Annotated in this window: 49 protein-coding genes and 1 pseudogene (2 of these 50 only partly in view); 21 read left to right on the top strand and 29 right to left on the bottom strand. The window is 61.0% G+C overall.

All coding sequences use genetic code 11. The annotated features are described in order from the left end of the window. Positions 1 to 206: the 5' portion of a D-glycerate dehydrogenase gene (locus tag ACIPOO_RS05460; RefSeq protein WP_274135462.1), read on the bottom strand. 769 nt of this gene lie to the left of the window's left edge; only the first 206 of its 975 coding nucleotides appear in the window; its start codon is at positions 204 to 206; the stop codon falls past the left edge of the window. Between the two features lie 194 nt (positions 207 to 400). Then, complete coding sequence (locus ACIPOO_RS05455; protein WP_274135463.1) at positions 401 to 1348, bottom strand: LysR family transcriptional regulator; 948 nt, start codon at positions 1346 to 1348, stop codon at positions 401 to 403. 181 nt (positions 1349 to 1529) lie between these two features. On the opposite strand from ACIPOO_RS05455, the gene ACIPOO_RS05450 reads away from it, so the two are divergent. The 4 genes from ACIPOO_RS05450 (at position 1530) to ACIPOO_RS05435 (ending at position 6415) form a co-directional block, all read left to right on the top strand. Further along, on the top strand, positions 1530 to 3041 hold the full coding sequence (locus ACIPOO_RS05450) for an efflux transporter outer membrane subunit (protein WP_400604918.1): 1512 nt from the start codon (positions 1530 to 1532) through the stop codon (positions 3039 to 3041). A gap of 132 nt (positions 3042 to 3173) precedes the next feature. Further along, positions 3174 to 5354 (top strand): FUSC family protein, encoded by a 2181-nt coding sequence (locus tag ACIPOO_RS05445; RefSeq protein WP_400604916.1) that lies wholly within the window; start codon positions 3174 to 3176, stop codon positions 5352 to 5354. Further along, the gene (locus tag ACIPOO_RS05440; RefSeq protein ID WP_400604914.1) at positions 5344 to 5544 is read left to right on the top strand and encodes a DUF1656 domain-containing protein; all 201 of its coding nucleotides are present in this window, start codon (positions 5344 to 5346) and stop codon (positions 5542 to 5544) included. The genes ACIPOO_RS05445 and ACIPOO_RS05440 overlap by 11 nt, the downstream gene beginning before the upstream one ends. A 16-nt stretch (positions 5545 to 5560) precedes the next feature. Beyond that, positions 5561 to 6415 (top strand): efflux RND transporter periplasmic adaptor subunit, encoded by an 855-nt coding sequence (locus ACIPOO_RS05435; protein WP_400604912.1) that lies wholly within the window; start codon positions 5561 to 5563, stop codon positions 6413 to 6415. Positions 6416 to 6442: 27 nt separating this feature from the next. Here the strand turns inward: ACIPOO_RS05435 and ACIPOO_RS05430 are convergent, their stop codons facing one another. The 16 genes from ACIPOO_RS05430 to yaaA all read right to left on the bottom strand — a co-directional run bounded on the left by ACIPOO_RS05430 (position 6443) and on the right by yaaA (position 27909). Further along, on the bottom strand, positions 6443 to 7864 hold the full coding sequence (locus ACIPOO_RS05430) for a hypothetical protein (protein WP_400604910.1): 1422 nt from the start codon (positions 7862 to 7864) through the stop codon (positions 6443 to 6445). Positions 7865 to 8040: 176 nt separating this feature from the next. After that, the gene (locus tag ACIPOO_RS05425; RefSeq protein ID WP_400604908.1) at positions 8041 to 8865 is read right to left on the bottom strand and encodes an SDR family oxidoreductase; all 825 of its coding nucleotides are present in this window, start codon (positions 8863 to 8865) and stop codon (positions 8041 to 8043) included. Positions 8866 to 8894: 29 nt separating this feature from the next. Beyond that, on the bottom strand, positions 8895 to 9359 hold the full coding sequence (locus ACIPOO_RS05420; RefSeq protein ID WP_400604906.1) for a multidrug transporter: 465 nt from the start codon (positions 9357 to 9359) through the stop codon (positions 8895 to 8897). Positions 9360 to 9529: 170 nt separating this feature from the next. Further along, positions 9530 to 10984, bottom strand: a complete 1455-nt coding sequence (locus ACIPOO_RS05415) for a mannose-1-phosphate guanylyltransferase/mannose-6-phosphate isomerase (RefSeq protein ID WP_274135471.1) — start codon at positions 10982 to 10984, stop codon at positions 9530 to 9532. Between the two features lie 216 nt (positions 10985 to 11200). Then, positions 11201 to 11872: an alginate O-acetyltransferase AlgF gene (locus ACIPOO_RS05410; RefSeq protein ID WP_274135472.1), complete on the bottom strand. Its 672-nt coding sequence runs from the start codon at positions 11870 to 11872 to the stop codon at positions 11201 to 11203. Positions 11873 to 11885: 13 nt separating this feature from the next. Then, positions 11886 to 13061 carry an alginate O-acetyltransferase gene (locus ACIPOO_RS05405; RefSeq protein ID WP_400604904.1) on the bottom strand — a complete coding sequence of 392 codons (1176 nt, stop codon included), beginning with the start codon at positions 13059 to 13061 and terminating at the stop codon, positions 11886 to 11888. 10 nt (positions 13062 to 13071) lie between these two features. Continuing rightward, positions 13072 to 14637 carry an MBOAT family O-acyltransferase gene (locus tag ACIPOO_RS05400; protein WP_400604902.1) on the bottom strand — a complete coding sequence of 522 codons (1566 nt, stop codon included), beginning with the start codon at positions 14635 to 14637 and terminating at the stop codon, positions 13072 to 13074. 210 nt (positions 14638 to 14847) lie between these two features. Continuing rightward, a complete protein-coding gene (locus tag ACIPOO_RS05395; protein WP_274135475.1) occupies positions 14848 to 15984 on the bottom strand; it encodes a mannuronate-specific alginate lyase in 1137 nt (378 codons plus the stop codon). A gap of 7 nt (positions 15985 to 15991) precedes the next feature. Then, positions 15992 to 17431 carry an alginate O-acetyltransferase gene (locus ACIPOO_RS05390; RefSeq protein ID WP_400604899.1) on the bottom strand — a complete coding sequence of 480 codons (1440 nt, stop codon included), beginning with the start codon at positions 17429 to 17431 and terminating at the stop codon, positions 15992 to 15994. A 13-nt stretch (positions 17432 to 17444) separates the two neighbouring features. After that, positions 17445 to 19076: a mannuronan 5-epimerase AlgG gene (algG, locus tag ACIPOO_RS05385; RefSeq protein WP_400604897.1), complete on the bottom strand. Its 1632-nt coding sequence runs from the start codon at positions 19074 to 19076 to the stop codon at positions 17445 to 17447. A gap of 27 nt (positions 19077 to 19103) precedes the next feature. Beyond that, the gene (locus ACIPOO_RS05380; RefSeq protein WP_274135478.1) at positions 19104 to 20609 is read right to left on the bottom strand and encodes an alginate export family protein; all 1506 of its coding nucleotides are present in this window, start codon (positions 20607 to 20609) and stop codon (positions 19104 to 19106) included. Beyond that, a complete protein-coding gene (gene algK / locus ACIPOO_RS05375; protein WP_274135479.1) occupies positions 20606 to 22021 on the bottom strand; it encodes an alginate biosynthesis TPR repeat lipoprotein AlgK in 1416 nt (471 codons plus the stop codon). Before algK ends, ACIPOO_RS05380 begins: the two co-directional genes overlap by 4 nt. Before the next feature lie 2 nt (positions 22022 to 22023). Beyond that, on the bottom strand, positions 22024 to 23196 hold the full coding sequence (locus ACIPOO_RS05370) for a PilZ domain-containing protein (protein WP_274135480.1): 1173 nt from the start codon (positions 23194 to 23196) through the stop codon (positions 22024 to 22026). 54 nt (positions 23197 to 23250) lie between these two features. Continuing rightward, positions 23251 to 24732: a mannuronan synthase gene (gene alg8 / locus ACIPOO_RS05365; protein ID WP_274135482.1), complete on the bottom strand. Its 1482-nt coding sequence runs from the start codon at positions 24730 to 24732 to the stop codon at positions 23251 to 23253. A 127-nt stretch (positions 24733 to 24859) separates the two neighbouring features. Continuing rightward, positions 24860 to 26176: a nucleotide sugar dehydrogenase gene (locus ACIPOO_RS05360; RefSeq protein WP_274135483.1), complete on the bottom strand. Its 1317-nt coding sequence runs from the start codon at positions 26174 to 26176 to the stop codon at positions 24860 to 24862. A gap of 953 nt (positions 26177 to 27129) precedes the next feature. After that, positions 27130 to 27909, bottom strand: coding sequence for a peroxide stress protein YaaA (gene yaaA / locus ACIPOO_RS05355; RefSeq protein WP_274135106.1), 780 nt, complete (start codon positions 27907 to 27909; stop codon positions 27130 to 27132). Between the two features lie 265 nt (positions 27910 to 28174). Between yaaA and ACIPOO_RS05350 the strand changes: the two are divergent. The 5 genes and pseudogenes from ACIPOO_RS05350 to moaE all read left to right on the top strand — a co-directional run. Further along, positions 28175 to 29338 (top strand): annotated as a pseudogene (locus ACIPOO_RS05350) (polysaccharide deacetylase family protein); the annotation flags it as partial. Between the two features lie 414 nt (positions 29339 to 29752). After that, positions 29753 to 31147: a PhoH family protein gene (locus tag ACIPOO_RS05345; RefSeq protein ID WP_400604893.1), complete on the top strand. Its 1395-nt coding sequence runs from the start codon at positions 29753 to 29755 to the stop codon at positions 31145 to 31147. Between the two features lie 192 nt (positions 31148 to 31339). After that, positions 31340 to 31825 carry a cyclic pyranopterin monophosphate synthase MoaC gene (moaC, locus tag ACIPOO_RS05340; protein WP_400604891.1) on the top strand — a complete coding sequence of 162 codons (486 nt, stop codon included), beginning with the start codon at positions 31340 to 31342 and terminating at the stop codon, positions 31823 to 31825. 2 nt (positions 31826 to 31827) lie between these two features. After that, positions 31828 to 32073 carry a MoaD/ThiS family protein gene (locus ACIPOO_RS05335; RefSeq protein WP_400605205.1) on the top strand — a complete coding sequence of 82 codons (246 nt, stop codon included), beginning with the start codon at positions 31828 to 31830 and terminating at the stop codon, positions 32071 to 32073. 2 nt (positions 32074 to 32075) lie between these two features. Then, positions 32076 to 32525, top strand: a complete 450-nt coding sequence (gene moaE, locus ACIPOO_RS05330) for a molybdopterin synthase catalytic subunit MoaE (protein WP_274135109.1) — start codon at positions 32076 to 32078, stop codon at positions 32523 to 32525. Positions 32526 to 32675: 150 nt separating this feature from the next. Here moaE and rhlB read toward each other — a convergent pair whose 3' ends face one another. Together rhlB and ACIPOO_RS05320 are read right to left on the bottom strand one after the other, a co-directional pair. Next, positions 32676 to 34136, bottom strand: coding sequence for an ATP-dependent RNA helicase RhlB (rhlB, locus tag ACIPOO_RS05325; RefSeq protein WP_274135110.1), 1461 nt, complete (start codon positions 34134 to 34136; stop codon positions 32676 to 32678). Positions 34137 to 34244: 108 nt separating this feature from the next. Further along, positions 34245 to 34901, bottom strand: a complete 657-nt coding sequence (locus ACIPOO_RS05320; RefSeq protein ID WP_274135111.1) for an alpha/beta hydrolase — start codon at positions 34899 to 34901, stop codon at positions 34245 to 34247. A 496-nt stretch (positions 34902 to 35397) separates the two neighbouring features. On the opposite strand from ACIPOO_RS05320, the gene ACIPOO_RS05315 reads away from it, so the two are divergent. The 11 genes from ACIPOO_RS05315 (at position 35398) to ACIPOO_RS05265 (ending at position 45916) form a co-directional block, all read left to right on the top strand. Next, the gene (locus tag ACIPOO_RS05315; protein WP_400604888.1) at positions 35398 to 36429 is read left to right on the top strand and encodes an amino acid ABC transporter substrate-binding protein; all 1032 of its coding nucleotides are present in this window, start codon (positions 35398 to 35400) and stop codon (positions 36427 to 36429) included. A 66-nt stretch (positions 36430 to 36495) separates the two neighbouring features. Beyond that, entirely contained in the window at positions 36496 to 37677 is a 1182-nt protein-coding gene (locus tag ACIPOO_RS05310; RefSeq protein ID WP_274135113.1) for an amino acid ABC transporter permease, read from the top strand. A 10-nt stretch (positions 37678 to 37687) separates the two neighbouring features. Further along, a complete protein-coding gene (locus ACIPOO_RS05305; RefSeq protein WP_274135114.1) occupies positions 37688 to 38782 on the top strand; it encodes an amino acid ABC transporter permease in 1095 nt (364 codons plus the stop codon). An 11-nt stretch (positions 38783 to 38793) separates the two neighbouring features. After that, on the top strand, positions 38794 to 39558 hold the full coding sequence (locus ACIPOO_RS05300; protein WP_274135115.1) for an amino acid ABC transporter ATP-binding protein: 765 nt from the start codon (positions 38794 to 38796) through the stop codon (positions 39556 to 39558). A 180-nt stretch (positions 39559 to 39738) separates the two neighbouring features. Then, on the top strand, positions 39739 to 40563 hold the full coding sequence (locus tag ACIPOO_RS05295) for a lipid II-degrading bacteriocin (RefSeq protein WP_400604885.1): 825 nt from the start codon (positions 39739 to 39741) through the stop codon (positions 40561 to 40563). Between the two features lie 771 nt (positions 40564 to 41334). Next, a complete protein-coding gene (locus ACIPOO_RS05290; RefSeq protein ID WP_274135122.1) occupies positions 41335 to 42642 on the top strand; it encodes a CynX/NimT family MFS transporter in 1308 nt (435 codons plus the stop codon). A gap of 88 nt (positions 42643 to 42730) precedes the next feature. Beyond that, complete coding sequence (locus ACIPOO_RS05285) at positions 42731 to 43216, top strand: nuclear transport factor 2 family protein (protein ID WP_400605203.1); 486 nt, start codon at positions 42731 to 42733, stop codon at positions 43214 to 43216. A 47-nt stretch (positions 43217 to 43263) separates the two neighbouring features. Beyond that, positions 43264 to 43566: a GIY-YIG nuclease family protein gene (locus ACIPOO_RS05280; protein WP_400604882.1), complete on the top strand. Its 303-nt coding sequence runs from the start codon at positions 43264 to 43266 to the stop codon at positions 43564 to 43566. A 161-nt stretch (positions 43567 to 43727) separates the two neighbouring features. Further along, a complete protein-coding gene (locus tag ACIPOO_RS05275; RefSeq protein WP_274135124.1) occupies positions 43728 to 44135 on the top strand; it encodes an MbcA/ParS/Xre antitoxin family protein in 408 nt (135 codons plus the stop codon). Beyond that, on the top strand, positions 44135 to 44815 hold the full coding sequence (locus tag ACIPOO_RS05270; protein ID WP_274135125.1) for an RES family NAD+ phosphorylase: 681 nt from the start codon (positions 44135 to 44137) through the stop codon (positions 44813 to 44815). Before ACIPOO_RS05275 ends, ACIPOO_RS05270 begins: the two co-directional genes overlap by 1 nt. 168 nt (positions 44816 to 44983) lie before the next feature. Then, positions 44984 to 45916: a glutathione S-transferase family protein gene (locus ACIPOO_RS05265; RefSeq protein ID WP_274135126.1), complete on the top strand. Its 933-nt coding sequence runs from the start codon at positions 44984 to 44986 to the stop codon at positions 45914 to 45916. Positions 45917 to 45940: 24 nt separating this feature from the next. Here the strand turns inward: ACIPOO_RS05265 and ACIPOO_RS05260 are convergent, their stop codons facing one another. The 4 genes from ACIPOO_RS05260 to ACIPOO_RS05245 form a co-directional block, all read right to left on the bottom strand. Further along, positions 45941 to 46858 carry a hypothetical protein gene (locus ACIPOO_RS05260; protein ID WP_400604879.1) on the bottom strand — a complete coding sequence of 306 codons (918 nt, stop codon included), beginning with the start codon at positions 46856 to 46858 and terminating at the stop codon, positions 45941 to 45943. A gap of 499 nt (positions 46859 to 47357) precedes the next feature. Further along, positions 47358 to 47708 carry a glutaredoxin family protein gene (locus ACIPOO_RS05255; RefSeq protein WP_274135128.1) on the bottom strand — a complete coding sequence of 117 codons (351 nt, stop codon included), beginning with the start codon at positions 47706 to 47708 and terminating at the stop codon, positions 47358 to 47360. A 5-nt stretch (positions 47709 to 47713) separates the two neighbouring features. Continuing rightward, positions 47714 to 48715 (bottom strand): nucleoid-associated protein YejK, encoded by a 1002-nt coding sequence (gene yejK / locus ACIPOO_RS05250; protein WP_274135129.1) that lies wholly within the window; start codon positions 48713 to 48715, stop codon positions 47714 to 47716. Between the two features lie 127 nt (positions 48716 to 48842). Continuing rightward, entirely contained in the window at positions 48843 to 49829 is a 987-nt protein-coding gene (locus ACIPOO_RS05245) for a hypothetical protein (RefSeq protein WP_400604876.1), read from the bottom strand. A gap of 431 nt (positions 49830 to 50260) precedes the next feature. Here ACIPOO_RS05245 and ACIPOO_RS05240 point away from each other — a divergent pair, with 431 nt between their 5' ends. Further along, positions 50261 to 50542: an HU family DNA-binding protein gene (locus ACIPOO_RS05240; protein WP_274135131.1), complete on the top strand. Its 282-nt coding sequence runs from the start codon at positions 50261 to 50263 to the stop codon at positions 50540 to 50542. A gap of 200 nt (positions 50543 to 50742) precedes the next feature. Here the strand turns inward: ACIPOO_RS05240 and rlmF are convergent, their stop codons facing one another. The 5 genes from rlmF to ACIPOO_RS05215 all read right to left on the bottom strand — a co-directional run. Beyond that, on the bottom strand, positions 50743 to 51765 hold the full coding sequence (gene rlmF, locus ACIPOO_RS05235) for a 23S rRNA (adenine(1618)-N(6))-methyltransferase RlmF (RefSeq protein WP_400604874.1): 1023 nt from the start codon (positions 51763 to 51765) through the stop codon (positions 50743 to 50745). A gap of 172 nt (positions 51766 to 51937) precedes the next feature. Then, entirely contained in the window at positions 51938 to 54784 is a 2847-nt protein-coding gene (locus ACIPOO_RS05230; protein ID WP_400604872.1) for a valine--tRNA ligase, read from the bottom strand. A 313-nt stretch (positions 54785 to 55097) separates the two neighbouring features. Then, positions 55098 to 55544: a DNA polymerase III subunit chi gene (locus tag ACIPOO_RS05225; RefSeq protein ID WP_400604870.1), complete on the bottom strand. Its 447-nt coding sequence runs from the start codon at positions 55542 to 55544 to the stop codon at positions 55098 to 55100. A gap of 7 nt (positions 55545 to 55551) precedes the next feature. After that, the gene (locus tag ACIPOO_RS05220) at positions 55552 to 55980 is read right to left on the bottom strand and encodes a DNA polymerase III subunit chi (RefSeq protein WP_400604868.1); all 429 of its coding nucleotides are present in this window, start codon (positions 55978 to 55980) and stop codon (positions 55552 to 55554) included. A 58-nt stretch (positions 55981 to 56038) separates the two neighbouring features. Beyond that, positions 56039 to 57059: the 3' portion of a leucyl aminopeptidase gene (locus ACIPOO_RS05215; RefSeq protein WP_274135136.1), read on the bottom strand. The gene runs 470 nt beyond the window's last position; 1021 of the gene's 1491 nt are visible here — the last part of the coding sequence; its start codon lies beyond the right edge, outside the window; it ends in the stop codon at positions 56039 to 56041.

The raw sequence follows: 57059 nt of genomic DNA, 5'->3' as shown, positions 1-57059 counted from the left end.
ACTTCCAGCTGCTTTGCGCTTTCCAGTTGCTCGCGACCCAGCTTGCGGCCCGCACCGATCATGCCGTGGCTGTGGGGCAGCGCTTCGTTGAACTGCTCGTTCAAATCACCCTTTTTCGGGTCCGGGATGATCACGTTGAAGTCTTGCTGCAGGCGCTCGGCCATTTCCGGGGACACGCGGCTGAAGGCAAGGACGGTCTTTTTCATCGGATAGCTTCTCTCGGGCGGTTCAGATGGGAAGTGCGTAGCACGCTAACATTCTTGCGACGGGATTGGCAGGGCTGCGGCGATTGACTGTAGGAGCGCGCTTGCCCGCGACCGCATGGTGCCAGACATCGACGGTGCGTCTGATACGCCGCCGTCGCGGGCAAGCGCGCTCCTACAAAAGCGGGCGTGATCCGTTACACCATCTCCGGCAACACATGGGTCTGCAGATCCGCCTCATGGGCTGCCATGATTTCCGGCAGCGAGCCGCGCAGGTATTCGACCCAGGTCTTGATCTTGGCATCCAGGTACTGGCGCGACGGGTAGATGGCGTACAGGTTCAGCTCGTGGGAGCGGTAGTGCGGCAGCACGCGAACCAGCGAGCCGTTGCGCAAGCCTTCGATGGCCGAGTAGATCGGCAAAATCCCGATGCCCATGCCGCTGCTGATCGCCGCCTTCATCGCATCGGCCGAGTTCACCAGGAACGGCGAGCTGGCGATGGTCACGGTTTCCTGGCCTTCGGGGCCGTCGAACGCCCATTTCTCCAGCGGGAACACGGGGCTGACCAGGCGCAGGCATGCGTGGTTGAGCAGGTCCGCCGGCTTGTGGGCCATGCCGAATGCCTTGATGTAGGCGGGGGAGGCACACACGATGCTGTAGGTGATGCCCAGGCGTTGCGACACGAAACCTGAGTCCGGCAGCTCGCTGGCCAGCACGATGGACACGTCGTAGCCTTCTTCGAGCAGGTCCGGCACGCGGTTGGTCATGGTCAGGTCGAACGACACGTCCGGGTGGTTGCGCCGGTAGCGGGCAATGGCATCGATCACGTAATGCTGGCCGACGCCAGTCATCGAATGCACCTTCAGTTGCCCGGCCGGGCGCGCATGAGCGTCGCTGGCTTCGGCTTCCGCTTCCTCGACATAGCCCAGAATCTGCTCGCAGCGCAGCAGGTAGCGCTTGCCGGCTTCAGTCAGGGCGATGCGTCGGGTGGTGCGGTTCAGGAGTCGGGTTTGCAGGTGCGCTTCGAGATTGGAAACGGCACGGGAAACGTTGGCGGTGGTGGTGTCCAGTTGAGCCGCGGCAGCCGTGAAGCTGCCCGCCTGTGCCACGCAACTGAAAGCGCGCATGTTTTGCAGAGTGTCCATGGGCCGTTCTCTGGTGAGATGGCAAATTGTGACATGAAGTTACTGATCCATGTCAGCTATACCAATGGATTATCTTCCGTTCGGTAACAAAGATTCACAGAAGTCCCGGCTTATCGCCGTATCAGGCGCATCCTAGAATCGCGGCTCGAAACATTCCTCCTCCATTCGGGTAATTGCAGCTGTGCCGCGTCGCATCCTCAGAGGGCTCAAGCCCCTCAGTGTCTGGGCTTTAACGTTACTCATCAGCGGCTGCATTGGAACCGGCGGAATCGCCCCCCAAGACACCTCGATGTCGCCCGATTCGCTGGCGACGGACGAGGCGATCCAGGAGGCCGCCAAGGACGCCCACTGGCCAGATGGCCAATGGTGGCGCGCCTATGGCGACGATCAGCTCAACCACTGGATCGACCTCGCAGCCCTGGGCAGCCCCAGCCTGGCGATGGCCGCTGCCCGCGTGCGGCAGGCCAAGGCCATGGCCGGGATCGCCGAGTCGGCAGAATCCCTGCAGATCAACGGCGACAGCACGCTCAAGCGTCACAACTGGCCCACCGACCAGTTCTACGGGCCGGGCGAGCTGTCCAACACCAGCACCTGGGACAACAACGCCTCCATCGGCCTGAGCTATTCCCTGGACCTGTGGGGCCGGGAAAGCAACAACACCGAGCAGGCGCTGGACCTGGCGCACATGAGCGCGGCCCAGGAGCGCCAGGCGCAACTGGAACTGCAGGACAACATCGTACGTGCCTACATCCAGCTGTCGTTGAACTACGCCCAGCGCGATATCGTCGAGGCGACCCTGGCCCAGCAGCAACAGATTCTGGAGCTGGCGCAGCGTCGCCTCAAAGGCGGCATCGGCACCCATTTCGAAGTCAGCCAGGCCGAAACGCCGCTGCCGGAAACCCATCGCCAGATCGATTCGCTGGATGAAGCCATCGCCCTGAGCCGCAACCAGATCGCTGCGCTCGCAGGGAAAGGGCCGGGTGAAGGCGCCTCGATCCAGCGTCCGAGTCTGTCGTTGAAGACAGCACTCAAGCTGCCATCGGCGTTGCCTGCGCAACTGCTCGGCCAGCGTCCGGACGTGGTCGCCAGCCGCTGGCGCGTGGCCGCTCAGGCCCGGGGCATTGATGTTGCGCACGCCGGTTTCTACCCCAATGTCGATTTGATGGGCAGCCTGGGCTACATGGCCACTGGCGGCGGGATGCTGGAATTTCTGACCGGCAAGAAATTCAACTACAGCGTCGGCCCGGCCATCAGCCTGCCGATCTTCGACGGTGGCCGTCTGCGCTCTGAACTGGGTGTGGCCTCAGCCGGTTACGACGCGGCGGTGGCGCAGTACAACGAAACCCTGGTGACCGCGCTCAAGAGCATTTCCGATCAGTTGATTCGTCGTGAGTCGATGAACAAGCAGCAGGTGTTCGCCGATCAGTCGGTGGCAGCGGCGCACAAAACCTATGACATCGCCATGGTTGCGTATCAGCGCGGGCTGACGGATTACCTCAATGTGCTGAACGCGCAGACCCTGCTCTTTCATCAGGAGCAGGTGCAGCAGCAGGTCCAGGCCGCACGCCTGACCGTGCACGCCGAGTTGGTGGTGGCGTTGGGTGGTGGGTTGATGGCGGGCAATGATTCGCCTGCCGCAGACAAGATCGCCGCGCCGAAAACCCCGGCGTTGTTGAACGCGTTGGGGCGGTGAGGCAGATGATTGTGTGCCCGTCATACCCGCCCCTTCGCGGGCAAGCCCGCTCCCACAGCGGAGCGTGGCCGCCTGTAGGAGCGCGCTTGCCCGCGACTGTGATCTGCCTGCCAACACAGGTCCTGAACTGAAATGGTCCTGACCTGGTTCAAATCCCTGGAATGGCGCCGTGAACTCAACGGTTGGGCGCGCAGTGACGGGGTGACGTGGGTCTACATCGCCAAGGTGTTGCTCGCGGCATTCCTGACCTACTGGGTCGCGATGCGCCTGGAGCTGCCGCAACCGCGCACGGCGATGATTACCGTGTTCATCGTCATGCAGCCGCAGAGCGGGCATGTGTTCGCCAAGAGTTTCTATCGCCTGCTGGGCACCCTGGCGGGCTCCGTGGTGATGGTCACCCTGATGGCGTTGTTCGCCCAGAACAGCGAACTGTTCCTGGGCAGCCTGGCGATCTGGGTCGGCTTCTGCTGCGCGGGAGCTGCGCGCTATCGCAACTTTCGCGCCTACGGTTTCGTGCTCGCCGGCTACACCGCGGCGATGACCGGCCTGCCAGCCTTGGCCCATCCGGAAACCGCGTTCATGGCGGCCATGTGGCGGGTGCTGGAGATTTCCCTGGGGATCGTCTGCTCGACCCTGGTCACTGCCGCGATCCTGCCGCAAAGCTCGGGCGCCGCCATGCGCAACGCGCTGTATCAACGCTTCGGAGTGTTCGCTCGGTTCGTGGTCAACGGGCTGCGCGGCGAGACTGACCCGGCAGCGACCGAGGCCAGCAACGTGCGTTTCATTGCCGATGCCGTGGGGCTGGAAGGCCTGCGCGCGGTCACGGTTTTCGAAGATCCGCACATGCGTCGGCGCAACGGCCGCCTGAACCGTCTGAACAGCGAATTCATGAGCATCACCACGCGCTTCAACGCATTGCATCAGTTGCTTGAGCGTCTGCGTCGTCGCGGCGAGACACCAGCGATACAGGCCATCGAACCCGGCCTGCGAACCCTTGCCGAGTTGCTCGAACACTTCGCCGGACGCGCCCTGACCGACGCCGATGCTGCCTCGCTTGCCGCGCGCCTGAGCGTCTACAAGACCGAGCTGCCGAGCCAGGTTCGCAGCCTGCGCGCGGAGTTCGTCAAGACCGACCCGACTGACGACGAGTTGCTGGATTTCCACACCGCCTTCGAGCTGCTCTACCGCTTCGTCGACGACATGCACGATTACGCGCAAACCCACGCCTCGCTGGCCGATCACAGCCACGAGCGTGAGAAGTGGGTCGAGCCGTTCGTCAACACCACCAACTGGATGCTGTCGCTCGCCTCGGGCCTGCGCGCCACGGTGATTCTGGGCGTGATGTCGGCGTATTGGGTCGCCACTGCCTGGCCCAGTGGCGCGACCATGACCTTGGTGTCGGCGGCGACCATCGCCCTGTCGGCCACCACGCCGAACCCGCGCCGGATGGCGTTTCAGATGGGTTGCGGCACGGCCCTGGGCGCACTGATCGGCTTCTTCGAAACCTTTTTCGTGTTCCCGCAGATCGACGGTTTTCCGCTGTTATGCATGGTGCTGGCGCCGGTGTTCGCCTTCGGCGCGTTCCTGACCACGAGGCCGCAGTGGGTGGGTGTCGGGCTGGGGCTGCTGATCTTTTTCAGCATCGGTTCGGCGCCGGACAACCTGACGGTCTACAACCCCTACGCATTCATCAACGACTACATCGCCATGGTCATCGGCATGCTGCTGTGTGCGGCGGCGGGGGCGATCATCATGCCGCCCAACAGCCGCTGGTTCTGGCGCAGGCTGGAGGGTGATCTGCGTCAGCAGGTGAGTTTTGCCATCAGTGCGCCGCTCAAGGGCATCCGTTCGAACTTCGAAAGCCGCACCCGCGACATCATGCACCAGGCCTACGGGCTGGCCGCTGGCAAACCCGAGGTGCAGCGCAACCTGCTGCGCTGGATGTTCGTGGTGCAGGAGATCGGCCACGCGATCATCGAACTGCGCCGCGAGCAGGACGCCTTGCCGGTGCACCCCAGCTACGCCGAGTCCCAGGCCTGGCGCCAGGCGATCCGCGCCATGGGCCGTTCGCTGGTGCGGCTGTTCATTGCCCCGGATCGCCACAACCTGGCGCGCAGCCTGTACGCGGTGGACCACGCGATCATCTGCGTGCAGAACACCGACGAGCCGTTCGCCCCGCACTTCGATACCTCGGCACTGCGACGGATCAAGAGCTACCTGCACTTCATCCGCACCTGCCTGCTCGACCCGCAATCGCCACTGGCCGCCTACGCGCCGGCCCAAGCCGCGCAAGGACTTCCCCATGCCTCGTGAAATCGCCTTCCACGGCGTTTACATGCCCACCGTGACCGTCATGTTCCTGGTGGCCATGGTGCTCGCCTGGGCCCTGGACCGCTTCATGTCCGGGTTCGATCTGTACCGTTTCTTCTGGCATCCGGCGCTGCTGCGCCTGAGCCTGTTCAGCTGCATTTTCGGCGCGATGGCGCTCACTGTTTACCATTGAGGTGCATGGTTCAAAGATGAAAAAACTTTTCAGCCTGATCGCCACATTGTTGATCCTGGCCCTGGCCATCTGGATCGGTCGACTGCTGTGGATTCATTACATGGACACCCCCTGGACCCGTGACGGGCGTGTGCGCGCGGACGTGATCAACGTGGCGGCCGATGTCAGCGGCGTGGTGGTCGATGTGCCGGTCAAGGACAACCAGCCGGTGAAAAAGGGCGACCTGCTGATGCAGATCGACCCCGAGCATTACCAGTTGGCGGTCAAGCAGGCCGAAGCGATGGTGGCTTCACGCAAGGCCACCTGGGAGATGCGCAAGGTCAACGCGGCGCGCCGCAAGGACATGGACGCGCTGGTGATTTCCGCGGAAAACCGCGAAGACGCCTCCAACGTCGCCAACTCCGCCCAGGCAGACTACCAACTGGCGGTGGCGCAACTGGAAGCGGCGCAGTTGAACCTGCAACGCACCAAAGTGCTGGCGGCGGTGGATGGCTACGTCACCAACCTCAATGTGCATCGCGGCGACTACGCGCGCATCGGTGAGGCGAAGATGGCCGTGGTCGACCGCAACTCGTTCTGGGTCTACGGCTTCTTCGAAGAAACCAAATTGCCCCACGTCAAGATCGGCGACCCGGCGGACATGCAGTTGATGAGCGGCGAAGTGATGAAAGGCCACGTCGAGAGCATCGCCCGGGCCATCTACGACCGCGACAACCCGGAAAGCCGCGAACTGATCGCCGACGTCAACCCGACCTTCAACTGGGTGCGCCTGGCCCAGCGCGTGCCGGTACGCATCCATCTGGATAACGTACCGGACAGCGTGGTGCTGGCCGCGGGGATTACCTGCACGGTGATCGTCAATCCGCAGTAATCATGTGTTGATGCTGCCGGTTGAACGCTAGCCTCCGGTTCTATTGAGTGCCTTCAAAAGGTGGAAGGGGTAAGGGCGCAGGTGCTTGAGCTGCGCGAGTACCTTCCTGGCCACCTGATGTTGTGACACCAGGGAATAACTCTTGCCCAGAAGCTTGCGGGCCAGCGGCCCGACTATTTCCACAAGGGCCGCCAGCAGGGCCGTATCGTAATGTTCTGCGGCTTCCTGGGGCGTGTCGGCTTGAGCGCCTCGTACCACTTGCAGCGCCGCTGATGTCTGGCCAAGCAGAAAGGACACCAACATACGTGCCGCCACGTGTGTTCCGCCGGTCAAGGGGAGCGTGGCGGCGAGGGAGAGTGCCTGAAGCATGAACACGCCGACCGTCAGCAATTGGTCGGTCAACCGTTCGCTGTCGGTGGACACCAGCGTGTCGATATCCGAGAGCATCCGCTGGATCCGCAGCGCGTGGAGCGCCTCGAAGGGCTCGTCTGCCTTGTAGAACCACAGGGGTGGCAACTCCGCAAAGCTGCGGTTGCCCAGCACGTTGACGAATCTGAGTTGGTCGTGGCCTGGCTTGATCTGCTGGTAAAGAGGCATGCGCTGCAGAACCAGACGACGCAGTTTCGGCGATGTGGTGACGAAGTGGTAATGACTGATGAACTCGGCGGGCAATGGCACGACTGCGTCGGCTTCATCTGCACCGAGGAATATCATCAGGCTGTCGGCTGAGCGGTCATTCTGCCAGCGCAGGTGCAGGCACTGCGTCACGTCCACGCGGGTGTGGCGGGACTGGTAACGCACCAGCTCCAGAACCGTTGCGCTGCCGCGATATGCATTGGCCAGTTTCTTATGAGCTGCGCTGATGCCAGCCCGCCTGGCGAACCGTTCCAGTCGTTGGCGGACCTCTGCCTTGGCCTGCAGTGTGAGCAGAAATTTCGCGTTGGGCGTGCCGAGCCGGGTGCGCACGCTGGCCTGATAACTCGTCTGCAGGTTTGCCGATTCAAGGGCCTTCGTCAGGTCCGGCGGGTAGTTTTTCGGCCAGTTGATCTCTACATCGGTGAATGCAGCAAGATCCTTTTGGTAAGCATCGGTGACGATCTCGTCGAGCGGGAAACTCTTGCGCTCCCGTCGCGATGTGACCGTGCCGCTTCCCGTCAGGCCCAGATTGGAATGACGCTGACGAAAGCTGACCGAGATTGGGGTGGTGGCGTTGATCTGTTCCTTGAGGCCCGGGGCGGCCGTGGAGCGATCAATCAGCTTGCGTATCGCATCGTGGATGTATTGCACAGGGTTCAGAAGCGCCGGGTCGTAGACGTCATCGATGAGGGCGATCATCTCATCGGTGAGCTGGTTCAGTTCGGCGTCGCCGAGTTCAGGCTCGAGTTGCCGGGTCGATGCATCGGGTTTGGCGGCACGAACGCTTTTATCGGCAGGTGCAGGAGATTTCATGGTGTCTTCCTTGACAGTTACCAGCCTCACGGAGAGACCTTTTGGATAAGCCCGTTTTCAGGGTCACTGAAGGAAGTATCGGATCATGGCGGGCTATTTTCTGTAGCCCGTTTCTTCAAGTTCATGGGTATTCGGCGTCAGCCTAGACACCCTGATTCGCCGGGTGGGATTGCTGCTCAAAGAGGGCCTTGAAGCTTGAAACGCTTGCTCAGAATCCGTTCCAGCACGGCTTTGGGCAGCAGGCGTGCCATCAGCGGCAGTGCCCGGCTGCCGTTGCCGGAGCGCAGCAGGCGCGGCGGGTTGGGCTTGCTCACTGCCGCGAGCACGTCGCGGGCGAAGTCGCTGGCGGGAGTGGGGTTGGTTTGGGAGGCGTTGGCGCGGGCGCGGATGCCTTCGCGCAGGGGCCACCAGGGTGAGCCTTCCTGGATGACCTGTTCGGCTTCATGGCTGGCGTTTTTCGCGAACTGGGTGTCGATGGCTCCCGGCTGCACTTCCATGACCCTTATGCCGAATGGCGCAAGCTCCATGCGCAGGGCATCGCTCATCGCCCCCACGGCGGCTTTCGATGCGCAGTAGGCGCCGCCGAACGGCGTGACCAGCACCCCGGACACGCTGCCGATGTTGACCACTAGCCCCTTGTTTTTACGAAGCAGACCAAACAGCGCGCGGGTGACGCCGACGATGGAAAACACGTTGGTCTCGAACTGCCTGCGCATGGCCTCGACACCGCCGTCGAGCAGCGGGCCGATGCCGCCGTAGCCGGCGTTGTTGATCAGTACGTCCAGCCCTTTGCCATGTGCTTCCAGTTGCTCGGTCAGGCGGGCGAGGGCAGCGCTGTCGTTGACGTCCACTTGCACGGCGGTGAAGCCGGCAGCGGCCAGCATCTGGACATCTGCCGCCTTGCGCGCTGTCGCCCAGACCTCATGGCCGGCAGCCTTGAAGGCGTCGGCCATGGCGCGGCCGATGCCGCTGGAGCAACCGGTAATCAATACGACGGGCATGGGATTCGTTCCTTGAACAATGAGAGGGCTCAGCCGGAGAAAGTGCCTTGCAGGCGCTCGGCACGAAACTCCAGGGTCTGCGCGCGATAGCCGTTGCGCAGCGGCGGCAGCGGGAGGCAATCCTGCCACTGGCTGCCGGGCAGCAGTTCACCCGGGCCACGGTAGCGTGGGGCGGTGTAGGTGTCGTCGGCCAGGTTCACGGTGTCGCCGGCTGCGTAGGCGGCGACTTTCCAGCGCAGTTCCTGCAGGGGGACGTCGTTGCCGTTATCGATCAGCACCAGCAGGGGGCGGCCGACCGGGCATTGTTGCGGCGCGTAGCTGATGCGCAACTGCAAACGCTCCAGACGCTGGGCGTCGCGTTTGTCCTGCCAGACCACGATACCGGCCACGATGGCCAGGCAGACCGCTGCCGCCAGGGAAACCGGCAACGCCTTGGCCGGGTAGCGCAGCAGCAGGACCAGCCAGGTGAGGATCAGTACGGCGCCGATGATCATGTGTTCGGTCTCGCGAATGCAGATAGAAGCATCCTACCGAAAGGTGGGCCGGGTATCGAGGGGCCGTGCTGCTACGGGAGGGTGGGGCAAAAAAAAGCCCCGGCCCACCTTCTGCGGATGGGGATACGCAGGAGGCGGGCTGGGGCGTTGCAAAGGGTGTTACAAGAACATCAACGCGCGATGGTCTGGGTTCTCACACCTGCTTCGATGCCAGGGGTGGAACGGCCGTAAACGTCTTCGAAACGCTCGATGTCGTCTTCGCCCAGGTAGCTGCCGGACTGCACTTCGATGATTTCCAGCGGGATCTTGCCCGGGTTGCGCAGGCGGTGAACCGAGGCGATCGGGATGTAGGTCGACTGGTTTTCAGTCAGCAGGAACACGTTTTCATCGCAGGTGACCTGCGCGGTGCCCGATACGACGATCCAGTGTTCGGCACGGTGGTGGTGCATCTGCAGGGACAGGCTGGCGCCCGGCTTGACCGAGATGCGCTTGACCTGGAAGCGGCCGCCCATGTCCACCGAGTCGTACGAGCCCCACGGGCGGTAGACTTCCAGGTGGTTCTGGGTTTCGCTGCGGCCCTGCTCGTTGAGGGTGTTGACCATCTGCTTGACGCCCTGAACCTTGTCCTTGTGGGCGATCATCATGGCGTCCTTGGTCTCGACCACCACGATGTTGTCCAGGCCGATCACGGTGACCAGTTTGCCGTTGCCCTGAATCATGCAGTTGCGGCTGTCCTGGATGACCACGTCGCCTTTGGTGACGTTGCCGTTATCGTCTTTGTCATGCACTTCCCACAGCGACGACCAGCAGCCGACATCGCTCCAGCCCGCATCGAGCGGCACCACGCAGGCGCGCTGGGTTTTTTCCATGACTGCGTAGTCGATGGAGTTGTCCGGGCAGCAGGCGAAACTGGCCTGGTCCAGCTCGATGTTGTCACCGTCATGCTTGCTGCGCTCAAGGGTCAGCAGGCAGTTGTCGTAGATGTCCGGATCGTGCTTTTTCAGCTCTTCGAGGTAGCGGCTGGCGCGGAACAGGAACATGCCGCTGTTCCAGTAGTAACCGCCGGCCTCGACGAATTCCTGGGCGCGTTTTTCGTCGGGCTTCTCGACGAATTGTGCGACGCGGCTAACGCCTTCTGGCAGCAGGGCGTCGGCGGTGGACTTGATGTAGCCGTAGCCGGTTTCAGGCTTGGTGGCCGGGATGCCGAACAGCACCATTTCGCCACGCTCGGCGGCAACGGTGGCCAGGGCCAGTGCGCGTTGCAGGGATTTCTGGTCATCGATGACGTGGTCGGCCGGCAGTACCAGCATCAACTCGTCACGGCCTTCGTTGGCCAGCATCATCGCGGTGATCGCCACGGCAGGGGCGGTGTTGCGGCCGAACGGCTCCATGATGATCGCCTGGGTGTCCAGGCCCAGGCCGTCGAGCTGCTCGCCGACGATGAAGCGGTGGTCCTTGTTGCACACCACGACCGGGTGCTGCATGCCTTCGAACTGCAGACGCTCGAGGGTCTGCTGGAAGAGCGTGTGTTCGCCGGTCAGTGCCAGGAACTGTTTCGGAAACTGTTTACGCGAAAGAGGCCAGAGTCGGGAACCGCTGCCACCTGACAAGATCACTGGAATCATTTTGTTTCTCCAAAATTTCGATAGCGTTTGTTTGGGCTATACGTCGGTTATGTCTGTCGTTTCGGGTTTTTCTTATTTGGGTATTGCCGTCATTTGTTGCGATTCCTGTGGGAGCGGGCTCGCCCGCGAAGAGGCCGGGGCGTACGACGCATCTCTTGCGGCTGTACCGCCGCCTTCGCGAGCAAGCTCGCTCCCACAGGAATTAATTGCTTTGGCTTACTGCGTCGAAGTCGGGCGCTTGACCCAGACTGGCGACAGGTTGCTGCCGTTGCCGGTGACGTACAGCACTGCCGCTTCACCGCGCTCCAGCGCCACTGGCTTCAGGTCGCTGACTTTCTTGTCGCCGTCGAACAGCGCGAAGCTGACCTTGACCGGGTTGATTTCACGCTCGCCGGTGCCCTTGGCTTTGACCGAATCGACCACGGCGGTCTTGCCGTCGGCGGTTTTCAGGGTCAGGGGCTTGTCGCTCAGGTTCTGCACGCGCACCAGGGACTTCTGCTTGTTCTTGAACGGCGGCTCTTCAACCAGTTGCGGTGCGCCGGAGGTGTTGTTGACGATGGTGTAGTAGTGATCGCTCGCCAGTTTCACCGGCAGGGTGTTGCTGCCGATCTTGGCGCTGTAGTCGCCCTGAGGCATGAAGCTGAAATCACTGCTGGCCAGCGGGCCGATTTCGTTGAGGCTGGTGTTGCCCACGCTTGCGCTGATTTCGGCGTTGCTGGCGTTGTAGACACGCACGAAGGTCGAGCCTTTCGGTGCGGTCGGGCCGTACAGGGCAGCGTCGCCACCGGCAAAGGCGGAGAGGGAGACGAAGCCCAGGCTTGCGGCCAGGACGCAGGTTTTCAGAAGACCCGATTTAGTCGAACGGGTAGGCATGGTCTGCATAGTCATGTGAGGATTCCTCTCAGTTTTGCGCCCGGTTGGGCGATTCGGAGTTATCGGCGTTTTGAGCCAGATTTTGTTGTGGGTCACGAGCCTTCTTGAGTTCGGCGATCCACTGCGGATCGAACTCGGTCAGGTCGTTGTGAGCGGGCAGGTAGCGCTCCGGGAATTCCCAGATGAGCACCTGCGGCGGGCTGCTCTTGAAGGCGTCGGTCTGCAGATACTTGAGCATCGGCAGGATCGGGCCATGGCCGTCTTCGGCGTAATTCACCACGTCGCTGTGCAGAGCTTGTTTCAGGGCGCCAGCGAAGTTCCAGTTGGGGTTGGCGCTGTAGCTGGTGCCGACCAGGCCGACTGCCACCGAGTTGTCGGCGAACAACGCATCGCCACCGTCACCCTCGGATTGCGCCGGGTTGGTGCTGCGCTGTTGCAGATCGTCCGGCTTGGGCAGCAGGTTGCTGAACAGCGGATCGAGCGGCAGGAAGTTGGTCAGGTCGCCCTTGTACGGCGCGCTGGACTTGGCTTCGGTGACGAAGGTCTGTGGGTCGCCACTGAGCGGAGCTTGCTTGGAGATCGCCTCGCCCAGTTGTTGTGCCACGACTTCGGCGCCCATCGGCGTCCAGTGGGTATCAGTGCGCAGGAACACCTGGCCCTTGTCCTTGGCGTTTTGCAGCGGCGCAAGTAGGTCAGGGGCGAAGATGCCGGCCTGATTCACCTGGGCGTGGAATTGCTGGTACAGGTCGGTGTGCAGCGCGGACGGCTTGGTGTCGCCAACGTGTTCCGGGTACAGACGGGTCTTGGCCGGAACGATGGCCAGCACCAGTTGCGTGCCGTGGGCCTTGAGGGTGTCGCGCACGCCCTGGATGAGTGCCAAGTTGTCCGCTTCGTTCTGCTCGCCGTTGGCCACCGCGTCGAACTCCTCGTCGGTGTACAGCCACTGGTCCTTGCCCAGGATCACGCCCGGGCGGCCTTCGTTGAAGACCTTGTAGTCCAGCGCGGCCCAGAGGTTGGTGCCCAGGCGCTTGATCGGGAACTCGTCGTCGTAGTGGGTTTCCACGGCCTTGGTCCAGTGACCATTGAGCACCGTGGTTTCCTTGGACGTCGAGAAGCCGACGAAGCTGCGCAGCGACCACAGGCCCAGCGCCAGCAGGATGGCCAGGAACAGGAAGATGTAGAGGAAGCGTAATGAACGGGTCATGTCAGGTTCCTCAGAACTGGAAGTACAGGAACGGCGAGAAGCTGGCCGCCGAGAGTTTGAGAATCGAGGCCACGAACATCAGCAGGATCAGGGCGCGCATGGCGTAGCGCGACCAGTCGGCGGTCCAGTAGGCAGGCTGCACCTGTGCATCGGTACCGACGATGTAGCCCGGCTGATGAATGCTGCCCGGCTTGTCACCCGGTACGGCCTTGATCAAGCCAGGCACTGCCGAAGCAGGGCCGTCGGTTTGAGCCGGCGTGTCACCTTTAGGTTTCTCCGGTGCACGATTGCGGTAGAAATCGCGCAGGCCGAAGAACGCCAGGGTGATGTAGGCCACGATCAGGGTCGCAACCTGCAGGCCGGTGAGGCTGGCGCGGTTGAGGTCTGACAGCTGCCATTCGCTGAAGCTGAACATTGCGCCGTACATGCGGGCAGCAACGTGCAGGTTCTCGGCGCGGAAGATCACCCAGCCCATCACCACCAGCAGGAAGGTGAAGGCCCAGCGCACCACGTTGAAGGTCTTGGGCGCGGTGTTGATGCCCAGCGCTTTTTCAATCGCCAGCCACACACCGTGCCAGGCACCCCAGACGATGTAGGTGATGTTGGCGCCGTGCCACAGGCCGCCCAGCAGCATGGTCAGGAACAGGTTGCGGTAGGTCGCGACCTTGCCGCCGCGGTTGCCGCCCAGGGTGATGTACAGGTAGTCACGCAGCCAGGTGGAGAGGCTGATGTGCCAGCGACGCCAGAACTCGGTGATCGACTGGCTGACGTAAGGCTGCTTGAAGTTTTCCATGAAGCGGAAACCCATCATCAGGCCCAGGCCGATGGCCATGTCGCTGTAACCGGAGAAGTCGAAATACAGCTGCGCGGTGTAGGCCAGTGCGCCAAGCCAGGCATCGCCCGTGGTCGGGTTCTGCAGGGCGAAGCAGTGGTCGGCCACCACCGCCAGCGTGTCGGCGATGAAGACTTTCTTGATGAAACCCTGCATGAACCGCGTGCAGCCTTCGCTGAACTTGTCCAGCGTGTGGGTGCGGTTGTTGAACTGGTCCACCAGGTCGCGGAAGCGCAGTACCGGACCTGCAATGAGGTGCGGGAAGATCGCCACGAACGCCGCGAAGTCGATCAGGTTGCGGGTCGCCGGCGTATCGCCACGGTAGACGTCGATGATGTAGCTGATGGACTCGAAGATGTAGAACGAGATACCGATCGGCAACAGCACGTGGGTCAGGATGAACGGCTCAAGACCGAACGAGGTCATGATCGCGTTGAGGCTGTCCACGCCGAAGTTGGCGTACTTGAAGTAGCCCAGGATGCACAGGTCGACCGCCACACCCAGCAGCAGCCAACGCTGTGCGGGTTTGGTCCGGACCCCGGCGGCGCCTACGCGCAGGCCGATCCAGTAGTTCCACAGTGTCACGGCTGCGAACAGTGCCAGGAAGTCCACTCGCCACCACGCGTAGAACACGTAGCTGGCCACCAGCAGCAACAGGTTGCGGTAGCGGTTTCCGCTCACGTAGTACAAGCCGAGGAACACCGGCAAGAACAGGAACAGGAACACGTTGGATGAGAAAACCATCCTTATCTCTCCAGTTGTCCAACATCAAGGGCCAAAGCCCCCCCAAACCCCCCATGAAAAATCGGAGGGGTGAAACAAACATCTCATTGCCAACGCCGTCCCTGTAGGAGCGCGCTTGCCCGCGATGAGGCCGGTACATCCGACGTCAATGTGTCGCGTGGCAGGTCGCAATCGCGGGCAAGCGCGCTCCTACAGGTGTGAGTCGTGTTTCTACGAACCGCCTTTCTCGCCTTTCTCGTGAGAAGGGTCATAGGTGCGGGTCATGTCGCCGCCCAGGCGGAAGTTCTTGAACGGCTGCATCTTGTGCTTGCGCTCGAGCACGTCAGGGCCGCAGTCGTAGAGCGAGCAGTAGGGTTCCAGCCAGGCGAATTTCATGTCGGTCTTCAGATCCGTCATGTCTTGCTGCTGGCCGTCGCGCGCCTGGAATTCGCTGCCCGAGTTCTGCACGCCTGCCAGCACCCGGTCACCCAGGCGCTTGAGTGCGCCGTTGTTTTCAGGACGCAGATCGACACCGTTGGCCTGGGCGAAACTGGCGATCATCGCCAGCGGCGGCAGGGCGTAGTTGTGGTACGCCAGGGCGCGCTGCTTGCGCTTGAGCTCGTTAGGCAAGAAGCCCTGCGGGTCGACCTGGTTGGCCGCGACCTTGAACTCCTTCACCGACCAGTCGAACAGGTCGCGGCGGTTGGTCGCCACGGCGGTGGACATCACCGACCAGGCAGCCCAGTAGGAGTGGTTGTTGATCTTGTCCAGCGGCAGGTTGCTCCAGTCGCTGACCACCTGATCGGCCAGCTTGCTGAACCAGGCTTCGATCACCTGCGCGTCCTGGCCACGGGTGGCCAGCGGGTGCGAATCGGAGAACTTCAGGCGCAGGTAGGACGAGGACATGCTGCCCAGCGCCCATTTGCGCATCGACTTGCCGGTGTGGTTGAAGTCCTTGGATTCCAATGCATCGGCTTTTGCCCAGGTGGTGAGCATGCCCAGCGCGCAATCCAGTTGCTCGGGACGACCGTCGCGCATGTACTGCATCACCACCTTGCTAGTGTTGCGCTCCATGGTGGTGATGTCTTTGGTGGTGTCACGGAAGGCTTTTTCCGAGGCCACGTTCAGCGTCGCGCGGGCCTTGTCCGAACCCTCGTACTTGCTGCGAAACTGCAGCGAGCCGGTGTAGGGCTGGGGCGTGGCGTCACAGGAGAACTTGTTCTCGCCGGTCTTGAATTTCTCGACACCCTCGTAATAGCCCTGGGGCGGTACGAGGGTCGAGGCGGCACTGGCGCTGGTGGCGAACGTCGATGCAGACAGCACCGCCAGTGACAGAAGGGTTGGGAGCATCAGTTTTGGAGTGTGCATATGAGCCTCATAACCCGGCTTGCGCGGTTTGATGCGCGACATTCGGGAACACGTTGCGTTTGCATACTTTCGCTTCGACTTCCTGCGGTGCAGTGCCTGCTTCAGGGCCCTGCACTTCCAGTGCGAGCAATTGCTGGTCAGCCCAGTCCTTGTCGTCGCGCAGTTCGAAGGAGAAGCGCCCGTCGGTTTCGGATGTTTCAGGTTTTTCGATCTTCAGGTCTTCGTGGCGGCCGTTCATGTACCAGAGGCGCGCCTGAAGGGTTTTCACCGAGGTGTCGGCGAACTTGATGTCGATCTGGTTGCTGCCGTTGCGCACATCCTTGATGCCGTTTTTGCCGTTGACCAACAGCTCGTTGGTGCCTGGCTTGAGGGTGGTCTTGGTGCTCATCAGCGCCGGTTTGCCTTCGCAGCCGTTGTCCAGCAGCGACATCATCTGGCGATAGATGGTCTCCTGGTCCAGGCGGTAGAGCGGCGAGAATTCCCAGATGAGAATCTTCGGCGGATGCTGCTGGAAGTCGTCGCTGCCCAGGTACTGCAGCATCGAACCTTCAAGGCCGCCGCCGGGGAAGGCGACGTTCAGCACGTCGGCGCCGATGTACTCCTGCAGGAAGCCTGCGAAGTTGTAGTTCTTGCCACTGTGACTGGTACCGACCAGGGTGATTTCCGGGTTGCCGGAATCGCCGAACAGGTCGCCGTCGCCCGCTTCGCCTTTAGGTTCGGTCTCGAACTGATCCATGTACTGGATGGCGTAGCTGGTGCCGCACAATTGACCGGCCATGTTGTGCAGAGTGCCCTTCTTGCCCATGCGACCTGACAGGTGGGTCTCGAATTCGCGCTTGGGAATGTCCTTGAAGGCCGCCATCTTGTGCACCGAGTCGGCCACGATCTTCGCGGTGCGCTGGGCGCCGTACGGGGTCCAGTGCTGGTCGCCGCGGAAGTAGAAATCGTGGGCCTGCTGCTCGTTGGTCAGAGGCGAAAGGTCAGGCACGGTGTAGCCCATCTTCGCGAAGCGGCCGAGCATGGCCTGGTAGTTGCGCAGGGCCGTGTTGTAGTCGAACTTGTCGCGCTCGGCCGGGAACAGCTTGTTGCGATCGACCAGGCCGCGGGTCGGCTGATAGACCACCACCAGTTCCACACCCTTGCTCTTGAACGCATCGTGCAGCTCTTGCATGCGACGGTAGCCTTCGGGGGTGGTGTCGAACTCGGTGCGCAAGTCCTCGCGAGTACGGAACAGCCAGTCGCCCTGGGCCTGTACCAGCGTGGTGAAGTTCTGCTGGTAGCGGCTGACGTAGTTCTTCTCGTCATGGGCTTCGGGGCAGAGGCTACAGCAAGGCTCGGCGGTGAAGTTCGGCGTCGCGGCGTCGGCGGCGTAGGCTGCGTTGCTTGCTGCAAACAGGGCCGCGGTGAGGCCGGAAAGGCTGAGCAGTTTGATCAAATGTGCGTGCATAGAAATATCTTCCTCAGTCCCGGAGTTGTTTCTGGCTTTCAACCGGGTCGATCAACACGGCTTTCTGTTGGCGCACCAGCAGGTCGAGGATCTCGTCCTGGCGCTCGCCCAGTACACCGTTGAAGCTGATCCCGCTGCTCTTGGTCGGTGCCAGCATCGACACCTTGTACAGCTCGACACTCAGTGGCGAGTCGATGGACAGCGGGCCCGAACCGTTGGAGGTCAGTTCGCCGCCGACCATGATCAGCGACACTTCGGCGTCGAACGGGTCGAGCTTGATGTCGCGGTCGGTGTCGGAGAGGTCCTTGATGTGGCCGTAGACGCCCATCAGGCCATTGCCCACCGCCAGGTTCTCGTACAGCTTGATGTTGGTGCTGTTGCGAACGCGGATGCCGTGGCGCTTGTTGGCGAACACACGGTTGCCCCACAGCAGGTTGTCGGCACTTTCATACAAGGTGATGCCGTCGGTGTGGTTGCGGTAGATCTCGTTGTAGGCCACCAGGTTGTTGACGCTGTTACGGTCCAGGACGACGCCGGAGAGGTGGTTCTCGAAGCTCTTGTTGTTGATGATGAAGCTGTCGTTCACCTCACGGGAGATGATGATCCCGTGCTTCTTCCTGGTCCCGTAGACGGTGTTCTCGGCGATGATCAGGCCGTGGGAACGGTCGTGCGGGTCGATGCCGTAGACGATGTTGTCGCGGTAGGTGTTGCCCTTGACTACGAAGTCCCGGGTTTCATAGCAGTAGTAGCCGTACCACATGTCCGAGAACTCGGAGTTGACGATCCAGCCGGTCGGATCCGGGCGGTTCATCTGCGCCTTCATGTTCGGCGTGTACTGGGAAATACTCAGCCCGTACGACTTGCTGTTGTTGTACCCCAGGCTCGCCACCTTGGTGTTGAACATGTAGGTCTGGCTGCCGCCCCAGGACAGCAGGAACGGACGAAATTCCTTCGGCGTCTTGTACAGCGACGGGCCGTTGGTTTTCTCGCTCCAGCCGGTGAGCCGGGTGTCGGCCATGAACAGCTGGTTGTCATTGACCAGAAACGCACCGGCTTCCTGGGACAGGCGCAATTCGCGTGTGGTCTTGTCGACTTCCAGGATGCCTTTCTTGCCGACCACGATCGGCAGACGCGCCAGATACACGCCCGGCGAGGTTTCGCTCAGGTACTGTTTGGGCACCTTTTTGGCGAGTTCCTGCAGGTTCATGTAGCCGTCATCGACGAAGATCGCCTGCGGGATGCCGTGCTGACGCGCAACCCATTCGGCCATCTTGTTGTCGCCGCCGATGAATTCCTTCAGCGCGTCTTCCTGCATCATGCGGCGGATCGAAACCTTGCCCGCCTTGCTGCGCACGATCTTCTTCTGCATCGCCTGCTGGGTGTAGCCCGACAGGTCCGGCAGCTTGGGCTTGTCCATCATCAGCGGCTCAACGGGTGGGCTGGTGATGGTGTAGGTCTTGGCCTGATGCAGGCCCTTGACGACGTCCTCGCCAGCCGCCGGTTGCGCGGCCGCAGCGGGCGCCGCCGGAGCGGTGTTGGCCATGGCCCAGGGGCTGGCCAGCAGCAGGGCGCTGCTGAGCAACGCGCTTTCCAGCAGCGCGTGGGGCCAGGCCCTGTGGCGCAAAGTGTTGGTGTGGTCAGTCATGCCATTGCACTCCTATCGCGGTTCGCATCAGAAGCGCCAGATGACGTCGACGATGGCGCGGTGCATGTAGGTGTCCACACCGCTGCCGTACGCATCGCCGGGTTTGAACACGCCTGCGCGCAGGCGAATCAGCGCCGAAGGCTCGTCGAAGGACTGGCTCACCGAAGCGGGCAGCAGGCCCTGCTTGAAGTACTTGGTGACCACCAGGTCCATCTCCTGACCCAGGTCCTTGTTGCCGTCTTCCATCGGCAGCGAGGTGAAGGTGGAGACGCCATCGGCATCCACGCTTTCGCTGGCCGGGTTGACGCCCGCGCCACCGATGCCGGCGTGGCCGTCCACACGGCGGAACTTGTGGTAGATCAGCGAGGCGTCGTAGTCCTCCTGCATCTGCCAGGAGGCGAACAGCGAGCCGGATTCCACGTTGGCCATTTCGCCCTGGAAGGCTTCACCGAAGCGATGCACGCGCGAGCGGGTACCGGTCCAGTTCGAGCGGTTGCTCTCCAGCCCGTTCTGCTCGTAATTCTTGCTGGCACGCGAATAGGCGCCGCCTACTTGCCATTGCGGATCGAGACGGAACCGCAGGCCCAGGTCAGTGGCCCAGCCGCTGACGTGGCTGCTGTCTTTCTGGCCGGCCAGGAACTGGTCGGTGGTCGCGTCGTAGGCCGAGCCGATCTGATCGCGGTTACCGGTCAGCCAGGTGAGGCTGCCCCAGTAGTTCACGGTGTTCAGGTTGCGGTAGTTGTAGGCATCGCTGTTGGCCTGAAGACCGAGCCAGGTCAGGTCGCCACGGGTGGTCTTGTCCAGATCGTCGATGGCCTCGCCCTGATGTTTCAGGCTGCCGCCGTCGTGGCTGTGGTGCGCGCGGATGCCGGCCCACTGGCCTGGCGTCCACTGGTATTCCACATCGCCAAAGACGTGCTGGCGATCCTTGTCCTGGGCCGACAGTTCGGTGAGGTCGGTGCGGTATTCGCTGAAGCGCTGGGCGGCGCCGACTTCGGCCTTGAGCAAGGTGGTGTCGAAGGTCCAGTTCAGCGCTTCGATGTTGGTGTCGTGCCACTGGCCGTCGTCGTTGCGCAGGCGCTGGCGACCGAGTTTCAGAATCTCGCCGGGGTAGGGCGTGAAGCCGCTGTAGCCGATCCAGAATTCACGCAGGGCCGCGTAGCTGTCATCCACTTCACGGCTGCTGGAGGTCTTGCGTACGCGCTGGGTGGTCTGGCCGTTGGCGTCGGTGGCCTGCTGGTCCAGCGGGTCGGTCTGGATGGTGTCAGTGGCGGTCACCACTTGGCCCATCGCGTAGCCGCTCCAGTTGCCCCATTCGCCATACATCCACGGGCGCAGGTCCAGGCCGACACCGTTGACGTCGCCACCGCCACGGGTGCCCAGGTCACGGTCGTCTTCCATCTGGCCGGTGGCTTTGACTTCGATGCCGAAGTTCTGGCTGTCAGTCAGGGCAGCGAGGGTAGGCGTGGCCCAGATCAGGGTGAAACCCAGACCCAGTCCGGCCGCCATCAGAGGGTTCAACTTAAGCTTCATAGGGGTGCGTCCTCGCCGTCTTTTTCTTCTTGCAGGGCCTGCATGGCCAGGGCGTTCTGCGCCGTGGTGCCACGCACCTGCTGTTCGCGTTGCAGCAGGCTCTGGGCCTGGGCGCGTTTCTCGGGCGGCAGTTGGTCATTGAGTTGCTGGGCAAGGTCCGCTGCCTGCGGAGTGCCCTGGGCCTGTGCGAGCTGGCCGAAGACCCAGGCGTTGACCGGATCGGGCTTGATGCCCTTGCCCTGGGAGAACAACTGCGCCAGGGCGTAGTCGGCGCTGTTCTGGCCACCGCGTGCGGAGGTCAGCAGTTCGTTCACCGCTTTCTGCGGATCGGGGTTGCCCAGGTAGCCACGGCGGTACAACTGGCCCAGGTAGTAGTGCGCGGAAATCTGCGTCGGGGCGGCCTTGAGCAAGTGCTCCTCGGCTTTCTTCGCGTCCGGCAGCACCAGCTTGCCTTCGTAGTAGACCTTGCCGAGCAACAGTTCGGCGCGGGGCTGGTCAGCGGCACGGCCGTTGTCCAGGTACTCCATCATCTTGTTGACGTCACCCAGTTCGGGATAGTCGTAGAGCAACTGCGCCAGGCTCACCCAGGACGCCGGGTAGCCAGGCGCGACTTTCTCCAGCAACTGCTGGGCGGTCTTCTCGTCGGGCTTGCCGAGGGTCGAATCGGCCAGCACACGGGCGACGGTGTCGACACGCATGGCCGGCACGCTGCCGGTGGCATAGCCGCTTTCCATCTGCTTGAGCAGCTCGGCCTGTTTGTCGGCTTCGCCGCGCTTCTGATAGACGGTGGCCAGCTCCATGTAGCAGACGTCGTTGGTGCGCAGCGCCTGTTTGCAGATGCTTTCGACTTCACCCAGATGCTGGTCGTAGGTGCCTTGGGTGCGATACAGCAGCACCTGGGCCAGGCCCGCTTCCGGGTAACCCTGGGCGCGCCAGTCGTTGATCTTCTGCTGTGCATTCACGTTGGGGAACGTGTGCGGGTATTGCAGGTAAAGCATCGCCAGTGGAATCAGCGTGCCGGCTTCGCCATTGGCGAACGCCTTCTGCAACAGGCCCTCGGCTTCGCGTTGCTCGGCCTCGGTGGAGTTGGGCTTGACCGCCAGCAGCTTGCCCAGGCGCGATTGCGCCCGTGGCGAGGTCTGGGCGGCGGCGCGGTAGGTCGCCTCGGCCTGCTTGATGAGTTCCGGGTCGCGGGTGCCGACCTGGATATCGGCCAGGCCAACCTGTGCGTCGCTGTAACCCATGTCAGCCAGCTGGCGATAGTTCTGTTCGGCCAGCGTGGTGTCGCCGCGCTTGAGGGCTTCGTTGGCCAGGCGCTGGTCGGGCAGATTGATACCGCACCCGCCCAGTCCCAAGGCGATGGCCAAGCCCAGCAACGCCGGGGCGGATACGCTTCGTAGAGGGCCAGTCATGTTCAGAGACCTGCAGCAGTGGCTTTGTCGATCAGCCAGTTCAGGGAAGGGCCGCGATCGCTGACCACTTCCACCGGACGACCGGCCAGGTTGCTGTTGATCGACTCGTCAGGCTTGATCTGCACGCGGATATCGGACGACAGGTCAGCCGGGCTCAGGGCGGTGGAGCTGACGATGTGGCCGCTGTGGGTGGCGTCTTCGCCGGCGATCTGGAAGTTCACGCGGGCACCGGGCTGCACTTCGGCGAACTGGCGATAGGTGAAGCGTGCATCGACGTTGGCGGCGACGTTGCGCGGCACCAGCTGGAAGATCACCTGGCCTTTGCTGGCGTACTGACCGTCAGCCACCAGTTGCTTGGCGACGATGCAATCACACGGGCTGGTCATGGTGCCGGCCAGTTGGCGGCCGAACAGCTCTTCGATCTTGGCCGGCTGCATTTCGTCCGGGTCCAGGTTGCCCTTGAGCATGTCCAGCATGCTGGTGTTGAAGGTCGCCAGTGGCGCGCCTTTGGCAACTTCACCGTTCGGGCCGATCAGGCTGGTCACGGTGCCTTCGCGAGGCATGGTCACGTCCATGCTCGGCACGCTGACAAGGCCCGAAGTGGAGTGGCTGACGAAGTACATGCCGTACACCGACTTGGCAACGAAACCGAAGGCCACCAGGCCAACCACGAAGATACCGGCGCTGAAGGTGACCGCACGCAGGCGACCGAAGGCGCTCATGCCACCGCCGTTGTCCTTGACCTTGCGCGCCTTGGTGAAGTTGTCGCGCTGCAGGGTGGCGAGCACTTCGCCCATGCTGACGATTTCACCGGACAGGTGCGAGGTGATGAGGTGGCGCAGGGTGGCGATGTCCTGGGCTTCCAGGTGCTGGAACTGGCAACCGACGCGGCCGCTGGCAGGATCGAACGCACGTACTTGCAGTTCGACGTCCATTGCCAGGCCCAGGTTGTCGATCAGGAACTGCATGCGGCCCTTGATGACTTCGCCCACGACGGGCTTCACGCCGGCCGGGGTGATGTAGCTCAGGCCACCTGCGGACAGGTCTTCGATCCGCACCAGCGGTGCGTTCGGCTGGCCATTGAGCAGGCGCAGCTTGGCGGGAATCTTGATCCGGGCATGCTGGCGCTGGGCTTCGGATTCATGGACGACGTTTGCATTGACGGCGGTATTCATGGCTTTTGTTCCTGATTAATCGAGTTGATCCATTGGCGCGGTCTAGAGACCCGGTCAAACCATTGTCAGCAGCACGGCAACGAAGATGCTGCCAGCCGAGAAAGTCATGGTTCGAGACGACCAGGTGTTGAACCAACCCTGGAAGCTGGCCATGTCGCGGCTCAGTTTGGTGTCCTGGCGAGTCCAGGACTGACGATCGAGGCGGAAGAAGACGTAGATCTTCATCAGTGCGCCGACGATCTGGTTGTAATAGAGAATCGCTGGGTACGCGGGGCCGATGGAGTGGCCGGAGCAGGACAGCAGCAGCGTCAGAATCAGACGCGTGATGCCGATCCACAGCAGGTACACCAGCAGGAAGGCGACGCCGTATTTGAAGGCTGCGAGCATGGCCACGGTCAGGCCCAGGATCGAGGTCCACATCGACACGCGCTGGTCGAACAGCACGATGCTGGTGAACACACCCAGGCGACGCACGCCCAGCCCCAGGGCGCGGGAGTTCTGGCGCAAATTGTTGCCGTACCAGCGGTACATCAGCTTGCGGCTGGCCTTGACGAAGCTCTTCTCCGGCGGGTGCTCGACGGTGTTGATCGCCGCATCCGGTACGTAGAAAGTGTCGTAGCCCAGGCGCATCAGGCTGAACCAGCTGGACTTGTCGTCGCCGGTCAGGAACTTGAAGCGGCCAAGACGCCAGTGTTCGAGCTGGTCGTTCTCGACGTCGGCGATGAAGTCCGGGTCGGTGACCACGGTGGCGCGGAACACCGACATGCGGCCGGTCATGGTCAGCACGCGCTTGGACAGGGCCATCGAGCACATGTTGATGTGGCGCTGGGCGAAGCGCAGCTTGTGCCATTCGCTCATGATGTAGCCGCCGCGCACTTCGCAGAATTCGTTGGTGGTCAGGCCGCCCACGTTGGGGAACAGCTGGAACCACGGCACGGTCTTGCGCACCACGCCTTCGGCCAGCACGGTGTCACCGTCGATCACGGCCGCCACGGCACGGTCATCGGGCATGTGGCGGGAGATCGCACGGAAGCCAAAGGCCAGGCCGTCGCGCTTGCCGGTACCGGCGATGCGCACGAAGTCCAGGGTCACGTGCTCGGGCGGGTTGGCCTTGGCCCACAGCGCCTTGATGAGCAGTTCGTCGGACATTTCCACCAGCGAGCAGACGATCGTGGTGGGGTAGCCGCAGGCAATCGCCTCGCGAATCACCGAGCTGTAGACCTGAGCGGTGGTCAGCGCGTCGATACGAAAGCTGGTGACCATCAGGAACACGTGGGATGGATCGGACGCCTTGCCCAGCTTGCGCACCTTGCGGCGCAGGTGCGGGTAGACGATGTAGAGAAAGATCATGCCGCGCACAAAGTGCGTTGCACCCATCGAGTAACGCCAGATACCGACGATACCGACGAGGAAAATAAAGTCCTTCGACTGCGAGTCGAACAGGGAGACCGGCAACGCCATGGCAATGGCGGCCAGCAAACTTAAATAAAACAGCCATCCGGCGGCCTGGAGAAAGCCGTGTTTGAGCCTTTGCATAGTTCGTATCCCGTGAAATCAGTTGCAAGCCGCGAGCTTCAAGCTGCGGGCCCATGGGAAACCCATGGACCTGCAACCTGGAGCTGGCTTTGAACTTGTCGCTTGAAGCTTGCCGCTTGCGGCTGGTTTACCAGCAGATACCTTCGGTGCGGCCGTTCTCGTCGGTGGTGCCTTTCATGAAGCCGACCAGATCGATGACGCGCTTGCCCGCTGGCGCGTTGTTGGCCAGTGCACGGAAGCGCTCGTCACGGTTGCCCAGGATGATCACGTCGGAGTTGTCGACCACCGCGTCAAAGTCCGAGTTGAGCAGGGACGAGACGTGAGGGATCTTGGACTCGATGTAGTCCTTGTTGGCGCCGTGAACACGGGCGTATTCGACGTTGGCGTCGTAGATGCTCAGGTCGAAACCCTTGCCGATCAGCATCTCGGCAAGTTCGACCAGCGGGCTTTCGCGCAGGTCGTCGGTGCCGGCCTTGAAGCTCAGGCCCAGCAGGGCAACCTTGCGGGTGTCGCTGGCGGCGACGATGTCGAACGCGTTCTGCACCTGGGACACGTTGCTGCGCATCAGCGAGTTGAGCAGCGGCGCTTCGATGTCCAGGGAGCTTGCGCGGTAGGTCAGGGCGCGAACGTCCTTGGGCAGGCACGAACCACCGAAGGCGAAGCCTGGGCGCATGTAGTACTGCGACAGGTTCAGGGCCTTGTCCTGGCAGACCACTTCCATCACTTCGCGACCGTCGACGCCGACCGCCTTGGCGATGTTGCCGATTTCGTTGGCGAAGGTGACCTTGGTCGCGTGCCAGACGTTGCAGGTGTACTTGATCATCTCGGCGACGGCGATGTCCTTGCGGATGATCGGTGCGTCGAGTTCTTCGTACAGCGACTGCAGCACGTCACCGGAGGCCTTGTCGAACTCGCCGATCACGGTCATCGGTGGGTGGTCGTAGTCCTTGATCGCGGTGCTCTCACGCAGGAACTCAGGGTTGACCGCAACGCCGAAATCGACGCCGGCCTTCTTGCCCGAGCAGTCTTCCAGGATCGGGATGACGACGTTGGCGACGGTACCCGGCAGCACGGTGCTGCGCACGACGATGGTGTGACGGGAGGTTTTTTCACGCAGGACGAAGCCGATTTCACGGCAGACGGACTCGATGAAATCCAGTTCCAGGTCGCCGTTCTTCTTGCTTGGCGTGCCCACGCAGATCATCGACAGGTCGGTGGCGCGAATCGCTTCGGAAAAATCGGTAGTGCCGCGCAGTTTGCCGGTCTTGATACCGTTCTGCAGAAGCTCGCCCAGGCCCGGTTCCACGATTGGAGACTTGCCCTGGTTGATCAGGTCGATCTTGGCGCTGGAGATATCCACACCGACAACATCATGACCGCGCGCAGAGAGGCAACCAGCACATACTGCACCGACATAGCCCAAACCAAAGATGCTGATATGCATCGTAATCTCCTCGATTTTTACGCCATTAGTTGGCTGGATATAAATACTGTCTAACTAATTTCGCGCACTCGTCCGCACGGCAAGTTAATGTCGTGGCACAAGCACAGGCAGAATTTAAACAGGGGCGACCTGATGTTCAGGAGGGCCCGAATTTTACCGGTTACAAGCGTCGGGTAGCCCATACATATGTATGCAGGTTCCCGATCTGGGATATGGCATAACACTCCAGCGGGTGGTGGCGATTCGCTGCCGCGCCTCTGGCTCAGGGCTTTTGGCCATGATTCAGTAACATCCTGCTCGTCAGTGACTGCTGGCACCCTTTCGGTGCTTGCTCATTAGTTCAACTAGCTTGGCGGGTCACTCCTTGCCCGTACCAATTGACCGGATGGTCTAACTACGTTGAAACCTAACTCCGTATTCCGTCCTGTCGTTATGTAAGAGATGTCTCACACGGTGGACGAGAATTGTTACGGGATGTAGGAGCGTGGGCCTTCCCCATAAGTTCCTGACCTTTCGTCCTCATTTTGAGATTTCTTGAAAACATTTTCATTTTCGGCGTAGTTGCACTCTGATGGCATTTTCCGTTTCGCCCTTAGTTATAAAGGGTTTACAGGGGGCTCATGTAAGTGTGCCATTAGTGAGAAAAACCAAAATGCCACCATCAAAAAATCGTGTTAATTTTTTGAGAAATAAGTGGGGAACCCGAAGGGTGACTGATTGTTGGCGCCAGAGGTCTGACGAAGTATGCCGTTCGTCTGCGCGAACGGGTGGCAAGGAACTAAGTTGAGGGCTTAGTTGATGGCTTTTTTATTCTGAAGCAACACTGAACCGTAGCAGCACGGCTTGCCGGCGGGAGCATTTTCAGAATCGCTCCCGCCGGCAAGCCGTGCTGCTACGGTGCGCGGGTTGGGCAAAAAAGGTGCGCTAACCCGCTAGCGGCGAAGGACACGCCGTCAGGCGTCTATTTCATCGCGCAGGAAGACCAGTTTGTCCGCCTTGGACAGTTCACTGGCGTAGCGATAGCCCTGAACGTCGAACTGCTTGAGGTGCTCGGGGTTGTCGATGCGTTCGTCGATCACGAAGCGGCTCATCATCCCGCGGGCCTTCTTGGCGTAGAAGCTGATGATCTTGTACTGGCCGTTTTTCTGGTCGCGGAACTCGGTGTCGATCACACGGGCCTTGAGGGCCGAGCGTTTGACCGCCGAGAAGTACTCGTTGGAGGCCAGGTTGAGAAGCACGTCGTCGCCCTGGTCGGCCAGCGCTTCGTTGAGCCATTCGCTGATGCGCTCGCCCCAGAACGCATACAGGTCCTTGCCCCGGGCGTTGGCCAGTTTGGTGCCCATCTCCAGGCGATAGGGCTGCATCAGGTCCAGCGGGCGCAACAGGCCATAGAGGCCGGACAGCATGCGCAGGTGCTGCTGGGCGTAGTCCAGGCTCGACTCGCTGAGGGTCTCGGCGGCAAGGCCGGTGTAGACGTCGCCCTTGAACGCCAGCAGTGCCTGCTTCGCGTTGGCAGGGGTGAACGCCGGGGTCCAGCTGCCGAAACGTGCGGCATTGAGCCCTGCCAGTTTGTCCGAGAGGTGCATCAGCTCGCTGATCTGGGCGGGCGTCAGCTCGCGCAGTTGGGTGATCAGTTCCTGGGAATGGTCCAGGTATTGCGGCTGGGTAAAGCGCTCGGTGGTCGGCGGGGTCTCGAAATCGAGGGTTTTTGCTGGGGAAATCACCATCAGCATGCGGTCGTCTCCTTTAATCGTGGGGGCGATTCTAGGGGTTGCACGCCGATGACTCCAGCTATGGTGATGATAGGCAGATCTTCTATCTGTGGGAGCGGGCTTGCCCGCGAAGGCGTCCGATCGGATATTGCGATGTTGTCTTGCCTGACGCTTTCGCGGGCAAGCCCGCTCCCACAGTGCGTGAACCACCTACAGGCCGGGGGGAACTTGCTATAGTGCCTCGCCGATTTGGGCCTCTTCATTCAAGGATTGGGAGCACGTCGTTTTGCGCATGCTGTTATTGATCGGTGCCTGTGTGCTGGCGCTCAACGCTCAGGCTGCGACCGGAGAAATCGCGACGCTGGATCGCAGCGTCTGGCCGGAGGCTCTGGAAACGCCGCAACTGTTCGATGTGGCGTCCCGCGCCCAGATCCTCAGTTTTGCCCATCAGTTGCTCGAGAGCGAAAACCTCAGCGATCTCCAGCTGGCCGATCGCCTGGGCCTGCGCCAGCTTAATATGCAGACGGTCAACGTGATCCGCACCCGCATGTGGACCCGCCTGTTCGATAACTGGAAGGCAGCGGAAAAGACCTGCGAAACAGACGCTTCCTTCTGCGTGCTGGTCGATGACGTGCCGATGCTGCGCCAGCGCGCCGCCGAGTACAAAGTCGCGGACGATTCCTTCTATGCCCGCTGGGCCGCGCCCGCCGATGCTTTCAGCCAGCGTTACCTGAACGAATTGCTGCGCATGGCCGCGTTGTTCCCGCAGACCAGTAGCGAAGTCGAGCGCTACAACTCCGACGAATTGAGCGGCGAGGAAATGCCCGACCGCACCTTCCTGCTCAATTTCGAGAGCGGTCCTACAGTGGCCGATGGCGCTACCGACTGGCTGGCCGATTTCATGCGCCAGCAGAAAATCAACGCGACCTTCTTCGTGCTCGGTAAAAACCTGCAGAATCGCCTCGAAGGTTCATCGCCAAAAGCGTTGCAGACCTTGTATCAGCGCCAGTGCGTGGGCTTGCAGGGTTGGGAGTACCGCTCTCACGCCCACTGGAACGACTGGCAGGATTCGATAGAACGCAGCGCCGCGCTGGTGCAGCAGACGCTGCCTGACAACTTCGTGCCGCTGTTTCGCCCACCTTACGGCCACCGTCGTGCCGACAGCGCGCCATTCTTTCGCGAGCAGCAGTTGCGCGTATCGCTGTGGAACATCGACTCACAGGATGCGACTGGCCGGCTGAATGCCGAGCAGGCGGCGAACCGGGTGCTGACACTGATGCTGCTCTGGCGTCGCGGCAACATCGTGTTTCATGACAGTACCGACAAGGCGCAACAGGCGGTGCCATGGCTGATGGCCAATACGGCCCAGGGCGGTGTTGTCTGGGAAGACTGTCATATTTATCCGCAGCAACTGTCGGATGAAAGCGATGAAGATGAGCCAGATGACGAGGATGCCGAGGCGCCCGCAGACGACTCGGCTGGCGAGCAGGCGCCAGCAGCGGACGATCAGGCTCAAGAGCCCGGAAAACAAGGGGAATAGGGGAGGAAACGGGCAGGAACTGCCGAAATTTTGCCGGGATTTCTCGCAGACCGGACTTCCGACTGTAATCGGGTCCAGGGCATCCGCCAAGCCCTATTCGTCATGCTGTGAAATAAACTTAAATTTCTTCTCAAAACACTTTTTTATGTCACAGGTTTTGCGGTATTACGACAACAGACCGCCGAACCCTGCAACACAGGTGGCGTCACCCAGACCCCACTTTGCGCATTTCTCGCCTGCCCTAAGGTGAGAGCCTCGGCGGCCTTTTCGTAGCGCACTATCGTCGTGTAGTGCGTTATCAGGCTTCTACAAAGGTGAGCGAGTATGGATGACCACGGACGCACCCCTTCCTCTAACCAGCCGATCCTCTATGTCCTCGATACCAACGTATTGATCCACGATCCAAACGCGCTTTTGAATTTCGAAGAACATCACGTCGCAATCCCCATGACTGTCCTCGAAGAACTGGACAAGCTCAAGGCGGGCAAGCACTCGGTCGCCGCAGAATGCCGCCAGGCTATCCGGCTGATCGACAAGACACTAGGCGAAGCGACCCCGGAGGAGGTCGAACGAGGGGTACCGATTGATCGCGGCACAGGCGTTTTCAAGGGTTACCTGTCCATCCTGATGAGCAAGCGCGAAGAGCCCAACAGCCTTCTGCCCGAGCATCTGAACGACAACATCATCATCAACCAGCTGATCGACATGCACGCGCGCAAAAAGGATGTGCGCATCGTGCTCGTGACCAAAGACATCAACATGCGCCTCAAGGCCCGCGCCTGCGGGATCGAGGCCGAAGACTACAGCACCGACCAGTTGGTCGACGACGTGTCGATGCTGTCCCGTGGCTACCACACCATGACCGGTTCGTTCTGGGACCGTGTCAGCAAGGTCGACACCCGCCAGGACCATGGCCGTACCTGGCACAAAGTGCAGATGACCGAGCAGATCCCGGCGGTCCACATCAATGAGTTCATCATCGATGAGCAAGGTTTCGTGGGTTGGGTCAAGGGCGTCAAACCTGATGAGTTGCTGCTGCTGGACATGCACCAGGAGCCACTGCTGCATCAGGAAGCCTGGGGCCTGAAGCCGCGAGACATCTATCAGGGCCTGGCGCTGTTCGCGCTGCTGGACCCTGATATTCACCTGGTCAACCTCTCCGGTGCAGCCGGATCGGGCAAGACCATCCTGGCGCTGGCTGCTGCCATCGAGCAGACCATGGTCAGCAAGCGTTATCGTCGCATCATCGCTACCCGCAGCGTGCAGGGGCTCGACCAGGAGATCGGCTTCCTGCCCGGCACCGAGGCGGAAAAGATGGAGCCGTGGCTCGGCGCCATTACCGACAACCTGGAAGCGCTGCACATGGATGACGAAAACACCCATGGCAGTGTCGATTACATCCTGAGCAAGGTGCCGCTGCAGTTCAAATCCCTCAACTACATTCGAGGCCGCAGTTTCCAGCAAAGCCTGATCCTGATCGACGAATGCCAGAACCTCACCCCGCACCAGATGAAAACCATCATCACCCGTGCCGGTGCAGGTTCCAAGGTGGTCTGCCTGGGTAACCTGGCGCAGATCGACACCCCTTACCTGTCGGCCACCAGTTCCGGGCTGACCTACCTGACGGAGCGCTTCAAGGATTTCCCCAACGGCGTGCACATCACCCTGCAAGGGGTGCCACGCTCGATCCTGGCTGAGTATGCGGAGAGTCATTTGTAGTAAAGCCGCGTAACCATGGGGGCTTCTTGGGGCCCCCATGTCATGCATCCCACGCAAATCCTGTAGGAGTGAGCTTGCCCGCGATTGCGATGTGTCAGATGGCAATGGTGTCGCTGACACACCTTGGTCGCGGGCAAGCGCGCTCCTACAGTTCATTGTGTACAATTGGGGCTCCTGTCCAGGAGTGATCCCGTGCTTACCCATCTCGATTCCCAAGGTCGCGCCAACATGGTCGACGTCACCGAAAAAGCCGTGACGTCCCGTGAAGCCGTGGCCGAAGCGCGTGTGCGCATGCTGCCCGAAACCCTGCAAATGATCGTCGCCGGCGGCCACCCGAAAGGGGATGTGTTTGCCGTGGCGCGCATCGCCGGCATTCAGGCTGCCAAGAAAACCAGTGACCTGATTCCGCTGTGCCACCCGCTGATGCTCACCAGCGTCAAGGTCGAACTCAACGCCGAAGGCGCGGACACCGTGCACATCGTCGCCCGCTGCAAGCTGTCAGGGCAGACCGGCGTGGAAATGGAAGCGCTGACCGCCGCCAGTGTCGCTGCGCTGACCATCTATGACATGTGCAAGGCCGTGGATCGTGGCATGGTCATCGAGCACGTTCGCCTGCTGGAGAAACTCGGCGGCAAGAGCGGGCATTTCGTGGCCGATGAAACAGCAGGTGCGTCATGAGTATTCATGTTCAGGTTCAATACTTCGCCCGCTTTCGCGAGACGCTGGGCACTGAAAGCGAGCGACTGGAAGGCAGCTTCGCCACCGTCGAGGCGGTGCGTCAGCATCTGCTTGCCCGGGGCGGCGTGTGGGATGTGCTGGCCGAGCAAAGCATCATGTGCGCGCGCAATCAGGAACTCTGTTCGCTGAACGAGCCGGTCGAGCAGGGTGACGAAGTGGCGTTCTTCCCGACGGTGACCGGAGGTTGAGCATGGCCATTCGTGTGCAGGCTGCGCCGTTCGATCCGGGGGCTGAGGTCAATGCAATGCACGATGCCAACGTCGGCGTGGGTGCGGTGGTGAGCTTCGTCGGCTACGTGCGTGACTTCAACGACGGGCGTGAAGTGGCGGGGATGTTTCTGGAGCATTACCCCGGCATGACCGAAAAAGCCCTGGGCAAGATCGCCGATGAAGCCCGGCAGCGCTGGCCGCTGCTTAAACTTGAGGTGCTGCATCGCATTGGCGCGCTGGAGCCGGGTGAGCCGATCGTGTTCGTCGGCGTGGCCAGCGCCCATCGCCAGGCGGCGTTCGAAGCCTGCGATTTCGTGATGGATTACCTGAAGACCCGTGCGCCGTTCTGGAAGAAGGAAAACACCTCAGAAGGACCGCGCTGGGTGGAAGGGCGCGAGAGCGATCACAAGGCGGCAGATCGCTGGAGATAACACTGGCTTATGCGGATGGCCCCTGTGGGAGCGGGCTCGCCCGCGAAGGCGGCAATACAGACGATATAGATGCGTTGTCTGTCCTGGCCTCTTCGCGGGCGAGCCCGCTCCCACAGGTTTAGTGTGGTGTCATGCGTGGCGTGACCCGCATCACTCCGCCGCAGGCTGCGCCCTTTGCTTGCGCACCACCGCCCTGAGCAATTCGGTCGGTGGCATTTCGCAGCTGATCTTGCGGCCCAGTTTCTCTTCGATGGCCGGCAACTGATACGAGTCATCCTCGCCCGCAAAGCTGATCGACACACCCTCGGCGCCTGCACGGCCGGTACGGCCAATGCGGTGCACGTAGTCGTCCGGCACTTCCGGCAGGGTGAAGTTGATCACGTGGCTGATGCCGTCGATGTGAATCCCGCGGCCCGCCACGTCGGTAGCCACCAGCACGCGAATCTTGCCTTCGCGGAAACCTTCCAGGGTCTTGATGCGCTTATGTTGCGGCACGTCGCCCGACAGTTGGGCGGCGTTGACGCCATCGCGCACCAGGCGTTCTTCGATGCGGCGCACTTCGTCCTTGCGGTTGGCGAACACCATCACCCGCTCCCAACCGTTGTCGTTGACCAGGTTGTAGAGCAGTTTGTACTTGTCGGCCGACGCCACGGCATAGATGTGCTGTTCGACGTTTTCGCTGGCGACGTTCTCCGCCTCGATTTCGACGATGGCAGGGTCGGTGGTCCATTGGCGGGCGAGGTTCATCACGTCGTCGGTGAAGGTGGCCGAGAACAGCAGGGTCTGGCGCTCGCCCTTGTGCGGGGTCTGGCGAATGATCGAGCGCACCTGCGGGATGAAACCCATGTCCAGCATGCGGTCGGCTTCGTCCAGCACCATCACTTCGACCATGTCCAGGTGCACTTCGCCGCGCTGGTTGAAGTCCAGCAGACGGCCAGGAGTGGCCACCAGAATGTCGCAGTGGCGGGCTTCGAGCTGCTTGAGCTGTTTGTCGAAGTCCATGCCGCCGACGAACGTCATGACGTTGAGGTTGGTGTATTTGGTCAGAGCGGCGGCGTCCTTGGCGATCTGCACCACCAGCTCGCGGGTCGGCGCGATGATCAGCGCACGGGGTTCGCCCATGTAGCGTTCTTTCGGCGGCGGGGTCTGCGTCAGCTGAGTGATGATCGAGATCAGGAACGCGGCGGTCTTGCCGGTGCCGGTCTGTGCGCGGCCGATGGCATCGCGGCCCTTGAGGGTGAAGCCCAGTACTCCGGCCTGGATCGGCGTGCAGTACGGGAAGCCCAGGTCATGGATGGCGTGCATCAATTCCGGAGCGAGGGGGAAATCGTGAAAACGGGTCTTGCCTTCCTGCGGCTCGACCGCGAAATCTTCCAGCTTCCACGGCACCACGACAGGCTTGGGCGCGCGTTCGCGGCGTGGCCTGGCAGCCTTGGGCGGCACGGGAGCGGCCTGGCTGGCAGGGATTTCAGCCGGTTGTGCCACGGGCGTGGCGGTGTGCGGGGCAGTGCTTTCGATCGGACTTTTCGAAGCGGGGAGGGGCGCCGCGGGTGCGAGCTGCTCAGCCTCGCTTTTGCCGAACATCTTTTTAAGTGCTTTGAGCACGGTCATCTCGTCGATTGATTAAGGAATGTACGCCGCGCAGTGTAATGCAAGAACCGGGCGCGGCGTAGTGCCATACCAAAAACGCAGGATAAAAGAAAGGATCAAATCGCCTGATCAGTTCAGGCGACCCTTGAGCCAGACGCCTATATCGGCGATTTCCTGCGGTAACACTTCGTGGCCCATTGGGTACTCGTTCCAGGCCACGGTGACGCCCTTGGCGTTCAATTGCTCGAACGCGGCACGGCCCATGGCGTACTGCACCACGGCATCGTCGGTGCCGTGCAGGCAGTACGCCGGAATCCGTTGCTGGCTGGCCGAGAGGGTCATCTCGTCGCTGAAGGTCGGGGCGTAGGTAGATAGCGCCAGAACGCCGCCCAGCGGGCCTTCCCAACGCAGGAACGCACTGTGCAATACCACTGCGCCACCCTGGGAGAAGCCTGCCAGGAAGATCCGCGACGGGTCGATGCCGCCGTTGCGCTGCTCTTCGATCAGGCTCAGTACGCGCTGGGCCGAGGCTTCCAGTTGGTCCTTGTCGATGGCACGCGCCGGGCTCATGGCCTTGATGTCGTACCAACTGGGCATCTCGTACCCGCCGTTGACGGTAACAGCACGTGTCGGCGCCTGAGGCAGGACAAAGCGGGTGCTGAGCAGCGTTTGCTGAAGGATCTCGGCCACCGGCATGAAGTCATAGCGGTCAGCGCCCAGGCCGTGCAGCCAGATGACGCAGGCATCGGCGGTGTTTTCCGGCTCGATGATCAGGGGTTCGTGCATGTGTGCTCCATTTATGTGCGATGGCTCTGGGGCGGCGCTTCAAGGCGGGGCGTCGGCGCCGGCTGGCCTATGCAGATATGAAAGAAGATGTCGCAAGGGTACAAGTTTGCCACTTGACCTGTCGCTAATTCGAGTTTGCCACCATGGTGGTACAAGCTTTGCTATGCAATCCCCGGAGTGAAAGCGCTCACCCCTGGCGGTAACACTACTAGGCTATTAAGCATGCAGCCTGATGTGACGCCGGGGCAGCAAGGGATCCATTGTTCAGGATTCCGGCACGATTCGCCATGACCCTTCGGGTTCAGGGACATCATGGGGCTTGAATCCATTGACCGGATCGAATCCGGCGGTGCGGTGATCGAGGAATTCGGCGCCCCGCGGATTCGGGTCTTGCGTCGCATGACCCAAAAACAAGCCAGCACGGGTCATTAATGCCTCACAAGGGTGCGACGGGGCTCAGGCTCCCACACAACAAAGAGCAAAACTGGAGGTTTGAATGAAGATGTTGAAATCCACCCTGGCTGTAGTGGCCGCCGCAGCAGCACTTGGTGTCAGCAGTTTCGCTCAGGCGGGCGCGACACTGGACGCCATTCAGAAGAAAGGCTTCATTCAGTGCGGTGTGAGCGACGGTCTGCCAGGTTTCTCGGTACCTGACAAAGACGGCACCATCAAAGGTATCGACGCCGACTTCTGCCGCGCCGTAGCCGCTGCTGTGTTTGGCGACGCCAAGAAGGTCAAGTTCAGCCAGTTGAACGCCAAGGAGCGTTTCACTGCGCTGCAATCCGGCGAGATCGACATCCTGTCCCGCAACACCACCTGGACCAGCTCCCGTGATGCGAGCATGGGTCTGGTGTTCCCGGGCTTCGTGACCTACTACGACGGCGTTGGCTTCCTGGCCAACAGCAAGCTGGGCGTGAAGAGTGCCAAGGAACTGGACGGCGCGACCATCTGTATTCAAGCCGGTACCACCACCGAGCTGAACGTGTCCGACTACTTCCGCGCCAACGGCCTGAAGTACACCCCGATCACCTTCGACACCTCCGACGAAAGCGCCAAGTCGCTGGAATCCGGCCGTTGCGACGTGCTGACCTCCGACAAATCGCAGCTCTACGCACAACGCTCCAAGCTGGCTTCGCCAAAAGACTACATCGTGCTGCCTGAAACCATCTCCAAAGAGCCTCTGGGCCCAGTCGTTCGTCGCGGTGACGAAGAGTGGACCATCATCGTTCGCTGGGTTGGCTACGCGCTGCTGAACACCGAAGAAGCTGGCGTGACGTCGAAAAACGTCGAAGCCGAAGCCAAGTCCACCAAGAACCCGGACGTAGCCCGTCTGCTGGGTGCTGACGGCGACTACGGTCCGCAGCTGAAACTGCCGAAGGACTGGGTCGTGAAGATCGTCGCTCAAGTGGGTAACTACGGCGAAATCTTCGAGAAGAACCTGGGTAAATCCACGGCTCTGGAAATCGACCGCGGTCAGAACGCCCTGTGGAACGCAGGCGGCATTCAGTACGCACCACCAGTACGTTGATTGACCTGTGCCCGGCTGCGTGATCCGCAGCCGGGCACTTCGTTGCATCTATTCCGGGGCACTCCCATGCAAAATCAAATCAGCGCACCCAAGCAGAGGCTATCCCTCAGCGACCCTAAAGTGCGTGCGTGGCTATTTCAGATAATCACGGTTATCGCTGTAGTCGCGATGGGTTGGTATCTGTTCGATAACACCCAGACCAACCTGCAACATCGGGGCATCACCTCAGGTTTCGGTTTCCTTGAAAACAGTGCCGGCTTCGGCATCGCGCAACACCTGATTCCGTTCAAGGAATCGGACACCTACGCGCGGGTTTTCCTCATCGGTTTGCTCAACACGCTGCTGGTCACCTTCATCGGCGTGATCCTCGCGACACTGCTGGGCTTCATCGTCGGCGTGGCGCGGCTGTCCAACAACTGGATCATCAACAAGCTGGCGACGATCTACGTCGAAGTGTTCCGTAACATTCCGCCGCTGCTGCAGATCCTGTTCTGGTACTTCGCGGTGTTCCTGACGTTGCCGGGGCCTCGTGCGGCCCATGGCTTCTTCGGATCGTTCTTCGTCAGCAGCCGTGGCCTGAACATGCCTGCGGCGATCACTAACCAGGCCACCTGGCCGTTCGTCATCAGCATCCTGCTGGCCATCGTCGCGACGGTGTTCATGGCCAAATGGGCGAACAAGCGTTTCGAAGAAACAGGCGTGCCGTTCCACAAGTTCTGGGCCGGCCTTGGGCTGATGATCGTGATCCCGGCGCTGTGTGCGCTGGTCTTCGGCGCACCGGTGCACTGGGAAGTGCCTGAGCTCAAGGGCTTCAACTTCGTCGGTGGCTGGGTATTGATCCCTGAACTGCTGGCCCTGACCCTGGCCCTGACCGTGTACACCGCAGCGTTCATTGCTGAAATCGTGCGCTCGGGCATCAAGTCGGTCAGCCACGGGCAGACCGAAGCGGCTCGCTCGCTGGGCCTGCGCCCGGGTCCGACCCTGCGCAAGGTCATCATCCCGCAAGCCCTGCGGGTGATCATTCCGCCTCTGACCAGCCAATACCTGAACCTTGCGAAGAACTCTTCGCTGGCGGCCGGTATCGGTTACCCGGAAATGGTTTCGCTGTTCGCCGGTACCGTGCTCAACCAGACCGGTCAGGCCATCGAAGTCATTGCCATCACCATGAGCGTGTACCTGGCGATCAGTATCAGCATTTCCCTGCTGATGAACTGGTACAACAAGCGCATTGCGCTGATCGAGCGGTGAGGAAACGCGCATGACATCCCATATTTTCAAACCCGACATGCCGCCGCCGAGCAAAGTCTTCGGCCCGGTGGCATGGATGCGCCAGAACCTGTTCTCGAACTGGCTCAACACGCTGTTGACCCTGTTCGCGATCTACCTGATCTGGCTCGTCGTTCCACCGCTGCTCAGCTGGGCGATCTTCGACGCCAACTGGGTCGGCACTACCCGCGCCGACTGCACCAAGGCGGGTGCCTGCTGGGTGTTCATCGAACAGCGCTTCGGCCAGTTCATGTACGGCTACTACCCGCAGGAGCTGCGCTGGAGGGTCGATCTGACCGTGTGGCTGGCGATCATTGGCGCAGCGCCACTGTTCATCAAGGCCGTGCCTCGCAAGGCGGTCTACGGCCTGTGTTTCCTGGTGCTGTACCCGATCATTGCCTACGTCCTGCTGCACGGCGGTTTCGGTCTGCAGGAAGTGGCGACCAGCCAGTGGGGCGGCCTGATGCTGACCCTGGTCATCGCCACCGTAGGTATCGCAGGCGCCTTGCCGCTGGGCGTGATCCTGGCACTGGGGCGTCGCTCGGACCTGCCGGCGATCCGCGTGCTGTGCGTGACCTTCATCGAGTTCTGGCGCGGCGTTCCGCTGATTACCGTGCTGTTCATGTCCTCGGTGATGCTGCCGCTGTTCCTGCCTGAAGGCATGAACTTCGACAAACTGCTGCGCGCCCTGATCGGCGTCATCATGTTCCAGTCGGCCTACGTGGCCGAGGTGGTGCGCGGTGGCATGCAGGCTATCCCTAAAGGCCAGTACGAAGCGGCCGCGGCGATGGGCCTGGGCTACTGGCGTCGCATGGGCCTGGTGATCCTGCCGCAAGCCTTGAAAATGGTCATTCCGGGCCTGGTCAACACCGTGATTGCGTTGTTCAAGGACACCAGCCTTGTGATCATCATCGGCCTGTTCGACCTGCTCAACAGCGTCAAGCAAGCCGCCGCCGACCCGACCTGGCTCGGCATGGCAACAGAGGGCTACGTGTTCGCGGCCCTGGTGTTCTGGATCTTCTGTTTCGGCATGTCCCGCTACTCCATGCATCTGGAGCGCAAGTTGGACACAGGCCACAAGCGTTAGGAGTTTATGAGATGAGTGAAGCTATCAAAAAGCCCCTGGGCGCCGAAGGCATGATCCGGATGGAAGGCGTACACAAGTGGTACGGCCAGTTCCACGTGCTTAAAGACATCAACCTGAACGTGCGTCAGGGCGAGCGTATCGTTTTGTGCGGTCCGTCGGGTTCGGGCAAGTCGACCACCATTCGCTGCCTCAACCGTCTGGAAGAACACCAGCAGGGTCGCATCATCGTCGATGGCACCGAGCTGACTTCGGACCTGAAGCAGATCGAAACCATCCGCCGTGAAGTGGGCATGGTGTTCCAGCACTTCAACCTGTTCCCGCACCTTACCATCCTGCAGAACTGCACGCTGGCGCCAATGTGGGTACGCAAGATGCCCAAGAAAAAGGCCGAAGAAATCGCCATGCACTACCTGGAGCGCGTACGCATTCCGGAGCAGGCGCATAAATATCCGGGCCAGCTTTCCGGCGGTCAGCAACAGCGTGTAGCGATTGCTCGTGCCCTGTGCATGAAGCCGAAAATCATGCTGTTCGACGAGCCAACCTCCGCCCTTGACCCGGAAATGGTCAAGGAGGTTCTGGACACCATGGTCGGCCTGGCGGAAGAAGGTATGACCATGCTCTGCGTGACCCACGAAATGGGCTTCGCCCGCACCGTGGCCAACCGCGTGATCTTCATGGACAAAGGCGAAATCGTCGAACAGGCCGCGCCGAACGACTTCTTCGATAATCCGCAGAGTGATCGTACCAAGCTGTTCCTTAGTCAGATTCTGCATTGAGTTAGCAGCTGTTGTGGCAAAGAACCCGGGCCTTGTGTCCGGGTTTTTTTTAGGGTTGCTTATTTAAAGAAATTCCCCACGAGATGGTAGGCCATATCGCGTTGTGAGAAGTGGTCAGAGGTTCTAGCTTGTATTAGCCACCAATGAATGGTGTGAAAAATTATACCCAAGGAGGGTGCTATGAGTACTGGTATTGTTCTACCTGCACTGAATGTTAATGCTGTGGCCCCAGCTTTTTCGATTTCGACGCTTGGCTTCATGCCTCCTAACCCTGCTGTTGCGATGTCTGCAATGCATCCTTTGCGATTGAGGAAATATGCTGAGGGCTATTGGCGTGAAATGATGATAAAACACATGGAGGAGGTCAATCGGCACCTCAAGATCGGCTGGCGGTATTTGCCAACTTTCGAGCTTTTGACGGATATGCTAAAGGTGCCACTCGCAGATAAATTCATGTGTCTAAACCCCCATGCATTGTCGGCAGATGCTGTCCGTGAGGCAATCTCCGGCTGGGGATATAGAAAAACGATTGCGGACGCCCGCGAGTTGTCCGGGGGCGTGCTTACACCGTTCGCCGCTTGGTCTCATTATATGGACGGCAGTGGAGCGGACGTCAAAACGGATCTGAATCGTCTTGGACTGAATTTGTCCGTCACCAAAATCCCTGCACTTGAGAGTGCATTCGCAAATGCGATTGTGGGAAGCTCACCCGTCCACCTTGCCAAGGTGCCCTATAATACGCGACAAGACTCTTGGATAACCTGGACTTGGTTAGGGCATATCACGCTCAAGATTGAGGGTGTAGTACATAAGGGGCATGATGGACGAATTTCGTTTAGCGGTGTAGCACGGGCCTATAATGACACGTATGATTTCAACGCAAGCACTCACAGATCAGAACTGGGAGAAGCGGCTACGGCTGGCGGGCTTTACTTGGGCGGGACGAAAGGGAAGCCATATCAAATCATCATTCAGGGAGAGCTTCCGATATCCATTCAGAGGTAACGGCATACGGAGTGTGGTTATTGCTGATACCAATATTCTCTGTGGTCATTTACATGGGTAAGCTAAACCGGATGTATCTGTTTTTTTGCCTGGCATTATTATCGCCATGGATGGGGGTGTTTCACCACGGTTCCAGCGAGATTCATCGAGATGATGGGCCTGCTGCCTTGATTCTGCTTACCGTGACAACGGTTACCACGTTCATCATGTTTGCTCTTTACAGTGTTGTAAGTGGTTTGCTATCCAAGTTTCGGACGAGTCGAGCACTGTATTGGATCGCTATCACGCTTATGTTTTGCGTAGCAGGATTCTGTGTGGGACTTTCGCTTCTTTGGGCGAAGGTCTCACTGGATGGTGAATGGCTGTTCATGCTCGCGGCTGGAGGGTATGCGGTGCTCTCTGTGAGACTAGTACTCGAACTGGTCTCGGTCATCAAATATGGCGTCGTCATACATAAAAATGAGTAGCGAGCTGTAAAGGTTGGGGCTCGATTTGATTAGTTGGCGCCTAGCCAAGAGACCTGGAAGGTGTCTACGGGTTTGACCGATGGATCGCTGATTTCATCGCTGTAGGAGCGCGCTTGCCCGCGACTGCGGTGTGTCAGGCAGTATGTAGGTGTCTGACACACCGCGGTCGCGGGCAAGCGCGCTCCTACAGGGATTGGGTTCGTTTGTACCCAATCCCCGTGAAACTTGTGTTCTTTGCCATTCTCCAACAGGATTACGTCTTTGCGCTCTGCGCTGTTACACATCCTGCCCCCACGAGAATCCCATGACGACCAAGGCGCCTGCGGCGAGCGACACGCTATCCCCTTCCCGAAAACATCATGAAATCGACGAATTGCTGATCGACGCGGAGGCGGATGACGAGCAAGTCCAGCAGCATCGCCCGGTGCTCAAGCGCCCGTGGTTTCTGCTGTTGGGCCTGGTGCTGGTGGCGTTGAACCTGCGTCCGGCGTTGTCTAGCATGGCGCCGTTGCTCAGCGAAGTATCGAAAAGCCTGGGGCTGTCGGCGGCCAAGGCCGGCTTGCTGACCACCTTGCCCGTATTGTGCCTGGGGCTTTTCGCGCCGCTGGCGCCGATCCTGGCGCGGCGTTTCGGCAGTGAGCGCGTGGTGCTCGGGATTCTGCTGACGCTGACCTGCGGGATCATCCTGCGCAGTTCGCTCGGTGAGGTCGGGCTGTTCGCCGGCAGCATCATGGCCGGTGCGAGCATCGGCATCATCGGCGTGTTGCTGCCCGGTATCGTCAAGCGCGACTTCGCCAGACAGGCTGGCACCATGACCGGCGTGTACACCATGGCGCTGTGCCTGGGCGCGGCGGTGGCGGCGGGGTCGACTGTGCCGTTGAGTCATGTCTTTGGCGATGAGAACGGCGACAGCTGGACGATGGGCCTGGGTTTCTGGATCGTCCCGGCCCTTCTCGCGGCGATCTTCTGGTGGCCGCAGACCCGCCAGAGCCACGGCCAGCATCAGGCGGCGTACCGCGTGCGCGGGCTGTTTCGTGATCGTCTGGCGCGCCAAGTCACTCTCTACATGGGCCTACAGTCGTCGCTGGCCTACATCGTGTTCGGCTGGTTGCCTTCGATCCTGATCGGTCGCGGCCTGACCCCGACCGAAGCCGGCTTGCTGCTGTCGGGCTCGATTCTGCTGCAACTGGTCAGCTCGCTCACCGCTCCCTGGTTCGCCACCCGCGGCAAGGACCAGCGCGTGGCGATCCTGGCGGTCATGCTGCTGACCCTGGCCGGCCTGTTTGGCTGCCTGTATGCCCCGCTCAATCAGTTGTGGGGCTGGGCCGTGGTGCTGGGGCTGGGGCAGGGCGGTACGTTCAGCCTGGCGCTGACCCTGATCGTGCTGCGCTCCCGTGATTCCCATGTCGCCGCCAACCTGTCGAGCATGGCCCAGGGCGTGGGCTATACGCTGGCGTCTTTGGGGCCGCTGGCGGTGGGGCTGGTGCACGACTGGACGGGCAACTGGAGCTCGGTCGGCTGGATTTTCGGCATCATCGGGGTTTTCGCGATTCTGGCCGGCATGGGCGCAGGCCGCGCGCTCTATGTGGACGTTACCAGCGAAAAAATCTGAGTCAGGGTATTTGCCCTGCGAATGTCCATGGTCAAACGGCGCATTGGCGCTTATCGTGCAGGGATCTTCTTCCATGGATGCCCTGCCCATGAGCGACATCGACCAGAGCGAGCACAACAGCGAGCTGATCAACTGCTTCTACGATGCGTTCAATCGCCTCGACGCTGAAGCCATGGCAGCCTGCTACACCGACGACGTGCTGTTCAGCGACCCGGTGTTCGGTGAGCTGCGCGGCCAGGCGGCCGGTGACATGTGGCGCATGCTGACCTCGCGGGCCAGGGACTTTTCCGTTCGTTTCGACAAGGTGCGTGCCGACGAACGCTCCGGCGGCGCCCATTGGGTGGCGACCTACCTGTTCAGCCAGACCGGCCGCACGGTGGTCAACGACATCCAGGCGCGATTCGTCTTCCGCGACGGCAAGATCAGCGAACATCACGACCATTTCGACCTGTGGCGCTGGTCCCGTCAGGCCCTGGGTGCCAAGGGCGCGCTGCTGGGCTGGACGCCCATGGTGCAGAACGCCATCCGTGCCCAGGCGCAGAAGGGCTTGAAGGCGTATCAGGCGGGGCGCTGAGGCTCTGTTAGAATCGCGGCTCCTGCGTTTTCTGCTACCTATTGCCCATGACCGATCCCGCTGTCGCCCTCGACCCCGCTCCCGAGACTGCCGTGCCCAAACCGTGGTTCGTGTACCTGGTGCGGGCGGCCAACGGCTCGCTGTACTGCGGTATCAGCGACGACCCGCACAAGCGCTTTGCCAAGCATCAGAGCGGCAAGGGCGCGCGCTTCTTTTTCTCAAGCCCCGCCGTGGCGCTGGTCTATGTCGAAGCCTGCCGCGACAAGAGCGAGGCCCTGCGCCAGGAGCGGCTGATCAAGAAATTGCGCAAGAGTGCCAAGGAAACGCTTGTTGCGAGCTTCGTCCTGTAGCGTCTGGGTAAAAGGCTTACGGCTCCGTAGGCTGGCTGACGAGCGCGAGTAGGACAACGTTTAACCGCTTTGTCAGATATTTCGCATGTGAATTACCTGTTTGATTTCGTTCGTATCTGTACTAGTCTGTTTATCAGATTCGATGGACAGGAGCGCGATTCATGACGGCCTTGGCGATCACTCGCGACGACAGCGTTGGTGTTGACACACCCGAAGCCGGACGCGTGGCGCTGACGTTCTTCTTCAACCTCATGGCGCATTGGGGCTGCTCGGTCGATGAGCAACGGACGCTGCTGGGCGCCGTGAGCAACACCACCTTCTACAAATACAGACGCGCGCCTGACATCCGTCTGCCCCACGACACGCTTGAACGTATTTCCTATCTGATGGGTATTCACAAGGCGCTGAGCATCATCTTCAGCAACCAGTTGGAGCGCGCTTACGAGTGGGTCGCCAAACCCAACGCGGCGGCGCCGTTCAACGGGCAGTCTGCCTTGCAATACATGCTGGCCGGGCGGGTGGTGGACATCGCAGACGTGCGTCGATACCTGGATGGAGTGCGCGGCTGATGAAGCAACCGCACACCGTGATACCGGCGTGGGAGGCTGCGTTCAGAATGATCAACAGCGCCTTTCCTCCGATCACGCTGTTCGAGGATGTGCTGAACCCTGCCGACCTCGAAATGGCTTACGCCCTGGAAGCGATGACCAATGATCGTCTGCTGGACCAGTGCGGCTCTCTGCGCAGGGTCGCTGTCGAGGATCGTGTTTCAGGACCGGGATCGACCCCTGTGATGGCGGCGTTCACTCACATTGGCAAGGCGAGCCGCTTTACCGACGGGACTTACGGCATCTATTACGCGGCGAACAGCCAGGCGGCTGCCATCGCAGAAACGCGCTTTCATCAGCAACGCTTCCTGGCAGCCACCAACGAGCCGGACATCGAGCTGACATTGCGAACTTACGTCAATCAGGTCGTCAAGCCAGTCCACGATGTGCGCGCAGATTACCCCGAACTGCATGAGCCTGATCCTGCCCGCTACGGCGTCCCGCAAGCCTTCGCCAAAGCGCTGCGAGATGAGGGATCGTGGGGGCTGCTCTACCGCAGTGTGCGCCTGGAAGGGCATGAGTGTGTCGCGGCGTTTCGACCCCCAGCGGTCTCGGTCCCGGTTCAGGGCAAGCATGTTCGGTATGCCTGGGATGGGAAAAGCCAGACGATCTCCCACGTGTTCGAAATCAGCTTGCTTTAAGCCCCGTACGAAAAAACGATGTTTCTACCGTCTCTGAACTTGGCCTGTTCGTCACTTGTGGTTATCGCTGGCAACGCTCAACTTGGACCGCTGTCTGAGTACCGTGGCCGGGGAGCGATGTAAGTTCGTCATTCCCGGATTCAATGCATTCGCCCCCGAGGTCGAAACATGAGTGAGCTGATCCTGCATCACTATCCAACGTCGCTGTTCTCCGAGAAGGCGCGCCTGATGCTGGGCTTCAAGGGCCTGTCGTGGCGTTCGGTCATCATCCCGTCAATCATGCCCAAACCCGATGTCACCGCCCTCACCGGTGGCTATCGCAAGACGCCGGTACTGCAAGTAGGCGCGGACATCTATTGCGACACGGCGTTGATTGCCCGCCGTCTTGAAGCCGAGAAAACCTCGCCCACCTTCTACCCCGAAGGCCAGGAGTTCACCTCGGCGAGCCTGGCCAACTGGGCTGATTCGGTGCTGTTCCTGCACGCCGTCAGCCTGGTATTCCAGCCCGCTTCGTTGGCCGTGCGCTTCGCCAAGGTGCCGCCGGAAGCGGTGAAGGCGTTCGTGGCTGATCGCGCGACCCTGTTCGATGGTGGCAATGCGACCCGTGTGCCGCTGGAATTGGCCCAGCACCAATGGCCGACGCTGATGAGCCGTCTTGAAACCCAACTGGAGCGCAACGGCGATTTCCTGTTGGGCGTGCCATCCATTGCCGACTTCTCGGTGGCCCACACCCTGTGGTTCCTGAAGCAGACGCCCGTCACCGCGCCGCTGGTGGACGATTACCCGGCCGTGCTGGCCTGGTATCAGCGCGTGCTGGGTTTTGGCCATGGCGCGGCCAGCGAACTGAGTTCGGCCGATGCAGTGGAGATCGCGCGCAAGGCCGAGCCTACAGCTTTACCGGAAGAAGCCTTCGTTGACCCTAACGGTTTCGAAGTAGGGCAGCAGGTGAGTGTGTCAGCGGTGGATTACGGGGTTGATGCAGTGCAAGGCGCATTGGTATTCACCGGGCGCGAAGAAATCATTCTGCGCCGCGAGGATGAGCGCGCGGGTATCGTGCATGCACATTTCCCGCGCTATGGGTTTCAGATAAAGACCGCTTGAGCGGAGCCTCCGATCAGGTTGTTTCTATTGCGGGACAACCTGATCGCCGGCGACGTAGCTGAATCGCTGGCCGGGCGTGACGGTAAAATTGATCCTCAGGATCGGGACGTTGTAGCCCGCTTTATTCATCTTATCCTGAAAGTGCTGGGCGGCGATCAGGCCGCCTGCCTTGTTGACGTCGTAAAAGAAGGCGGCGATGTATTTGGGCATTTGCGAACCGTCGCCGTAGTTCGTCAACAGCAGTTCGTTCCAGACGGTCCTGAACTGCGGGAAATCGTCCCGCGAGGCAATCATGTTGTTCCAGCCATGTTGGCTGTCGACATTCCAGGAACATTGTCGGGGGCGTTGGTATCCCACGCTTGCGAAATGGTTGTCCCATTGGGTGGCTGTAAGGATACCAAGCGGTTCGCAAGAGCCCCATGCATATTGAGAGTTGTCATCGTCAGGGAGCGGTTCCGAGACTTTCTCATTATTTCTCCCTCTGTAACCACAGCCTCGATGTCCGTTGGCGGTGGACGTGCCTGCGTCGTAGGGGTAAAGGCAGATCCATCCTGACTCCAGTCCTGGCAGGTTGTGGGAAATCGCGTCGATGCGATTGCGAAGAATAAAGCCTGCGGGATGGTAAAGTTGCGTCTGGCTGACATCCTGTCTCATCCACGAGTACGATGTAGCCCCAATGGCGATTGCCGACGGACTGTACATCCAGGGTAGAAAGTTTCCGTCATCCACCGCTCTCGCCAGAACCCCGCTGCAATAGTAGTGACCGCGTGGCTTGTTGGTTCCATATTCCCGGCAATCGGTATTGGTTTCGGTGTAATTCTTGAGTACCTCGGCCAGTACGGCAGCGGGTCTTTGCAGCTGTACATACGGCGTCGTTGTTTGTGGTGATGAGCAAGCGACCAGCATCAGCAATAGCGGGGCGAGGTACCGGGCTGCCTTCATGGCGGTTATCTCCATTGTTGGGTGCATACCGCTTCATATAGGAGATGACGCCTCGCTTTGTCAAAGTCCGGATGCTGCCTGTCAGAGAATGAATAGTAGTTGGAGTTTTAGTGGAAGGTGTTGTAACTCGCCGAATGCACCGGCAATTGTCTGCATTAGATCAAGACTCATATAGCGAATCGAAATTGAGTTTATCGCGAAACAATATTGATTCCAATAAGCACAAGTTGTGCGCCTGCCGTAAATCGCAATTATCACTATCGCGAAATCGTCTAACGAAGTTAGGTTTGAGGTTAGGCTGAGTTAGATTGCGGCAGTTTATGACGTGCTCAAATCCATTGGCTCGGGATTGCACAAAGGCCTCAGATAAAGATGGCGGCTACGGGCAAGCGCGTTTTTATCCTGCGCCTGAGCTTCTCCTCACCCCCCGCCCAACGCTTCCAGTTCCAGCAAACCGATCAGGCAGCGGGCCAGTATCCTTGACCGCCAAACAGATCCGCTACTTCAACGCCGCCAGTATCTCTTCCGGAGAAAACCCTCTGATCAACGTGCCATTCACGTCGATCAAAGGGATTCCGCGACCACCCAGCGCCTCGTACGCCTTCCGGCCTTCCTTGGACTTCTCGATGTCGTACTCGGTGTAGGGAATGCCCTTGCTGTCGAGGAAGCGTCGGGTCTGTTTGCAGTAGCCGCACCAGTCGGTGGCGTACAGGGTGACCTTGGCATTGCTCTGGACCTGCGCCGACACGGTAGGGTCGGGGTGGACGAAGTTTTCGATCTTGCCCCAGTTCTGGTAGACCACGACCACCAGCAGGATCAGCACGAACTTCTTGAGGGTGCGCACGAGCATCGAAGTCAGCGCCTCTTGAGCTGGTCGGTGAGCTGGGTCGGCAGGCCCTTGATGATGAGGGTGCCTTTTTCTTCGTCGTATTCGATCTTGTCGCCCAGCAAATGCGCTTCGAAGCTGATCGACAGGCCTTCGGCGCGCCCGGTGAAGCGGCGGAACTGGTTGAGGGTGCGCTTATCCGCGGGGATTTCCGGCGACAGGCCGTAGTCCTTGTTGCGAATGTGTTCGTAGAAGGCGCGGGGGCGGTCTTCGTCGATCAGGCCGGAGAGTTCTTCCAGCGCGATGGGCTCGCCCATCTTGCTCTGGCTGCTGGCGTAATCGACCAGGGCCTTGGTTTTCTCGCGGGTCGATTCTTCAGGCAGGTCTTCGCTCTCGACGAAGTCGCTGAACGCCTTGAGCAAAGTGCGGGTTTCGCCGGGGCCGTCGACACCTTCCTGGCAGCCAATGAAGTCGCGGAAATATTCCGATACCTTTTTTCCGTTCTTGCCCTTGATGAACGAGATGTACTGCTTGGAGGCCTTGTTGTTCTGCCACTCGGAGATGTTGATCCGCGCGGCCAGGTGCAATTGGCCCAGGTCCAGATGCCGGGACGGGGTGACGTCCAGCGACTCGTTCACTGCCACGCCTTCGCTGTGGTGCAGCAGGGCGATGGCCAGGTACTCGGTCATGCCTTGCTGATAGTGAGCGAACAGCACGTGGCCGCCGACCGACAGGTTCGATTCTTCCATCAGCTTTTGCAGGTGCTCGACGGCCACTCGGCTGAAGGCGGTGAAGTCCTTGCCGTCGTCCAGGTATTCCTTCAGCCAGCCGCTGAACGGGTGCGCGCCCGATTCCGGGTGGAACAGGCCCCAGGCCTTGCCCTGCTTGGCGTTGTAGTTCTCGTTGAGGTCGGCCAGCATGTTCTCGATGGCCTGGGACTCGGCGAGTTCGGAGTCTCGAGCGTGGAGGACTGCGGGCGTACCGTCGGGTTTCTTTTCGATCAGGTGGACAATGCAGTGACGGATCGGCATGGGGCTTCTCGGTGCGTCGAAGAGGGGCAGGGGCCATCGGGCCGCCTTGCGCAAAGACACCCAGTGTAACGCAACTGCGTCGATGGATGATCGCGCCCAGGCTGCGCCGATGGCCCTGCCCCACTGCTTATTGCACCACTGCCTGATCGGCCACTACGTAGGAGAAGCGGTTGGCGGCGGCTGCGGTGAAGTCCAGCCGCAGGATGGGGACGTTGTAGCCGGCCGCATTCATTTTCTTCTGGAAGTTCCTGGCCGCGGCGAGCCCACCGGCTCTCTTGACATCGTAGAAGAAGGCCGAGATGTACTGCGGCATGCTGTTGCCATTGTTGTAGTTGCTGAGCAGCAGTTCATTCCACAGCGTTCTCCGGTTTGGGTAGGTCGAGTGTGCGCTGATCGACGCCCGCCAGCCGACCGGATCTTCGACATTCCATGAGCACTGCTTACTCGTCACCTGGCCCTGCTTGTTGAAGTCGGCGTTCCATTGCGCCGCGGTCTGCACCCCGATCCCTTCGCAGGAGCCGTAAGCGTACTTGGCGTTGTTGTTGCCCTGCAGGTCGGTCAATGCCCGAGGCTTGAGACCACAACCTTTCATGCCATTGCCGGGGCTGGTGGAAGAGTCGAACGGATAGATGCAGATAAAGCCCGTTTCCAGGCCTGGCAGGTTGCGGCTCATGGCGTCCGTGCGGTTGCGCAGAATGAAACCGGCCGGGTGGTAGATCTGCGTGATGCCAGTGTCGCTGCGTAGCCATGCATAGGAGGTCGCGCCGATCTGTACGGCGGTTGGGCTGTAGGACCAGGGTGCAAAGTTGCCGTCGTCCACCGTGCGCACTAATACGCCGCTGCAATAATAGAGGCCGCGCGCCACCGCCGAGCCTGCCTGGGTACAGTTGTTGGCGGTCTTGGTGTAATTCTTGTTCACGTCTGCCAACACTGTCGCAGGCTTTTGCAACTGGGTCTTGGACGGCTCCAGTGGGGGAGGCGAAGGTGGAGGCTTGGGCTTGGCGAGGCCAGGCAAGGGGATGAAGATCTGCGACAGCAGAAGCGGGGCATGGTCGGGCAGCGACTCTTCGGGTAGGCCAGCGATAGCGGGGCTGGTGAAAGCGAAGGTCAGCACCAGCGCCGATGCACGGCGAGGGGGAGAAACCAGTCCTTGGTCATGATATGAGCTCTCCGGGGTTGGGGGGGACGCCTCTGCATTTAAGGCCCAACGTCGGATCATTGTCTACTGTCACAAATGACAGTGCTCATCTGGGGCGTACAGGCCAGGCGCGTAACGGACACGGGGTGGCGCGAGCCGTTTTGGGCCTGTAATCCGGGACTTTTGTCTATTTTTGAACCATAGCTGCGATAAACCTGACCAAATGGCTAGTCAGGTGCGGATATTTGTCCGTCTCTGTGCTAGTTTTGCCCGGTCTTGCGCACCGAAGCGCGCCAAGCATGCAGTTTGTGGGCGTTCGGCCGAACCAAAGGCCGATTTCAGCATCTACATTTCGCGTCTGTACACACTCTGCAAACCATATGAATTGATAGGGAAGGAACACCACCATGGCTCTGACTAAAGACCAATTGATCGCCGATATCGCAGAAGCTATCGACGCGCCAAAAACCACCGCGCGCAATGCTCTGGACCAATTGGGCCAAATCGTCGCTGACCAACTGGAAAACGGTAGTGAAATCACTCTGCCAGGCATCGGCAAGCTGAAAATCACCGAGCGTCCAGCTCGCACTGGCCGTAACCCATCGACTGGCGCTGCGATCGAAATCGCTGCCAAGAAAGTCGTCAAGTTCGTTCCAGCCAAAGTGCTGACCGACGCAGTCAACAAGTAAGCGAACACGCGACTTGTTGAGAAACCGTGTGGCGGAGTGATCCGGACACGGTTTTTTTGTGCCTGTAGTTTCTGGGTCGCAGGGCTTCTGTGGGAGCGAGCTTGCTCGCGAAGGCGGAAGTCAGGGCGAAGATGTGTATTGACTGTACAGGCCTCTTCGCGAGCAAGCTCGCTCCCACAGAACAGCCATCGGCTAGCGGGTTATCGGTTCCCCCAGCGCTCTGCGCGCCACGCTGCCTGCTGCGCCGGGTCATGAAAGGTCCAGGCGACGAAGCGGCTTTGCTTCTGGCCCTGTGACATCTCCACCACCTGGCTTTCCAGTGCCCCGGCTTTCTTCAGTGCGCTCTGGATCAAGGGCAGGTTGGACGCCTTGGAGACCAGTGTGCTGAACCACAGCACCTGATGAGGTATCTGCGCACTCTCGCTGATCAGTTGCGTCACGAACCGCGCCTCGCCACCTTCGCACCACAATTCCGCCGCCTGACCGCCGAAATTCAGCACCGGCAGCTTGCGCTTGGGATCGGCCTTGCCCAGCGCCCGCCATTTGCGCTGGCTGCCACGCAGGGCTTCGTCGGCCGAGGCGTGGAAGGGCGGGTTGCACAGGCTGATGTCGAAGCGCTCCTCAGGCTGCAACAGCCCGGCGAGGATGTGCTTGCGGTTGTCCTGCTGGCGCAGGCTGATGGCCCTGCCCAGGTTGTTGGCTTTGACGATGGTGGTGGCCGAGGCGAGGGCGATCTTGTCGATGTCCGAGCCCAGGAAGTGCCAGCCGTAGTCGCTGTGCCCGATCAGCGGGTAGATGCAGTTGGCGCCGGTGCCGATGTCCAGCGCCTTGACGGCGGCGCCACGGGGGATCACGCCGTCGTTGCGTTCAGCCAGCAGGTCGGCGAGGAAGTGCACGTAATCGGCGCGGCCAGGCACCGGTGGGCACAGGTAGTCGGCCGGGATGTCCCAGTGGGCGATGCCGTAGAACGATTTCAACAAGGCGCGGTTGAATACCCGTACGGCGGCGGGGTTGGCGAAGTCGATGCTTTCCTTGCCGTACGGGTTGGTGATCACGAACTGGCCCAGTTCCGGACAGCCTTTGATGAGCTTGGGGAAGTCGTAGTGGCCCTGATGGCGATTGCGCGGGTGCAGGCTGGCCTTCTCCCGTGGGGCGGCGGGCTTGGCTGCTGTGGCCGGCCTGGGCTTTTTGCGCGGGGGTTTGGGTTTGTCTGGGGTGGTCATGACGAATTCGATTCTCGTGAGAACACAAAACCCTGTAGGAGCGCGCTTGCCCGCGACGGCGTCGAACCAGACACATTGATGTCGGCTGACACACCGCCGTCGCGGGCAAGCGCGCTCCTACAGGGTTTGGGGTCATCAGCCAGCCCCGTGACGGGGCTGGCTGATTCGGTTGTTACAAACTGGCGATCCGCGCGTGCTGCTCGGCCAGCTTGCCCAGTGCCTGTTCGGCTTCGGTCAGCTTGGCGCGTTCCTTGGCGATGACTTCAGGCGGCGCCTTGTCGACGAAGGATGCGTTGGACAGCTTGCCGCCCACACGTTGCACTTCGCCTTGCAGGCGCTGGATCTCCTTGTCCAGACGCGCAAGTTCGGCGCCCTTGTCGATCAGGCCGGCCATCGGCACCAGCACTTCCATCTCGCCCACCAGCGCGGTCGCGGACAGCGGCGCTTCGGCGCCTGCAGCCAGCACGGTGAACGATTCGAGCTTGGCCAGCTTTTTCAGCAGGTGCTCGTTTTCGTTCAGGCGACGCTGGTCTTCGGCGCTGACGTTCTTGAGGAACAGTTGCAGCGGCTTGCCCGGGCCGATGTTCATTTCGCCACGGATGTTACGCACGCCCAGCATCAGGCCCTTGAGCCATTCGATGTCGCCTTCGGCAGCCGCGTCGATGCGCTCCTCGTTGGCCACAGGCCAGGGTTGCAGCATGATGGTCTTGCCTTCGGCACCTGCCAGCGGCGCCAGGCGCTGCCAGATTTCTTCGGTAATGAACGGCATGAACGGATGCGCCAGGCGCAGCGCCACTTCCAGCACGCGAACCAGGGTACGGCGGGTGCCGCGCTGACGTTCGATCGGCGCGTTCTCGTCCCACAGCACCGGCTTGGAGAGCTCCAGGTACCAGTCGCAGTACTGGTTCCAGATGAACTCGTACAGCGCTTGGGCGGCGAGGTCGAAACGGAACTGATCCAGTTGGCGGGTCACTTCGGCTTCGGTGCGTTGCAGCTGCGAGATGATCCAGCGATCCGGCAGCGACAGCTCGAAGGCCTCGCCGTTCTGGCCGCAGTCTTCGCCCTTGTCCAGCACGTAGCGCGCAGCGTTCCAGATCTTGTTGCAGAAGTTGCGATAGCCTTCGACGCGGCCCATGTCGAACTTGATGTCGCGACCGGTGGACGCCAGCGAGCAGAAGGTGAAGCGCAGGGCGTCGGTGCCGTAGCTGGCGATGCCGTCGGCGAACTCGGTGCGAGTCTGCTTCTCGATCTTCTTGGCCAGTTGCGGCTGCATCATGCCGCTGGTGCGTTTCTGCACCAGGGCTTCGAGCTCGATACCGTCAACGATGTCCAGCGGATCCAGGACGTTGCCCTTGGACTTGGACATCTTCTGGCCCTGCCCGTCGCGAACCAGGCCGTGCACGTAGACGGTCTTGAACGGGATCTGCGGGGTGCCGTCTTCATTCTTCACCAAATGCATGGTGAGCATGATCATCCGGGCGACCCAGAAGAAAATGATGTCGAAACCGGTCACCAGCACGTCGGTCGGGTGGAAGGTTTTCAGGAATTCGGTCTGCTCGGGCCAGCCCAGGGTGGAGAAGGTCCACAGGCCGGAACTGAACCAGGTATCCAGAACGTCGTTGTCCTGCTGCAGCGCAACGTCCGGGCCGAGGTTGTGCTTGGCACGCACTTCGGCTTCGTCGCGGCCGACGTAGACCTTGCCCGACTCGTCGTACCAGGCCGGAATGCGGTGGCCCCACCAGAGCTGGCGGCTGATGCACCAGTCCTGGATGTCGCGCATCCAGGAGAAGTACATGTTTTCGTATTGTTTCGGGACGAAGGCGATGCGGCCATCTTCGACGGCAGCGATGGCAGGCTCGGCCAGCGGCTTGGTGGAGACGTACCACTGGTCGGTCAGCCACGGCTCGATGATGGTGCCGGAACGGTCGCCTTTCGGCACTTTCAGGGCGTGGTCGTCGACGCTGACCAAGAGGCCTGCGGCGTCGAAGGCTGCCACGATCTGCTTGCGCGCTTCGAAGCGGTCCAGACCTGCGTATTGCGCAGGCAGGGTGCCGTCGATGGATTCGTTCAGCGTGCCGTCGAGGTTGAATACCTGGGCGGCAGGCAGCACGTTGGCGTTCTTGTCGAAGATGTTCAGCAACGGCAGGTTGTGGCGCTTGCCGACTTCGTAGTCGTTGAAATCGTGGGCCGGGGTGATCTTCACGCAGCCGGTGCCGAATTCAGGGTCGCAGTAGTCGTCAGCGATGATCGGAATGCGACGGCCTACCAGCGGCAGCTCGACGAACTTGCCGATCAGGGCCTTGTAGCGCTCATCGTTCGGGTTCACGGCAACGGCGGCGTCACCGAGCATGGTTTCCGGACGGGTGGTGGCGACGATCAGGTAGTCCTGGCCTTCAGCGGTTTTCGCGCCGTCTGCCAGCGGGTAGCGCAGGTTCCACAGGCTGCCTTTCTCGTCGTGGTTTTCCACTTCGAGGTCGGAAATGGCCGTGTGCAGCTTGGTGTCCCAGTTGACCAGGCGCTTGCCGCGATAGATCAGGCCGTCTTCGTGCAGGCGCACGAACGCTTCTTTGACAGCCTCGGACAGGCCGTCGTCCATGGTGAAGCGCTCACGGCTCCAGTCCACCGACGAGCCCAGGCGGCGGATCTGACGGCTGATGTTGCCACCGGACTGATCCTTCCACTCCCAGACTTTTTCGAGGAATTTCTCGCGACCCAGATCATGACGGTTCTGGCCCTGTGCTTCGAGCTGACGCTCGACCAGCATCTGGGTGGCGATACCGGCGTGGTCGGTGCCCGGCTGCCACAGGGTGTTGCGACCCTGCATGCGGCGGAAACGGATCAGGGCGTCCATGATCGCGTTGTTGAAACCGTGGCCCATGTGCAGGCTGCCGGTGACGTTCGGCGGCGGAATCATGATGGTGTACGAGTCGCCCGCGCCTTGCGGAGCGAAATAATTCTCGGACTCCCAGGTCTGGTACCAGGAAGTTTCGATGGCGTGCGGCTGGTAGGTCTTGTCCATGCGCGGCGGGAACCTGATCTGCTTTGAGTCGGAAAAGCCGGGAAGTATAGCTTTTCACGGCAGCTGCAAGCTACAAGCGGGAAGATTCAAGCGTCTGAGTGGCATATGTCGGACTTGTAGGAGCGCGCTTGCCCGCGACGGCGGTGTGCCTGTCGATCCATCCGACGCCTGACACACCGCAATCGCGGGCAAGCGCGCTCCTACGGATTGCAGGTTGCCGACGTACCTACGCCCCCCACGATCCGTAGCAGTCCGGCTTGCCGGCGTCGGCAATTTCGAGGGCGCCGTCGCGGGCAAGCGCGCTCCTACAGGTTCAATTGTTGTATTGCGAGAGCAACCGCTCCATCCGTGCGTCGAGGCGGCGTTTGATTTCGTTTTCGATGTGCGGGGCGAAGTCGTCGATCACGTCTTGCATGATCAACTGCGCGGCGGCGCGCAGTTCGCTGTCCAGGTGCAGCAGGTCATCCGGGTTCGGACCGGGCGCTTGCGCAGCAGGCTCTGGCGCGGCCTGAGGCGCAGGCGGCGCAGCGACAGGCTCCGGGGCCGCTGGCGGCTCGGCTACGAGGGTCGGGATGTCTGCGTCATCCGCCGCAATCACCTGGCCGCTGACCACGTCGAACAGCAGCGGGATCTGGCCTTCGCTGTTGAGCGTGTCGGTCAGCAGTGGCGGTTGCATGGATTCGTCGCCGAGCAACTGGCGGATCGACTCGAGGTCGTCCAGCAGGTGGGCGGGATCTTTAAGGGGTTTTGAATTATCCATTGTGTGCTCAAAGACGCTGCAGTCGGTGATCTTGCAGAGGATAGCCCTGTTCGCGGTAGAAGCGGAAACTCTCCCGCGCGGCCAGCCGGATGGACGGCTCCTCCACGACGATCTCGGCGATGCGAGCGAAGCGTTTGAAAAAATCGGGGATACGCAGGTCCAGATTGACCAGCAGATCCTGATGGGGGCCTGGATCATTGCCGATGCCCAGCGCCACGGGGGCGTCCTGGTCATCCTCGATGGCGCCGTGGGGCACGAAGGTTTCGCCCTTGAAACGCCACAGGCGGGCGTCCAGCTCCTCACGTTGGGCTGCGTCGCTGCAATGCAGGTAGACCCGGTGCCCAAGGCGCCAGGCCTTGTCGGTGAGCTTGCAGGCGAAGTCCAGGCGCGCAAGTGGATCGGCGCTGGGCAGGATGTAGAAATCGACTTGGGTCATGGTTCTTCCAGAGCATGCGCCAACGCCCCGCAGGGCGTCGGAACATTGTGCAGCGGGGTCAGACGCCGGCGCGGTCGATCAGGTACTGGGTCAGCAGCGGAACCGGACGGCCAGTGGCGCCCTTGTCCTTGCCGCCGCTCAGCCAGGCGGTACCGGCGATGTCCAGGTGCGCCCACTCGTAGGCCTTGGTGAAGCGCGACAGGAAGCAGGCCGCGGTGATGGTGCCGCCTTTCGGACCGCCGATGTTGGCGATGTCGGCGAACGGGCTGTCCAGTTGCTCCTGGTATTCGTCGAACAGCGGCAGTTGCCAGGCGCGGTCGTCAGCGCGCTTGCCCGCTTCGAGCACCTGGTTGATCAGCGCGTCGCTGTTGCCCAGCAGGCCCGAAGTATGGCCGCCCAGGGCAACCACGCAGGCGCCGGTCAGGGTCGCGATGTCGATCACCGCCTGTGGCTTGAAGCGTTCGGCGTAGGTCAGGGCGTCGCACAGCACCAGACGACCTTCTGCGTCGGTGTTGAGGATTTCGACGGTCTGGCCGCTCATGGTCTTGACGATGTCGCCCGGGCGAGTCGCGTTGCCGCTCGGCATGTTCTCAGCCGCAGCGATGATGCACACCAGGTTGATCGGCAGTTGCAGTTGCAGCACGGCGTTCAGGGTGCCGAACACGCTGGCGGCGCCGCACATGTCGAATTTCATCTCGTCCATGCCCGCGCCCGGCTTGAGGCTGATGCCGCCGGTGTCGAAGGTGATGCCCTTGCCGACCAGCACGAAAGGCTTGTCGCTCTTCTTGCCGTTGGAGTACTGCATCACGATCAGGCGCGGCGGCTGGGCGCTGCCCTGGCCAACGGCGAGGAAGGAGCCCATGCCCAGTTCTTCGATTTTCTTCTCGTCGAACACTTCGACTTTCAGGCCCTTGGTGGCCTTGCCCAGTGCCTTGGCCTGTTCGCCCAGGTAGGTCGGGTGGCAGATGTTTGGCGGCATGTTGCCCAGATCGCGGGTCACGGCCATGCCGGCAGCGATGGCTTGCGCGTGCTTGGCGGCGCGCTCGACGTCAGCGACGTTGGCCTTGGCGGTCAGCAGG

This window comes from Pseudomonas sp. NPDC090201 (genome assembly GCF_044746825.1).
GTDB lineage: Bacteria > Pseudomonadota > Gammaproteobacteria > Pseudomonadales > Pseudomonadaceae > Aquipseudomonas > Aquipseudomonas putida_AD.
Note: the sequence above shows the minus strand (reverse complement) of the source record. Positions and strands in the feature narration are given on the sequence as shown.

Excerpts from the sequence above, each read along its gene's own strand:
- ACIPOO_RS05220 (WP_400604868.1), bottom strand. The coding sequence starts at position 55,980 with ATGACCCAAGTCGATTTCTACATCCTGCCCAGCGCCGATCCACTTGCG.
- ACIPOO_RS05290 (WP_274135122.1), top strand. The coding sequence starts at position 41,335 with ATGACGACCAAGGCGCCTGCGGCGAGCGACACGCTATCCCCTTCCCGA.
- ACIPOO_RS05445 (WP_400604916.1), top strand. The coding sequence starts at position 3,174 with ATGGTCCTGACCTGGTTCAAATCCCTGGAATGGCGCCGTGAACTCAAC.
- ACIPOO_RS05265 (WP_274135126.1), top strand. The coding sequence starts at position 44,984 with ATGAGTGAGCTGATCCTGCATCACTATCCAACGTCGCTGTTCTCCGAG.
- moaE (WP_274135109.1), top strand. The coding sequence starts at position 32,076 with ATGGCCATTCGTGTGCAGGCTGCGCCGTTCGATCCGGGGGCTGAGGTC.
- ACIPOO_RS05310 (WP_274135113.1), top strand. The coding sequence starts at position 36,496 with ATGCAAAATCAAATCAGCGCACCCAAGCAGAGGCTATCCCTCAGCGAC.
- algK (WP_274135479.1), bottom strand. The coding sequence starts at position 22,021 with ATGACTGGCCCTCTACGAAGCGTATCCGCCCCGGCGTTGCTGGGCTTG.
- rlmF (WP_400604874.1), bottom strand. The coding sequence starts at position 51,765 with ATGACCACCCCAGACAAACCCAAACCCCCGCGCAAAAAGCCCAGGCCG.
- ACIPOO_RS05430 (WP_400604910.1), bottom strand. The coding sequence starts at position 7,864 with ATGAAATCTCCTGCACCTGCCGATAAAAGCGTTCGTGCCGCCAAACCC.
- ACIPOO_RS05320 (WP_274135111.1), bottom strand. The coding sequence starts at position 34,901 with ATGCACGAACCCCTGATCATCGAGCCGGAAAACACCGCCGATGCCTGC.
- alg8 (WP_274135482.1), bottom strand. The coding sequence starts at position 24,732 with ATGCAAAGGCTCAAACACGGCTTTCTCCAGGCCGCCGGATGGCTGTTT.
- ACIPOO_RS05260 (WP_400604879.1), bottom strand. The coding sequence starts at position 46,858 with ATGAAGGCAGCCCGGTACCTCGCCCCGCTATTGCTGATGCTGGTCGCT.
- ACIPOO_RS05400 (WP_400604902.1), bottom strand. The coding sequence starts at position 14,637 with ATGGTTTTCTCATCCAACGTGTTCCTGTTCCTGTTCTTGCCGGTGTTC.
- ACIPOO_RS05395 (WP_274135475.1), bottom strand. The coding sequence starts at position 15,984 with ATGCACACTCCAAAACTGATGCTCCCAACCCTTCTGTCACTGGCGGTG.
- ACIPOO_RS05300 (WP_274135115.1), top strand. The coding sequence starts at position 38,794 with ATGAGTGAAGCTATCAAAAAGCCCCTGGGCGCCGAAGGCATGATCCGG.
- ACIPOO_RS05390 (WP_400604899.1), bottom strand. The coding sequence starts at position 17,431 with ATGCACGCACATTTGATCAAACTGCTCAGCCTTTCCGGCCTCACCGCG.
- yaaA (WP_274135106.1), bottom strand. The coding sequence starts at position 27,909 with ATGCTGATGGTGATTTCCCCAGCAAAAACCCTCGATTTCGAGACCCCG.
- ACIPOO_RS05380 (WP_274135478.1), bottom strand. The coding sequence starts at position 20,609 with ATGAAGCTTAAGTTGAACCCTCTGATGGCGGCCGGACTGGGTCTGGGT.
- ACIPOO_RS05415 (WP_274135471.1), bottom strand. The coding sequence starts at position 10,984 with ATGATTCCAGTGATCTTGTCAGGTGGCAGCGGTTCCCGACTCTGGCCT.
- ACIPOO_RS05230 (WP_400604872.1), bottom strand. The coding sequence starts at position 54,784 with ATGGACAAGACCTACCAGCCGCACGCCATCGAAACTTCCTGGTACCAG.
- ACIPOO_RS05240 (WP_274135131.1), top strand. The coding sequence starts at position 50,261 with ATGGCTCTGACTAAAGACCAATTGATCGCCGATATCGCAGAAGCTATC.
- ACIPOO_RS05305 (WP_274135114.1), top strand. The coding sequence starts at position 37,688 with ATGACATCCCATATTTTCAAACCCGACATGCCGCCGCCGAGCAAAGTC.
- yejK (WP_274135129.1), bottom strand. The coding sequence starts at position 48,715 with ATGCCGATCCGTCACTGCATTGTCCACCTGATCGAAAAGAAACCCGAC.
- ACIPOO_RS05270 (WP_274135125.1), top strand. The coding sequence starts at position 44,135 with ATGAAGCAACCGCACACCGTGATACCGGCGTGGGAGGCTGCGTTCAGA.
- ACIPOO_RS05315 (WP_400604888.1), top strand. The coding sequence starts at position 35,398 with ATGAAGATGTTGAAATCCACCCTGGCTGTAGTGGCCGCCGCAGCAGCA.
- ACIPOO_RS05285 (WP_400605203.1), top strand. The coding sequence starts at position 42,731 with ATGAGCGACATCGACCAGAGCGAGCACAACAGCGAGCTGATCAACTGC.
- ACIPOO_RS05435 (WP_400604912.1), top strand. The coding sequence starts at position 5,561 with ATGAAAAAACTTTTCAGCCTGATCGCCACATTGTTGATCCTGGCCCTG.
- ACIPOO_RS05255 (WP_274135128.1), bottom strand. The coding sequence starts at position 47,708 with ATGCTCGTGCGCACCCTCAAGAAGTTCGTGCTGATCCTGCTGGTGGTC.
- ACIPOO_RS05275 (WP_274135124.1), top strand. The coding sequence starts at position 43,728 with ATGACGGCCTTGGCGATCACTCGCGACGACAGCGTTGGTGTTGACACA.
- ACIPOO_RS05455 (WP_274135463.1), bottom strand. The coding sequence starts at position 1,348 with ATGGACACTCTGCAAAACATGCGCGCTTTCAGTTGCGTGGCACAGGCG.
- algG (WP_400604897.1), bottom strand. The coding sequence starts at position 19,076 with ATGACTGACCACACCAACACTTTGCGCCACAGGGCCTGGCCCCACGCG.
- ACIPOO_RS05295 (WP_400604885.1), top strand. The coding sequence starts at position 39,739 with ATGAGTACTGGTATTGTTCTACCTGCACTGAATGTTAATGCTGTGGCC.
- ACIPOO_RS05410 (WP_274135472.1), bottom strand. The coding sequence starts at position 11,872 with ATGACTATGCAGACCATGCCTACCCGTTCGACTAAATCGGGTCTTCTG.
- ACIPOO_RS05225 (WP_400604870.1), bottom strand. The coding sequence starts at position 55,544 with ATGGATAATTCAAAACCCCTTAAAGATCCCGCCCACCTGCTGGACGAC.
- ACIPOO_RS05345 (WP_400604893.1), top strand. The coding sequence starts at position 29,753 with ATGGATGACCACGGACGCACCCCTTCCTCTAACCAGCCGATCCTCTAT.
- ACIPOO_RS05425 (WP_400604908.1), bottom strand. The coding sequence starts at position 8,865 with ATGCCCGTCGTATTGATTACCGGTTGCTCCAGCGGCATCGGCCGCGCC.
- ACIPOO_RS05280 (WP_400604882.1), top strand. The coding sequence starts at position 43,264 with ATGACCGATCCCGCTGTCGCCCTCGACCCCGCTCCCGAGACTGCCGTG.
- ACIPOO_RS05360 (WP_274135483.1), bottom strand. The coding sequence starts at position 26,176 with ATGCATATCAGCATCTTTGGTTTGGGCTATGTCGGTGCAGTATGTGCT.
- ACIPOO_RS05405 (WP_400604904.1), bottom strand. The coding sequence starts at position 13,061 with ATGACCCGTTCATTACGCTTCCTCTACATCTTCCTGTTCCTGGCCATC.
- ACIPOO_RS05370 (WP_274135480.1), bottom strand. The coding sequence starts at position 23,196 with ATGAATACCGCCGTCAATGCAAACGTCGTCCATGAATCCGAAGCCCAG.
- rhlB (WP_274135110.1), bottom strand. The coding sequence starts at position 34,136 with ATGACCGTGCTCAAAGCACTTAAAAAGATGTTCGGCAAAAGCGAGGCT.
- ACIPOO_RS05420 (WP_400604906.1), bottom strand. The coding sequence starts at position 9,359 with ATGATCATCGGCGCCGTACTGATCCTCACCTGGCTGGTCCTGCTGCTG.
- ACIPOO_RS05440 (WP_400604914.1), top strand. The coding sequence starts at position 5,344 with ATGCCTCGTGAAATCGCCTTCCACGGCGTTTACATGCCCACCGTGACC.